At 61.5% G+C, this 57,671-nt stretch carries 44 protein-coding genes (1 of these 44 running past the window's edge); 12 read left to right on the top strand and 32 right to left on the bottom strand.

Annotated features, from left to right (window positions below; genetic code table 11):
• Positions 1 to 1,085, top strand: the final stretch of a protein-coding gene (locus P5205_17085; protein ID HSA12079.1) for an NTP transferase domain-containing protein. It extends 1,111 nt beyond the left edge of the window; 1,085 of the gene's 2,196 nt are visible here — the last part of the coding sequence; its start codon lies beyond the left edge, outside the window; the stop codon is at positions 1,083 to 1,085.
• Between the two features lie 441 nt (positions 1,086 to 1,526).
• On the opposite strand, the gene P5205_17080 is transcribed toward P5205_17085, so the two are convergent.
• The 10 genes from P5205_17080 to P5205_17035 form a co-directional block, all read right to left on the bottom strand.
• Complete coding sequence (locus tag P5205_17080; protein ID HSA12078.1) at positions 1,527 to 2,306, bottom strand: SDR family oxidoreductase; 780 nt, start codon at positions 2,304 to 2,306, stop codon at positions 1,527 to 1,529.
• A 7-nt stretch (positions 2,307 to 2,313) separates the two neighbouring features.
• Positions 2,314 to 3,165, bottom strand: coding sequence for a hypothetical protein (locus P5205_17075; protein ID HSA12077.1), 852 nt, complete (start codon positions 3,163 to 3,165; stop codon positions 2,314 to 2,316).
• A gap of 344 nt (positions 3,166 to 3,509) precedes the next feature.
• Entirely contained in the window at positions 3,510 to 4,994 is a 1,485-nt protein-coding gene (locus P5205_17070; protein HSA12076.1) for a Gfo/Idh/MocA family oxidoreductase, read from the bottom strand.
• Positions 4,991 to 5,974 carry a PmoA family protein gene (locus P5205_17065; GenBank protein HSA12075.1) on the bottom strand — a complete coding sequence of 328 codons (984 nt, stop codon included), beginning with the start codon at positions 5,972 to 5,974 and terminating at the stop codon, positions 4,991 to 4,993. Before P5205_17065 ends, P5205_17070 begins: the two co-directional genes overlap by 4 nt.
• Before the next feature lie 98 nt (positions 5,975 to 6,072).
• Positions 6,073 to 10,296, bottom strand: a complete 4,224-nt coding sequence (locus tag P5205_17060; GenBank protein ID HSA12074.1) for an alpha-amylase family glycosyl hydrolase — start codon at positions 10,294 to 10,296, stop codon at positions 6,073 to 6,075.
• 525 nt (positions 10,297 to 10,821) lie between these two features.
• Entirely contained in the window at positions 10,822 to 11,610 is a 789-nt protein-coding gene (locus tag P5205_17055; GenBank protein ID HSA12073.1) for a glycosyltransferase family A protein, read from the bottom strand.
• Between the two features lie 63 nt (positions 11,611 to 11,673).
• Positions 11,674 to 12,456 (bottom strand): hypothetical protein, encoded by a 783-nt coding sequence (locus P5205_17050; GenBank protein ID HSA12072.1) that lies wholly within the window; start codon positions 12,454 to 12,456, stop codon positions 11,674 to 11,676.
• Positions 12,457 to 12,620: 164 nt separating this feature from the next.
• Positions 12,621 to 13,196 carry an NUDIX hydrolase gene (locus tag P5205_17045; GenBank protein ID HSA12071.1) on the bottom strand — a complete coding sequence of 192 codons (576 nt, stop codon included), beginning with the start codon at positions 13,194 to 13,196 and terminating at the stop codon, positions 12,621 to 12,623.
• Positions 13,197 to 13,294: 98 nt separating this feature from the next.
• Entirely contained in the window at positions 13,295 to 14,290 is a 996-nt protein-coding gene (locus P5205_17040) for an NAD-dependent epimerase/dehydratase family protein (protein ID HSA12070.1), read from the bottom strand.
• A 63-nt stretch (positions 14,291 to 14,353) separates the two neighbouring features.
• Positions 14,354 to 15,349, bottom strand: coding sequence for an NAD-dependent epimerase/dehydratase family protein (locus P5205_17035; protein ID HSA12069.1), 996 nt, complete (start codon positions 15,347 to 15,349; stop codon positions 14,354 to 14,356).
• Between the two features lie 185 nt (positions 15,350 to 15,534).
• Between P5205_17035 and P5205_17030 the strand changes: the two genes are divergently transcribed.
• The gene (locus P5205_17030; GenBank protein ID HSA12068.1) at positions 15,535 to 17,034 is read left to right on the top strand and encodes a radical SAM protein; all 1,500 of its coding nucleotides are present in this window, start codon (positions 15,535 to 15,537) and stop codon (positions 17,032 to 17,034) included.
• Positions 17,035 to 17,094: 60 nt separating this feature from the next.
• Here the strand turns inward: P5205_17030 and P5205_17025 are convergent, their stop codons facing one another.
• Genes P5205_17025 through P5205_17005 form a run of 5 tightly spaced genes read right to left on the bottom strand, consistent with a single transcriptional unit; the run spans position 17,095 to position 21,302 of the window.
• Positions 17,095 to 18,054, bottom strand: a complete 960-nt coding sequence (locus P5205_17025; protein HSA12067.1) for an NAD-dependent epimerase/dehydratase family protein — start codon at positions 18,052 to 18,054, stop codon at positions 17,095 to 17,097.
• 39 nt (positions 18,055 to 18,093) lie between these two features.
• Entirely contained in the window at positions 18,094 to 18,966 is an 873-nt protein-coding gene (locus P5205_17020; protein HSA12066.1) for a transketolase C-terminal domain-containing protein, read from the bottom strand.
• Positions 18,963 to 19,739, bottom strand: a complete 777-nt coding sequence (locus P5205_17015) for a transketolase (protein ID HSA12065.1) — start codon at positions 19,737 to 19,739, stop codon at positions 18,963 to 18,965. Before P5205_17015 ends, P5205_17020 begins: the two co-directional genes overlap by 4 nt.
• An 8-nt stretch (positions 19,740 to 19,747) precedes the next feature.
• Positions 19,748 to 20,827, bottom strand: coding sequence for a kinase (locus P5205_17010; protein ID HSA12064.1), 1,080 nt, complete (start codon positions 20,825 to 20,827; stop codon positions 19,748 to 19,750).
• Between the two features lie 13 nt (positions 20,828 to 20,840).
• Complete coding sequence (locus P5205_17005) at positions 20,841 to 21,302, bottom strand: NUDIX domain-containing protein (GenBank protein ID HSA12063.1); 462 nt, start codon at positions 21,300 to 21,302, stop codon at positions 20,841 to 20,843.
• Positions 21,303 to 21,435: 133 nt separating this feature from the next.
• Here P5205_17005 and P5205_17000 point away from each other — a divergent pair, with 133 nt between their 5' ends.
• Positions 21,436 to 24,342 (top strand): polysaccharide biosynthesis/export family protein, encoded by a 2,907-nt coding sequence (locus P5205_17000; GenBank protein ID HSA12062.1) that lies wholly within the window; start codon positions 21,436 to 21,438, stop codon positions 24,340 to 24,342.
• Positions 24,343 to 24,383: 41 nt separating this feature from the next.
• Here the strand turns inward: P5205_17000 and P5205_16995 are convergent, their stop codons facing one another.
• Positions 24,384 to 25,364: an FkbM family methyltransferase gene (locus P5205_16995; GenBank protein HSA12061.1), complete on the bottom strand. Its 981-nt coding sequence runs from the start codon at positions 25,362 to 25,364 to the stop codon at positions 24,384 to 24,386.
• Positions 25,365 to 25,709: 345 nt separating this feature from the next.
• Here P5205_16995 and P5205_16990 point away from each other — a divergent pair, with 345 nt between their 5' ends.
• Complete coding sequence (locus P5205_16990; GenBank protein HSA12060.1) at positions 25,710 to 25,955, top strand: hypothetical protein; 246 nt, start codon at positions 25,710 to 25,712, stop codon at positions 25,953 to 25,955.
• Here the strand turns inward: P5205_16990 and P5205_16985 are convergent.
• A complete protein-coding gene (locus P5205_16985) occupies positions 25,926 to 29,147 on the bottom strand; it encodes a choice-of-anchor Q domain-containing protein (protein ID HSA12059.1) in 3,222 nt (1,073 codons plus the stop codon). The genes P5205_16990 and P5205_16985 overlap by 30 nt on opposite strands.
• Before the next feature lie 277 nt (positions 29,148 to 29,424).
• On the opposite strand from P5205_16985, the gene P5205_16980 reads away from it, so the two are divergent.
• From P5205_16980 to P5205_16965, 4 genes are all read left to right on the top strand, one after another.
• Entirely contained in the window at positions 29,425 to 29,688 is a 264-nt protein-coding gene (locus tag P5205_16980) for an acylphosphatase (protein ID HSA12058.1), read from the top strand.
• Between the two features lie 7 nt (positions 29,689 to 29,695).
• On the top strand, positions 29,696 to 30,418 hold the full coding sequence (locus tag P5205_16975) for a metallophosphoesterase family protein (protein HSA12057.1): 723 nt from the start codon (positions 29,696 to 29,698) through the stop codon (positions 30,416 to 30,418).
• A gap of 69 nt (positions 30,419 to 30,487) precedes the next feature.
• Positions 30,488 to 31,507: a lipopolysaccharide heptosyltransferase II gene (gene waaF, locus P5205_16970; GenBank protein HSA12056.1), complete on the top strand. Its 1,020-nt coding sequence runs from the start codon at positions 30,488 to 30,490 to the stop codon at positions 31,505 to 31,507.
• Between the two features lie 614 nt (positions 31,508 to 32,121).
• The gene (locus P5205_16965; GenBank protein ID HSA12055.1) at positions 32,122 to 33,030 is read left to right on the top strand and encodes a hypothetical protein; all 909 of its coding nucleotides are present in this window, start codon (positions 32,122 to 32,124) and stop codon (positions 33,028 to 33,030) included.
• Positions 33,031 to 33,044: 14 nt separating this feature from the next.
• On the opposite strand, the gene P5205_16960 is transcribed toward P5205_16965, so the two are convergent.
• The 8 genes from P5205_16960 to P5205_16925 all read right to left on the bottom strand — a co-directional run bounded on the left by P5205_16960 (position 33,045) and on the right by P5205_16925 (position 42,235).
• Entirely contained in the window at positions 33,045 to 33,590 is a 546-nt protein-coding gene (locus P5205_16960) for an HAD-IIIA family hydrolase (protein ID HSA12054.1), read from the bottom strand.
• A gap of 179 nt (positions 33,591 to 33,769) precedes the next feature.
• Positions 33,770 to 34,825, bottom strand: a complete 1,056-nt coding sequence (locus tag P5205_16955) for a DUF1080 domain-containing protein (GenBank protein HSA12053.1) — start codon at positions 34,823 to 34,825, stop codon at positions 33,770 to 33,772.
• A 102-nt stretch (positions 34,826 to 34,927) separates the two neighbouring features.
• Positions 34,928 to 36,211 carry a Gfo/Idh/MocA family oxidoreductase gene (locus P5205_16950; GenBank protein ID HSA12052.1) on the bottom strand — a complete coding sequence of 428 codons (1,284 nt, stop codon included), beginning with the start codon at positions 36,209 to 36,211 and terminating at the stop codon, positions 34,928 to 34,930.
• Between the two features lie 153 nt (positions 36,212 to 36,364).
• Entirely contained in the window at positions 36,365 to 36,820 is a 456-nt protein-coding gene (gene secG / locus P5205_16945; protein HSA12051.1) for a preprotein translocase subunit SecG, read from the bottom strand.
• A 9-nt stretch (positions 36,821 to 36,829) separates the two neighbouring features.
• Positions 36,830 to 37,594: a triose-phosphate isomerase gene (tpiA, locus tag P5205_16940; GenBank protein ID HSA12050.1), complete on the bottom strand. Its 765-nt coding sequence runs from the start codon at positions 37,592 to 37,594 to the stop codon at positions 36,830 to 36,832.
• Between the two features lie 52 nt (positions 37,595 to 37,646).
• Positions 37,647 to 38,903 (bottom strand): phosphoglycerate kinase, encoded by a 1,257-nt coding sequence (locus tag P5205_16935; GenBank protein HSA12049.1) that lies wholly within the window; start codon positions 38,901 to 38,903, stop codon positions 37,647 to 37,649.
• 72 nt (positions 38,904 to 38,975) lie between these two features.
• A complete protein-coding gene (locus P5205_16930) occupies positions 38,976 to 40,490 on the bottom strand; it encodes a pitrilysin family protein (protein ID HSA12048.1) in 1,515 nt (504 codons plus the stop codon).
• 155 nt (positions 40,491 to 40,645) lie between these two features.
• Positions 40,646 to 42,235, bottom strand: a complete 1,590-nt coding sequence (locus P5205_16925) for a pitrilysin family protein (protein HSA12047.1) — start codon at positions 42,233 to 42,235, stop codon at positions 40,646 to 40,648.
• A gap of 130 nt (positions 42,236 to 42,365) precedes the next feature.
• On the opposite strand from P5205_16925, the gene P5205_16920 reads away from it, so the two are divergent.
• From P5205_16920 to P5205_16910, 3 genes are all read left to right on the top strand, one after another.
• On the top strand, positions 42,366 to 43,052 hold the full coding sequence (locus tag P5205_16920) for a hypothetical protein (protein ID HSA12046.1): 687 nt from the start codon (positions 42,366 to 42,368) through the stop codon (positions 43,050 to 43,052).
• A complete protein-coding gene (locus tag P5205_16915; protein ID HSA12045.1) occupies positions 43,049 to 44,425 on the top strand; it encodes an MBL fold metallo-hydrolase in 1,377 nt (458 codons plus the stop codon). Before P5205_16920 ends, P5205_16915 begins: the two co-directional genes overlap by 4 nt.
• A gap of 174 nt (positions 44,426 to 44,599) precedes the next feature.
• Positions 44,600 to 46,174, top strand: a complete 1,575-nt coding sequence (locus P5205_16910) for a sugar isomerase (protein HSA12044.1) — start codon at positions 44,600 to 44,602, stop codon at positions 46,172 to 46,174.
• A gap of 48 nt (positions 46,175 to 46,222) precedes the next feature.
• Here P5205_16910 and P5205_16905 read toward each other — a convergent pair whose 3' ends face one another.
• The 5 genes from P5205_16905 to P5205_16885 form a co-directional block, all read right to left on the bottom strand.
• A complete protein-coding gene (locus P5205_16905; GenBank protein ID HSA12043.1) occupies positions 46,223 to 48,013 on the bottom strand; it encodes a sodium:solute symporter in 1,791 nt (596 codons plus the stop codon).
• A 111-nt stretch (positions 48,014 to 48,124) separates the two neighbouring features.
• Positions 48,125 to 48,817 carry an L-ribulose-5-phosphate 4-epimerase AraD gene (gene araD, locus P5205_16900; GenBank protein HSA12042.1) on the bottom strand — a complete coding sequence of 231 codons (693 nt, stop codon included), beginning with the start codon at positions 48,815 to 48,817 and terminating at the stop codon, positions 48,125 to 48,127.
• A 3-nt stretch (positions 48,818 to 48,820) separates the two neighbouring features.
• Positions 48,821 to 50,338 (bottom strand): L-arabinose isomerase, encoded by a 1,518-nt coding sequence (gene araA, locus P5205_16895; protein ID HSA12041.1) that lies wholly within the window; start codon positions 50,336 to 50,338, stop codon positions 48,821 to 48,823.
• A gap of 23 nt (positions 50,339 to 50,361) precedes the next feature.
• Positions 50,362 to 51,516, bottom strand: a complete 1,155-nt coding sequence (locus P5205_16890) for an aldose epimerase family protein (protein ID HSA12040.1) — start codon at positions 51,514 to 51,516, stop codon at positions 50,362 to 50,364.
• 20 nt (positions 51,517 to 51,536) lie between these two features.
• Positions 51,537 to 53,228: a ribulokinase gene (locus tag P5205_16885; GenBank protein HSA12039.1), complete on the bottom strand. Its 1,692-nt coding sequence runs from the start codon at positions 53,226 to 53,228 to the stop codon at positions 51,537 to 51,539.
• A 275-nt stretch (positions 53,229 to 53,503) separates the two neighbouring features.
• On the opposite strand from P5205_16885, the gene P5205_16880 reads away from it, so the two are divergent.
• Positions 53,504 to 54,493, top strand: coding sequence for a hypothetical protein (locus tag P5205_16880; protein HSA12038.1), 990 nt, complete (start codon positions 53,504 to 53,506; stop codon positions 54,491 to 54,493).
• A 42-nt stretch (positions 54,494 to 54,535) separates the two neighbouring features.
• Here the strand turns inward: P5205_16880 and P5205_16875 are convergent, their stop codons facing one another.
• Positions 54,536 to 55,825: a cysteine desulfurase-like protein gene (locus P5205_16875; GenBank protein ID HSA12037.1), complete on the bottom strand. Its 1,290-nt coding sequence runs from the start codon at positions 55,823 to 55,825 to the stop codon at positions 54,536 to 54,538.
• Between the two features lie 617 nt (positions 55,826 to 56,442).
• Entirely contained in the window at positions 56,443 to 57,459 is a 1,017-nt protein-coding gene (locus P5205_16870) for an aldo/keto reductase (protein HSA12036.1), read from the bottom strand.
• Positions 57,460 to 57,671 lie beyond the last annotated feature (212 nt).

The raw sequence follows: 57,671 nt of genomic DNA, 5'->3' as shown, positions 1-57,671 counted from the left end.
TCAAGGTCTTCCACGGCGATGGCTCGCTGCTGTTGGATGACGAGACGCAGAAGATTCAGGCCGAGACTAACCGGCTGGCGTTGGAAGAGGTCATCAAGATTGACCTGGACATTGCGCTTGAGAGCGGCCTCGTCAAACGAAAGGACTTCACGAACGAATACGTGGACGCGGTCGAGGCCTTGATTGATCTGAACGCCATCCGGCAGGCCGGGCTCAAGGTGATTGTTGATCCGATGTACGGCGTGGGACAGCTCACGCTGGGCACGATCCTTACCGAAGCGCGCTGCCGGGTGACGTTCATCCACGAGCGCCACAATCCGCTGTTCGGGGGACGCTCGCCAGCCCCGAACCTGGACGCGTTGCGGCTGCTGGCCACGCACGTGGTGGAAGATCGTTACGACCTCGGCCTGGCCACGGATGGCGACGCGGATCGCATCGCCATCGTGGACGAGCGCGGGGAGTACATCACAATTAACGATATCCTGCTGCTGGTGTACTGGTACATGCACGAGATTCGCGGGGAGAAGGGTGGCGTTGTGCGCAACCTGGCCACGACGCACCTGCTGGACCGGCTAGCGGAGAGTTTTGGCGAGCAGTGCATCGAAGTGCCGGTCGGTTTCAAACACATTGCCGGCGCGATGGTCGCCCACAATGCCGTGCTGGGAGGGGAGTCGAGCGGAGGGTTGACGATTCGCGGGCACATTCTGGGCAAAGACGGCATCTTCGCCTCGGCGCTGATCGTTGAAATGCTCGCCCGCACCCGCGAGAAGATATCGCAACTGCGCCGACGTGTTTATGACCTTACCGGGCGGCTCTACAGCTTGGAAGATAACATCCCTTCGACTTCGGAGATGCGCGTCGCCGTTCCGCGACGGCTGGTGCAAACGCCACCGGCCCAGATCGGCCCTTGCCCGGTTGTGAAAATCTCCCACGCGGACGGGACGAAGTTCTACCTGGGCAATGATAACTGGGCGCTGGTGCGTTTTTCCGGGACCGAGCCGATCCTGCGTCTGTTTGTCGAGGCTGATTCACCTGAGAAGGCCAGCGCGTTGATCCAGCATCTTCGGGAATTTGTTACCAAGTAAGTTGGAGGCGCGAGGGCCGTGGGTGCGATCAAGATCCATTTTGGTTCATCACGGATTTCCAGGAAGTGCCAACGGTGGTTGCCATCCGCGCAGCATGGATGGCCTGCCCGACCTCCGAAACCCGCGCACTGTCCAGATTTTGGACAGTGATGCCCCCTGCCTGCCATTTTCAGGCCCCGTTTACCCCTGCGCATCTGGCTTGGGGTTACGGTGGCGGCACGGTGGTGCTACGGTGTGTATCCCATGGGGAGCGCTCCCCATGGGATACACACCGTAGCCAGACCGCACTGACAAGCCATCCCCCAGCCGGCCGCAAGCCAACGCCAAGGTTCGGGTACCGTGACGGCGCCGCCGTCTGTCCGGAGGGGGTGCCGGAGGCAGGCAGAGGAGAGCGAGACAATGAATCGCCAATGGGCTTCCCCGGAAATCCGCGAAGAACCTTTATTTTGCCGTGTAGCCACCGTCCACTGGCAGATTGACACCGGTGACATAGCGCGATGCATCGCTTAGCAGGAATACCACCGCGCCGCCCAAGTCGGTGTCGCCGGCCATCCGGCCCAGCATGGTTCGGCGGTTGTACCGTTGCAGGAATGGCTCGGGCTGATGGGTGAAGTAACCGCCTGGCGACACGCAGTTCACTCGGATGTCGCGCGCCCCGAACACGCTGGCGAAATAGCGGGTGAGGTTGATCATACCGGCTTTGTGGAAGAAGTAATCCGGCGCGGGTGTGCCCATGCCGGTGCCTTCGTAGAACTCAGGGCTTGGCCCCACTACGCCCATCATGGAGCCAACGTTCACAATGCTGCCAGCCCGCCGCTCCAGCATGGCTTCGCCAAACGCCCGGGTCATTAGGAAGACGCCTGTGGCATTAACGCGGAGCGATTCGTCCCAGGCGGACACCGGTGCGTCCAGACTCTTCATTGGACGCAGCACGGCGTTGTTGACCAGGCCGTCCACCCGGCCAAACTCCCGCAGCACCTTGTCGCGCAAGGCAAGGACCGAGCCTTCGTCCCCCTGATCCAGCGATTCACAGGCGACGGAGTACCCACGCTGAACCTGTGCGCAGGCGATTTCCTGCAGCCGAGCCTGGTTGCGAGAAGCGAGGACGAGCTTCGCGCCAGCTTCGGCTAGCGCAGCGGTGAGCTGGCGCCCGTAAAGGCCGCCGCCGCCGGTTAAGACGACCACTTTGTCCTGCAGACTGAATTGTTCGAGGATGTTCATAAATGCGCTAGTGACTAAGGAGGCTGGCACCAGCCTCCAGAATGTAAAGCGAGCCGCTGGTGGCTCCGATTCTCGCATCGGCTTCGGGGCTGTCCGCAAGCCGGGCGAGCACTGGCAGGTCTTCGGTTGTCCCACGCATGCCCAAGGCTATCGCCGCTTCGAGTTGCTCCGAAGGCTGGCCCCGCGCCAGATGTTCTGCAAGCACCTGTTTGAGCCGCGTGGCGCCAGACGAATTTTCCTCCGCGTGCCGCAGCAAGGCGGAGGCGGCGTAAGCACGCACTGGCGAATCCTCCGGCTCCAATGCGAGGCACTGGTTTAATCGCCCGATGGAGCGTGGGGAAACGATGGTGATCCTGCCCAATGCGAACGCGGCACGCAGCCGGACGATTGTGTCACCCGACTCCAACAAGTCGCCCAAGCGACCTTCACTGTCGGCTTTCACGGAGCTATTGCCGGAAAGCGCCAGCAGCCACAGCGGATACACGGCGTCAGCTTCCCGCGCCGCAGCCACCCATTCCAGCAGGGCGGGGGTATCGGAAGGACTGGCCGCGCCCAGCTTAGCCAGGCTCTCCGCTGCGTGGACGCGGTCAGGCGCTTGCGGGTCCAGCATCGCGCGGCGTATACGGTCAATGAACATTTGACGTTCCTCTGCCGTTCCTGTGGCACGGGCCAGAACGCGCCAAACACCCATTCGATAAGGCGGTTGTGCCGTGTCTGCTTCTCGAAGGAGCAACCGGGTGACTGGCTGGGCGTGGTGATGGTCAAGCAGCGCCTCCGCCGCGTGGATGCGCACCCAGCCGCTATTCGAGTTCATCTCGCGCTGCAACGTCAACAGCAGTTGCCGCGGTGGGACGGACACGCCCGTGGGCGCACTTATGGCGACACATCCCGTGCAGGATATTAAGGTGCCTCCCAGCAAACAGCTTCCCGCGACCAAGTGCGCGAATGCAATCAGCCAACGCATGCGGCGCTAATACGTGATTTGCCGGGAATCGTCAACGAGCGGCTGGTTGCGATTGCGATATGGACAGCGGGGTAGCGGATATGGAGCAGAACGGCGGACGATGGTTGAGGCGATAACTCGAGGTGGCTTTGGCCTTGTCACCGCGAGTTACTTGGACGTAGGTGGGACGGTGGGACCATTCTCGTCGTCGGCTCAAAACAGAGTGTGGGCCGTCCTGGACCCGCAGCGGGTGTCCGGCCTCAGATCCGGGCCGGCACTACGAAGGGCTTCCGGTAGTCGCGGGTCAGTTGTTGGTTGGCTTTGCGATTGCCGATGAACCGCTCGGTCTTCGGGTTCATCTTGAGGACTGCGCCGAGGGTGGCCGGGGTCTTCTTGAGGTCAACGGCGTTGGCGGCGAGGTGCTCTTCCATGCGGCCCAGAACTTCAGCCAGGTCTGGATTGCCTTTGACGGCGTCGTGGATTTGCCCGGGTTGCTGGGTATTGCCGAGGCGATAGGAGATATTGCCGGTGTGGCAAAGCGCACTCGAGAGGTGGCCTTCCAGGATATCGGCGGTCAAGTCACTGAACTTGCGGCTGCGGACGGCGTCGATAAAGTTGGCAAAATGGCTGGAGTTTCCTGAGAACTTCTTAATCTCAGCGCCATCCTTGTCCAGGATCTTGGCGCTGCTGCCGGTGGGAATAGTCATGGCACCGCCCTCGCAGTCAACGACGACGCCAACATCCACGCCGCGGTATTTGTCCATGTTCCCGGAGTTGGCACTGGACGGCAGGCCGCGGACTTCGAAGATGAGCGGGGCGGTCGGGTAATCGTGAAAGACAATCATGGTGTTAGGGGTGGTGCCATCGTCCACGTAGCCGAACCGGCCGCCGACGCTCAGCACGCGTGGGGAAAGCGCGGTTTCGCCCAAGGCCCAGCGAGCCATGTCCATCTGGTGGATGCCTTGGTTGCCCAGGTCGCCGTTACCGGTTGGCCAGACCCAGTGCCAGTCGTAGTGGAGTTTCTTGCGCATCAGCGGTTCCTTGGGCGCGGGGCCGCACCACAGATCGTAATCAATCTCGGGCGGAATCGGTTGCGGACCGTCCGCTTTGCCGATGCTGGGGCGGCGCTTGTAGCAGAAGCCCCGCGCTCGAAGGATCTTGCCAATGTGCCCTTCGCGTACCCACGCGATACCCTCCCGGATGCCGCTGCTGGAGCGGGACTGCGTGCCGGTCTGCACGATGCGATTGAGCTGGCGGGCCACCTCGACGATTCGCCTGCCCTCCCACACGTTGTGGGAGACCGGTTTCTCCACATAAACGTCCTTGCCGGCCTGCATCGCCCAGATGGCGCCCAGCGCGTGCCAGTGGTTGGGCGTGGCGAATCCTACGACATCAATGTTCTTGCTTTCGAGGAGCTTGCGGATGTCGGTGTACGTCTCAATCTGCTCCCCGCGGTCAAGGCATTTCCTGGCCTCTCGGTCGAGTATACCGCGGTCCACATCGCACAGTGCCACCAAGCGGGTGCCAGGGACCTCGCGTAGATCGTTGATGTGACTGGTGCCGCGCCCGCCAAATCCGACGACGGCGAAACGGACATCGCTGTTGGCGCCGGTAATGCGGGAGGCGACGGTTCTTCGCTGCTCGTTCCTGGCGGTGTTGTCGGCACCCAGGGCCGGCAATAGGCTGAGGGAGGCAGTGGTGAAGATCGAGGTTTTGAGGAAATCGCGACGGTTAAGTTTGTTCATTTCGCGTAGTGCTTGTATTTGGCGGCAACGTCGGCTTGCTGGTAATCGCCTTCGTGCAGGTAAAAGCGATAGCGAAAAGTGACGCTCTTGCCGGCGGGAACGACGAGGTCACCGGCGGTCCGGTTGGAGAGTTTTTCAAAATCGTGGCGGCCGAAAGGATTGGCAGCAAACAGGCCGTAATCGCGCACGTGCCACCAAGTAGGATGGCGCGGGTTCTTCGGATGGTCGAAAATGGCGATGCCGACGGTTTTGCCTTGGACCGGCCCGTAATAATCGCACCAATCTGCCCGTTTGCCCCATGTGTCGCCGTCGCGCACCCCGGCGCTGTTGACGATGTGGCCTTGCGCGAGGTTGCCCTTAAGGCGCATGGTCTCGGCGATGCGCACGGCCATGGTGCCTTCCTTGGTATCGCCGAGAGTCAAGTCACCGTTCGAGGCGAGCAGGGTAATCTCAAAGTCAAGGATCCGCTCGCTGGAGCTTTTCAGCGCGTGGAAGCGCAAGGTGCGCTCGTCCTTGCACACGACGTCGCCATTAGCGGCGACCCACCTATTCCGCTCGCGGATCACGCCTGCTTTGTTGCCGGATTTGACCTTTAGGAAGGCCTCGTGGACAGTCTTGCCGAAAGCCTTCTGTTCGGACCAGAAGTCATGCCCGTTGACCGCGCCGTGTGCGAACCAAAGTGAGCGGTGATGAGGGTGGTCCTGCGCTTCTCCGGGGGTGCTTTTCATCGGCCAATCGCGAGTCATAGCCAAGCCGCCGGGGCCGATGAGCGGATAGCAGTAAGGGCGGGGGACGTCTTTGAAGTAGTATTCGGTGAAGAGCTGACCGTTGATCTCGACGCGGAGCCGGTCGTCCAACTGGGTGATTTGGACGCCGGTGCTCTTTCGAGCAGAAGAGTTCAAGCTGGCGGAGCACGCAGTAGGCACGAGTAGCAACAAGGTAATGCCGGTGGCAAGCCGGGTAATGCGGCGCTTGACCATGATGCGCGCATTGTGCGAAGGCGGTTGCCACGGGTCAACCCAGATCTCAGGAGGGCAAGCGTTTCAGCGAACTCAAGCGCCCGGGGTTCCTCTGGAAATCAAGGACTGTAACGGGAGCGATAGAACGAAGCGCTGGGCGGCGCGCCGAGGTCGGAGAAGTCATCGAATACCTGGAACAGCCCGTCGGGGGGAGCGTTGGTGGTTTCCCAGAGGCGCAATGTACCGATGAACTCGGCATTGGTGGAGCGCTGCGCTTGATAAGGGTAGCCGGGCACGCCTGCAAAAGAGGCAGTGACGGTGGAATCTGCGCCCAGCGCAACGTGGGTTACCCGCCCGGCTACGTTCGTGTTCACAATGATGAAGACTGTTCCAGCGGACATTCCGCCGAAGCTATCGGTAACCGTGTAGGTAAATTGGTCGTCCACGTTCAGGCTGTTTGTGTAGTAAATGGACGTGGCATCGGCATAGAGCGTGACGTTATTTGTTGAAGTGGCGGAAACGACAGGCGACCCAAAAGTGTCCAGGTCCGGATCCGAGTCATTAGCCAGCAAAGCGGATTTATTGATCTTGAGTGAAAGACCGATGCCGCGCGAGAAAGTGTCGTTTCCAACGAGAGGCGGTGAATTGAAGTTGACCGTCATTGTGTCGCTGGCGGCGGCGCATGGTGATTGGCCGCCGCTGGTCAGGGTCAAGTTAACGGAGCGGGTCGCCAACCGCTCGTTTGCTGTGGGAATATAGCGGCCTGTGCCGTTGTTGAAGTCCTCGAAAGTTCCGCCGCCGCCGCTCCAGGTTGCGGTCGCCGCGCTGCCGCCCATGGTGCCGCCCAAGCTGACCGAAGTCGTGCTGGTTGGCACGGTCTGGTCGGGGCCGGCACTTACGGTGGCGGGCGCTTTAACGGTGACCGCCGCGTTTCCAGCTAGTGTGCCGGCCGGACAACCGGTTGAATCCGTCAACGTCGTGATCATGTAGTTAGTTGAAACGCCCGGACTCACGCTGCGGGTGGCTGGACTTGAGGAGGCATTCTGGACGAAGCCGTCAGACCATGTAATCGTCCACGGTCCGGCGCCGGTCAGGTCGGCAGAGACAGCGGTGGAACTGCCGAGGCAAATGGTTGTGGAGCCGCTGACGTTTGCTGTGGGGCCCGAGGCGGCAAATGGGGAGACAGTGGTGAGATGGACATTGTCGAACTGCCACATGTTACCGTTGTTAGCGTTGCCCGCACGCAGCCGAACGACGTTGAACGAGGCATCGTTGCTGCCGAAGTTGAACGACGCGGATGAAGTACTGCAGGATTCGGTTTGACTGAAGTTCGGATTGACCCAGAGCGTGAGGTTCCTGGTGACGAAATCAATCCTGGCGCAAAGCAAGGTCGTGGTGAAGGTGCCGATGGCGGTCGAGCTGTCCGCGCCCGCGCCGTTCAGGCTGCCCGAAGCGGTGGCGCCCCAATTCGCGGCTTGCCACCGCTGACCGATGAGGAATTTCTCTGTCGTCCCGTTGTAGAGGCCGATGCCGCCATAGCTGTTTGCGGTTGAGAAGTTGCCTCCGCTCGCGCCGCCCGCCGAGACCAGAGCATAAAGGTAAACTGTTCCGGAAGAAACCGCAGAGGACAAATTCCTCCTGGCTTCGAGAATATTGATTTCGCCCATCGTGTTATTGAGAGGATACTCAACGAAGGGAATGGTTGAAGCGACGGTATTGACTGTGCTTAACGAGCTTTGAATAACGTTCGGCGAACTGGCATAGCCTTGGTCAGACCAACTGCTCAACCAGCCTATGCCGCCACTTTGACCGTACAGGCTGGCGGAGTAGCCGGTGAAATCGTCCACGGCAAGGTCACCGGACACGGCGAGTTGTATGGTGTCATTGACAAAATACGCGGCGCTGCCGTCAACCCAGTATTGGACATCCACGCTCTTGCTGCCATTTCCGGGTGTCAGCGTGCATTCCGAAGTTGCGGTGTAGGGTTGCCATGCACCCCAAGCGCCATTCCCAACTCTAACGCGCATCTGGGCGGCCCCCGCGGCCTTGTGATAGAGCGTGACATTGGGGGTGCTGGTTATGGCATCACCAAGATTGATGAGCGCCAGGTCGTTCGTGGCGGAGCGATTGACGAGGACGTTAGAATCGGCCCCTACCAGAAAGCGCGACCGAAACTTACCATACAAGTTCCGTCCCGTCGTGCTGAGGGCGTTGGTGGTCACTTCGATCACATGGATACCGTCGGCAACGGCGCTGGAAAATGTCAGTTCTCGCGTAGCCGCGTTCCAAGCCAGATTCCCCGGGGCAACAGGCTGGCCGTCATAGCGAAAAGCAGCCTTCACTGAGGCCTCCTCCATCAGCTCGCTAAACTGCACCTTTATGTCCGCGCCGCTGCCGATGAAGCGCGCATCATGCGCCGGTACCACATTGATAACCACGGGGTTGAGCGGCTGGAAATTGCCCTGACGAACGAACACTTTGATGCCATAGCCTGGGACATCGAGCGAAGCCAGCTTTCCGCCCTCAGTCAGTGTATAAGTCTCGGCGGGATTAAGCGCGTTGACGATAACATCCCCCGCATTCCAGCCGGTGTAGAGGTTCCCCAGGCCGCCGCCCGCGGAGAGCGTGCTGCTCCAGGTGTTGAAGGCGATCATCGCCCAGTTGCTGAGGTCACCCCAGGCACGGGAGTAGATGTAAATGCCATTCTCCGACCCGGTTTGACGCCAGCGCTCGTAAATCTCCTGGGTCGCCTGGAGCGCGGGATATCTCTCGCGGACATTCATGCACTTCTGGACCCAAAGGTAGTGCGGGTTGGTCATGTCGAAGTTGTCTTTCTGTGCCGGGTTGGGAGCAACAAGCGCATTCACGTTGTCCCACGCAAGGCTGGTCATGAAGTCTTCGCGCGACCAGCCGTCCAGCGCCGTGCCATAGGAACAGAACCCTTGCTCGTCGCCATAATAAAACAGCGGCATGCCCGGCCAGAACGCGATAATGGCGCTGGCAAGATCGGTCTTCTGAAGACCTTGGGCGGCGCCGGCGGGATTGTGGACCATGCGCCACTGGTCGTGGTTATTGTAGAAGTTGAGGTGCGTGTAGCGGAAATCGGCTACCGCCGGATCATAGAAATCAAACGCGGCGAGGTCGGCGTCCAGGCAGGACTTAAGGTTGCCTAGGTTGCCGTTGGCTTGGTCTTTGACGGCGCTCTGGAAGAAGTCGAAGTAGGCGCGGTAGTTGATACCGCCGGCCATGGTGTAATCGGCGTCAATGAACGCGTAGGGGTCCCCGTACTGGTTGGGGCTCTTGCCGCGGCCAACCATCGTGGCGGCTCTTTCGCGCGAGCAGTAGAACTCGCCGAAGATAAAGAAATCATTCTTGCCGAGCGTGGCGGCGTGGGCCTTGACCGCCGGGCACCATCGCTGGAAGAAGTAGCGTGGCACCTGCATCGGCGTGTCCATGCGGATGCCGTCAATGTCGCACGAGGAGATCAGCGCCTTGGTCATGGCGATAATCTTGTCCTGCACGCGCGGGTGGGTGGTGCGCAGGTCGTCCAGGCTGCCGTAGATCTTCCCCAGGTGGTTCTGCCAGGGATCACCGTAGTTGCCCAGGTCACCGTTATGATGCAGGTCGCTGGACCAGAACGACCCGCTCCCGCTATCGGTTCGCCGGTAGCCGTCATCGCCGAAAATGTCACAGTACTGGCCATTGGGGTCAAAGGTGTTGTCCACCGGGAAATCCACATAGGTCTGGGCGGGGTCACGTGGGAACAACTGGTACTCGCCGGAGTGAAGGTGGAATGGCGCGCCATCGGACGGATGTCCTTCAAAGTAGTACAGGTTCTCGAGGTGATTCACGACGATATCCACGATTACATACATGCCGAGCGAGTGAGCCTTGTCCACCATCGCGCGAAAGTCCTCCACAGTCCCAAACCGCTTGTCCAAAAGCGTAAAATCTATCTGCCCATAACCGTGATAGGAATTGTTCCGGTTCTGGAAGATGGGCGAAATCCAAATCGCCTTGTAACCCAGCGCGTGGATGTAATCGAGCTTGTCCCGGATGCCAAGAAAATCCCCGCCGTGCCGAGCGCCTACATCGCGCAAGTCGTAACCCGAGTAGGCCAGTTCATTATTGGACGGTTCGCCATCGTTCCAGCGATCGGTGATGAACTGATAGACAGGGATCTTCCGCCAATCAGCAGGCGAGGGGAAATACGTATGACCGTTCCAACCGCCGTAGTAATCCGCGGGGTTCGAGCCGGGGTTAATGTTGACGTTCCAAGCGCTGTTCTGCTCTGTCCAGGGAGAGGCGGCGACGGGAATCGCAGCGGCTGAAAACAGTGCCACAGCAAACGCGGTTAGAACTATTCGGGGCTTGGCTGACATGAACAGAAAGATACCACGCCCCGGTATGCAGTGGGAAGGCTCATTGCTCGCATGATCATGCGGTGCGCAATACAATCACCGCAGGCTTCGATGTGGCTGAAACCGATCTTTGCGCCCCAGCGCTATCCAGTCCACCATGCAGGCCATGAGCTGTTGCTCTTGTGCACGATCCCGCGCGCTTCCGTGGCTGGTCGGCCTCCTGCCGTGGCCAGCCGTGCTTCCGGCCATTGAGCCCTGCCGCACGGAGGTAATTGAGCAGGGTAGCGGCTGACCGGTTCCGCTGGTGGAAATGCTCATCACGCAAAACGTCCGTTTTGTCACCGACAACGCCAGCGCCATCGCATTCGACCTGCCGGAATTAATGGGGTGCGTAACGTGGCAAGTTGATCGCGTGGGTTGGGGCGCTTTGGTTGCGTTACTGTTCCTTGTGTATTCCGGTCGAAACGTGCATAGCCGGGGAGTCGCGGAGGCGGGGGATCGGTAAGCTCAATAGCGGCGAGGACGAGAAACGCGGTCCCAGGCGCCGCGGAGCTTGGCGCGCAAGGTCGCCAGCGAACGTCCCAGAGGGGTGACGGCGTATTCGAGATTGGCGCTTTCGGTAGTGCGGCGGTTCATGCTAAGGACCTTGTCAATGTTATAGACTTTGGTCAGCGCGCCGAGTTGCTCCATGAAGATGCCGTCAGCATGATGGGCGTCGCGCTTATCATCGGAGTGAAACTTGGAGGTCTTATAGACCCGGCGGAACTCCTCAAGGATCCGCGAAGTGTGACAGAGCTGAAGGCTGTCCACGCGGCAGTCTAGTCTCCGGCCACCGCAAAAGCGGCCTCTGGGACGGTCCGCGATCCGGCGGCCAGTGACTCGGGTCTTGCCCTCCGGATCCACCACGCCGATATCCTGCGAGGCATACATGGCTTGCGGAACACGGTTGTTCTGGCAGTAGAAATTCCAGTAAGTCTCAAACGCTTCCGGGTAAAGCAGGTCGTCGTCACACAGGTACATGATCAACTCGCCCTTGGCACGGTCTGAATTCAGCCACTGGTTGAGGCACCAGGAGGCCATATTTCTGGTCCTGGCAAACTCCGGCGTCTCTCCGGTTGAAATCACCGTGACTCTGGGGTCTGTGAGGTATGCAAAGAAGCCCCGGTTCAGCAGCACACCGCTGTCCATGAGAGTGGCCTCCCAGTTCGGGTGTGTTTGGTCCAACACGCCCTGAATGGCCTCTTTGACTGAAAGCGGCTTGTTGTGAGAGATGATCAGGATGCTGAAGTCAGCCATGGCACGAGAGGGAGTTCCGTTGGTAGTCATTCTGGGCCACCGGCGCATTGGCCGACAGGCCGATCAAGCCTTCGATGGGGTCAGCTTTCCCCAGAGGCCATGATTGGCTTCGTCGTAGCGAGCCCGTTCGCCAAAACGGCAGCCGTAAGGCGCTGAGGGAGGGAAGATAAAGATCATTCCCCGGTTGCGGTTGCTCCACGGGTTGACGCAGAACTTGTAGTCCCCGGGAACGTGGTCTGCGATGTAAGAGAAATCCAGCTTCTGTTCCTTATACTGGTCGAAGTACAAGCCGTTGCCGGCGTCGAAATCGTCAATGAGAATAACCGGGTTTTCGCATTGCCCGAACACTATATCCAGTTCATCACGCAGCGGCCAATAGGCACCCCAGTGTGCATCCAAGTAGAACAATGAGTGGGTGCGGATCTCAGGCAGGTGTGCGCGGAGAAACTCAGGCGAGCTCTTAGTCTCATAGATCAGGTTGCGGGCATGATAAAACTCAAGCCGCCGCTTCCAGTCTCTCACATCACAGGTGAATATCCGCTCGAATAGCAGGCTCATGGCGAGCGACGTCTCGCCGTCGTAGGTGCCGGTTTCGACAAAGTTCAGCAGCCTGAAGTCAGCTTGCAGCTTCTTGATCACGAGAATGAGGTTGGGATCAATGATGACGCGGCAAACGAATTGGTCGTGGCAGTATCGCGCGCGCGCTCTGGCATCGTCGCCGAACTGGCGCCGTAGCGCTTGAAACTCGATGTCCGTCAATCGCCGGGCCTGCCGTCTGCGGAACAAGAAGCGCTTGACACATTCGGGTGCCAGATCAAAAGCGCGGTCCTTGAGAGTCTTTGCCATATCAGAGCTTTGGTTCAAGCTGGAGCATGGTTCGAGCAGTGGAAGGAAGCGATGCCGGTGGCGTCGCATTGTACTGCGGCTGAACAAGCAGCGAGCGGTGGCTGCCGCGAGGTAAATAGGTTGGTCATTACCGCAGGAACGCTAGCCGAAACCCGGTTTGGGCGTCAACCACATCGAGCCAAATCAGGATGGGTGGCAAGCGTGATCGCCGCCGCGGCACTTAAGGCCTTTACCTGTCCTGCCCGAATGGCCGCATAGATTTCCTCGGGGCGCAAAAGCAGAATCTCCATTTCCTCCAGGTCCCCCGATTTCGGCGCAGCAACAGCGCGGGCCTTTCGCGCGGCAAAGACGTAGGCTTTGGAGCAGCCATAGTTGGCGTGCGCGACAAAGGAGCCAATTCTCCGCCAATCTTCCGCGGCATATCCTGTTTCCTCAAGCAACTCTCGTTGAGCCGCAGCCAAAGGATCTTCGCCTGGGGAAATCGTGCCGGCGGGCACTACCAGCGTCACGTCTCCGATCCCATGCTTGTACTGCCGTTCCATCAGGATGTGTCCGTCGGCAGTGCTGGCCACCACCAGCACGAAATCCGTCATTTGGACCTGGTGGTAATCATCCACCACCCGCCCATCAGAGACCCGGACCCTCTGGCGAATGACGCGGATATACGGCGGCGCCTGGAAAACCTCACGGCTGTCCAATACCTGCCACGGTTTGAGTTGATGGTCTTTCGTTGGAACCATGCAGCAAGAGTGCCTGCACGTTGGAGACGTTGAAAGCAATTAACCTGGAATTCCTCTCTGGGACAGTGGCAACATCAGCGCAGGCGCCGGGGCTGCGATCAGGTGCCGAGAGGATTCTTTTGGTCAAATACGTTGTAGCGCTTGCCGACTTCAGCTTTGTTCTTGAGATACCATTCCATGACCCCGGCAATGCCTTGGTCAAAGGAGATTTGGGGCTCGAAACCAAATTTGCGGGCGCGGGTCATGTCCATGAGGCGCTTCTTGTCGCCGGCGGGCTTGGTGGTGTCCCAAACCACTTTCGGCTTTTTCGGCAGATGCGAGACAATGATTTCCACGAGCTGTTTGATGGTGACGCCCTCGCCGCTGCCGAGATTGATCGGCTCGGTGATGCCTTTTTCCACCGCGAGCATCATCCCGCGCGCCACATCTTCAGCATGAATGAAGTCCCGGATCGGTGAGCCATCGCCCCAAACCGTTAGCGGATCTTCGCCCGAGAGCGCGCGGCGGACTAGCGAGGGAACCACCATCGCGTTGGCCGGATCGAAATTGTCGTAAGGTCCGTAGATGTTCGCGGGGCGCACGATGGAAACCTGTTTCCAGCCATATTCAATGGCGTAAGCTTCCGCCTGCAGCTCGCCGACGCGCTTGGCCCAGCCGGGGAACTTGTCATTCTCGGACGGGAACGTCCTCCAGACGTCGTCCTCGTAAAAGACCTCGGCGGGCGCATAGACGCCCACGCTGCTGGTGTAGAGATACCATTTCACGTTCGCTTGGCGCGCGGCTTCCATCATGTTGGTGTTAAAGAGAACGGTGGGCACGAAGAAGCTTGCCGGCTTTTTAGTGCTGACGGCGGGCGATCCTTTAACGCCAAGGAGCTGGAACACATAGTCCATGCCGCGGCACATCTCCTCGCAGGACTCGAATTTCGTGAGGTTGACGCGCCTGAACTCCGCCTGCGGATGCGCGCGCGACGGATCATCCAGCGAAGCGACGCGCACTTTAGCGCCGGCTTCCAGCAGCAGGCGGACCAGTTGCTGACCGACCATGCCGGTGCCACCGGTCACCAAAACACTTCTTCCTTGGTAGATAGACATAGATACTTCGTCTCTAATAGTGGGTTTCTTCGCAGCAAACTGGGCGCTGATGACGCGGTGTGGTCAATGCCCCTTCCATTTGCGGCCCTTTGCCAGTTCTTTCCTATACCAGTCAACCGTCCGCTTCAAACCGTCGGCCAAAGTCACTGAGGGTTCAAAGCCAAACAACCGCTTGGCTTTGGACGTGTCCACCATGCGGAAGGGAATTGTCGTGGGCTTGGAAGCGTCGAAGACAATCGTGGCGTCGGAGTAATCCGCCGCTTTGAGCACTTCCTGGACGACCTCCTTAATTGTCACCGTTTTTCCGTAGCCGATGTTGACCGGATCACAAATGGCGTGTTTCTCCAGCACCAGCAAGGAGCCGCGGACCAAATCGCTGACGTGCGCAAAATCCCGCACCTCGTCGCCGGTGCCCCAGACCTGATATGGACTCATGCGGGACACGGCTTTGACGATCAAGGCCGGAACCACGTGGCAGGAAGCTGGTTCGAAGTTGTCGTATTCCCCAAACACCGCCGTGGGCCGGACAATGGCGACTTTCGTTTTTGACTTCTCGTGGACAAATTCTCCAAGCTTCTCCACGTAACGGCGCATCCAACTGTAGGAAAAATAGGCGGGATGAGGCGGGCCGGACCAAGCCTCCTCCTCCTTGATCGGATAATCGGCGGCGGGATACGTCGTGTGGCTGCTCAACACGAGGAAGCGCTCCACGCCGGCAATCCAGGCAGCTTGAATCAACCTCACGCTCGTAATCAGGTTCCGCGCGATGATCTCCAGGTGCCGGATCTGGTCAACCCCCGCCGCCGAAACCGCGCCGGAAGCGTTGACCACTATTTCAATGTCCTTGAGCATGCGCAGGCAGTCATCAGGATTGGTCAGATCCCCATTAACGATTTCAATCCGTGGGTCCTGCAATTCCATTGCTCGAAAGTGGACCGGCACGCGCACCTGGGCGCCCTGTTCAAGCAATTGCAGCACGAAATGCGATCCCACGAAACCACTCCCCCCCGCTACCAGTACCTTTTTGCCTTTGTAGAATGCTTGTTGATTTGGATTCATGATATAAGTCCTAATACTCTCGTTTACGTGAACCACTCATTTTAGACGATGGCACTGGCCTGCACAAGTTATTTGAAGCAAAAACCTTTTGTCCGGCGGCTCGACAGGCGGGAAGTCGCGGTTGACTTCTTTTTTGAACCGAATATGATGCGCACGATGTGCCATTGTAGTTGTTAGCTGTTTTTATGGATCAACTCGAGCTGCTATTGGTTTGCGTTGGAAACACGAGGAAGAAGGTCTACCAGACTCTGGCGGGCGAGTTTACGGGTATTGAGCCCCCCTCGTGGATCATCATCACCGCGGGTTTCGTCAGAAAGCACGGTCATTCGGTTAAAGTGCTGGATGCAAACGTGGAGAACCTGGACCACGACGAAACCGTGGAGCGGATCAAGGCGGAGAATCCCAAATGGGTGGGGATCGTTAATTACGGGCAGCAGGCGAATACCGCGGCGCCGTTGATGACGGAGACGCGGAACCTTATCAACAAAATCAAAGCCAAAGACCCGGGGCGAACGATCATTTTGACGGGCTGGAATCCATCCGCTCTCCCGGAAAGAACTCTACGGGAGGAGGCTTGCGACTATGTGGGCGAGGGCGAGGCGTTCTACACTTATTTGCGTCTGGTCGAAGGAAGAAAACTGGAGGAGGTCCCGGGGTTGTGGTGGAGGGAGAATGGCAAGATCCGGCACAACTCGCGAGCGCCCAACATTCAGAACCTCACCGCCGATTTAAGCGATCTGGCTTGGGACTTGGTGCCGATCGGGAAGTACCGGTCCTTCAATTGGCTTGGCTTGAGGGACCTGGATTCCAGGCACAAATATGCCTCGATCTACACCAGCCTGGGATGTCCGTTTGACTGCAGTTTCTGCGCCATCCGGGCTACACATGGGGGCGAGAGGAAGATGCGGTTCTGGAAACCCCAGTGGGTGCTCAAACAGATTGACCATTTGGTGGAGAACTACGGAATCAAGACCCTGAAGATCAATGACGAGCTGTTCATCCTCAACCGCAACCATTTTATGCCCATTGCGGAAGGGTTGGCAGAACGGAAAAGGGCGGGGAAGTATCAGCTGAACATCACCGCTTTCGCCAGGGTTGACTCTCTCAAGGTGGAGGACATGCCCTTGCTCAAAGAAGCCGGGTTCAACTGGTTTGAGCTGGGGATCGAGTCGGGCACGCGGAAGGTCCTGGATCTCGCGAGCAAGGGAAGCTACGACCGGGAGAGGATCAAGCACGTCGTCAAGAAAGCGCACGAGCACGGGATTGATTTCTGCGCTAACTATCTCTTTGGCCTGCCGGGAGACACATTTGAAAGCATGCAGGACACCCTCATGCTGTCCTTTGAGCTGATGGCCGCCTTCCCGAGTTTCTTTGCCGCCATGGCGCCGCCGGGCTCGCATCTGTATGACACTTGCAGGCAGAACGGCGTTCCCCTGCCGGAACAATGGATTGGATATGCCCAGCAAGGCTACGATTTCGTGCCCCTGCCAACGGAAACATTGACCTCGAAGGATGTTCTCAAATTCAGGGATTACGCCTTCAATGCCTACTTCCGAAATCCCGCGTACCTGGACATGATGGAGAAGAAATTCGGGAAACGCGCGCGGCGGCATCTCGAGGAAATGGCCAGCCACGACCTGAAGCGAAAGCTGTTCGAGGGTGACCCAGTGCCGGCAGCAGTCTAACCCGGTATCGTTGGCGCCCGAACCTCGCCCGGCAAGGGGCTGCGGGCGGGCGTGGCAGGTTCAAGAGAACTTCTGCCGGTCTTTCCAATCGGCGTAATTCGCAGCCAGCCACTTGACTGTCCGCTGGATGCCGGGCGCCAGGGCGTCGCTGACCTGCAAGCCATAGGCTGTTCGCAGTTTGCCAGTATCAATAAACTTCTCCTTGATGCCCACATAGGCCGTTGGGTTGAAACACACTTCTCCCTGGAAACCCGCCGCCTGGCTGATGGTCAGCGCCAATTCTCTGATGGACTTGCCGCAGCCCGGCCCCACATTGAGGATGTCACGGTGGCAGCGCGGGACGAGTTCGAGCACAATGCGAACAAACTCTTTCACGTCCACAAAGTCACGGACTTGGGTGCCGTCGCCCCACACTTCGACGGTCGGCAGTCCTTCGCGAACCGCGCGCACGAACTTTCCCATCAGGGCCCCCGGCACGTGCGCGGTGGCGGGGTGGAAGTCGTCGTATTCCCCGTACATCGTGGCGGGAATCAAGTAGGTGCCATCGAGTTTGAATTGGTCGTTATAGGCGCAAATGCCCGTGTAGAGCAGCCGCTTGGTGAAGGCGTAGGAATAAACGCTGCCGTGGATGGCGCCGTCCAGGAATTTGTCTTCCGTGAGGGACACCGCGCTGCTGGGGTAAGCGCAAGAGGTGCCGATGGCGATGAGCCTGGCCCCGGGAAGATGGTTGCGCCACGCCTCCAGCACATGAGTATGGATAAGGTTGTTGATGAAGAACTGCTCGGCGGGATGTTTGGCTGGAAACTCGCCCGCCGCCTGGTAGCTGGCCAGATGGATGATGGCGGTGGCGTCCGCGTGGGCGGCAAAGACCGCCTCGGCCTGGGCCCGCACCGTCAGATCGAACTCCCGGCGTGAGAACGCGAAGAACGGGATATTCCGGCGGCGGAGTTCCTCTTGCAGGTGCTTGCCAACAAAGCCTGTGCCGCCAGTAATCAGGATTTTTCCTTGGGGGGAAGGCATAGTTTGGTGCCAGGGCGGCTCAGGACTGCAGCGCGAAGCCTACGAACCGGCGGGGAGCTTTTCCCGGACCCAGCTCCTGATGGACGCGGGGTCCAGCGAAATCATCTTGCGAATGTCGTGCACCGTGCCGTACCAGACGCAAAACCGGTCCGGCAGTCCCAGCGACGAGACGCGCAAATCGGGCACTTCGTGGATGGCCTCCAGCAAGCCAAAGGCGTCATGGACCACCAGAATCCGCGTGTGGCGGAAGCGGCTGATGACTTCCTTGTCAATGGGCTTGATCGTGGAGAAGTAAACTAGGTTGACCGGCAAATCCGCGCAGGCCTCCATGACATTGCCGAGGATGGGGCCGGCAGTCATCAGGGTGACTTCGGCCCCGCTGTCCTTCAGGATATTACCTTTGCCGAACTGGACCGGCACGTTGAGGGTGTGGCCGTGGTCGGAAAGACGGAAGTAGGTCGGATTGCCGCTGGCGTATTGACTGCGGATCAGGGTGTCCAATTCGGTCTTCGAACCGGGCTGGAGCACCTCCATCCGGGGCAGCAGCCGCAGGATCGCCAGGTCGGTGTAACAATGGTGCGTGGCGCCATCCCAGGCGTAATCGAAAGACGCGCCCGTGGTAACGATATTGGCGCAGAACTGGTTGTAGCAGAGATCCAGTTTGATTTGCTCCAGGCTCCGTTCGGTCAGGAAGGGCGCGATCGTGTGAACGAAAGGATGCAACCCCTGCGAACTCAAACCGGCGGCGACGCTTATCAGCGCGTTCTCGCAGATGCCCATGTTGTAGCAGCGCTTCGGGTGTTTCTCCTGGAACGGAATGAACAGAAAATGGCTGATGTCGCCGAGCACCACGACAATCCGCTCGTCCCGCTCCGCCAACTCGACCACAGTATCTCGGAATTGCTTTCTCATGCGGCCTCCAGCTCTTTCATCAACTGCTCGAATTGTTCGGGATTGGGGGACTTGCGATGCCATTCGAACATGTTATTCGCGAGCGTGGGGCAGCCGCAGCCCTTGACGGTGTTGCACACCACCACCTTCACCGTGTCGGCGGGTTTGGCCAACGCCGCCTTGATGGCTTCGAGGTCATGCCCGGCGACCTCCAGGGTTTCACACTTGAACGCCCTGAAACGCTCGGCCGGGTTTGGTATGGGCAAAGACCGGCTTTGGGAGCCGTTGTTATCGTAGAGGATTGCCAGGTTGGCCAGGCGCAGGTTGGCGGCCACCATCACTGATTCCCAAACCATGCCTTCATTGGACTCGCCATCGCCGACGAGGGTATAGACGCGGCGGGGCGAATTCTGAATGCGCAGGGCAAGGGCCATGCCGACCGCCACGGCAACCCCATGGCCCAGCGACCCGGTGGAGAGCTCCACGCCCGGCACCTTGAAGCGGTCGGGATGGCAACCCAGGCGGGACTGGAAAGCCCCGTAGGTCTTAAGCTCGTCCGGCTTGATGAAGCCGTATTGGGCCAGGACGGTGTAGAAGCCCAGCGCGGCGTGGCCTTTGCTCAGGACAAAGAGGTCCCGCTCCGGCCATTGCGGCTGGGCGGGGTCATATTTCATGGTTTCGTAAACCGCGCACAGCATCTCGACCACCGAGAACGTGGTGGGGATATGGCCGTGTCCGCTGGCTCGGGAGGCACGCAGGATGTTCCTGCGTATTTCTTTACAGGCAGGTGTCATGGGATGATTCAGGCCGGCGACCTGGGAGGCTCGGCGTTCCACTCACGGAATGCTTCGATCTGCTGCCGGGCGCGAACCTTGTCGTGCCGGGCGAAGTCCTCTTCCAGGTCGAAGAAGATAATCTGGCTTCCGGAAAACTCGAATTCAAAGGGCACATGGATCAGCTTGCTGAGCTGCTGCCGGACCTTCTTCTGGCGTTCCGGCGGGACGAAGAACAGGAGGAACCCGCCGCCGCCCGCGCCGAGGAGCTTGCCGCCGATGGCCCCGGCGGAGCGGGCGGCCTCGTAAAGCGCATCCACCCGCGGGTTGGAAACCTTGTCGCTCAGGCCGCGTTTGGCGAGCCAGGTCTGGTGCAGCAATTCGCCGAAGGCGATAATGTCCTGGTCGCTGCCCAGGACGGCGCTGCTTTGGTCCACGTATTCCTGCATCCGGCGCAGCAGGGAGACCCGCTTCTTGTCGGCGCAGGAGGCGTAGCTGGCGGCGATATCGGACGCGGTGCGTTTGACACCGGTGTAGAACAGCATCAGGTGCGAATTCAGCTCGCCGAGGCGCGCGTGCGAGAGGGTGAGCGGTTGGACGGAAAAGCCGCCATTCTGCAGGAAAGTGATTCGGTTGACGCCGCCGTAGGCGGCGCACACCTGGTCCTGCGAACCGACGGTCTCCTTGAGCACCTCTTGCTCAAGGTAAATGGCTTCGGAGGCCAGTTGCTTTTTGCTGACAATCTGGCCCTTAAGGGCCGTCAGGGCGTGGAACAGGCCGACTGTGAAGGCCGAACTGGAGCCCATCCCGCTTCGGCTTGGCAAGTCGCCGTCGTGGTGAATCTCCATGCCGCGGTCAATCTTCAGATACCGCAGGGTTTCACGCACCGAAGGGTGCTGGATTTCCTCCACCGTTTGGCACATCTCGATGATGGAGTACATCACCCGGGTTCGGTGCTCGAAGAACGGGGGCAGGTAACGGCAGGTCAGGTAGCAGTACTTGTTAATGGTGGCCGCCAGAACGCAGCCGCCATGCTGGCGGTACCACGCTGGATAATCAGTACCCCCGCCGAAGAACGAGATGCGGTAAGGTGTGCGGCTGATTACCACAGTGCCTCCATTTTCATCGAATGGCGCCCTTCACGCCCTTGAGGTAGTCTTCGAGGATTGGCAGGGTTGGCGGGGCCATCGTTTCGACGGGCGGAAAGTGATTTCGGGGAAAGAACTCCATGCGGAGGCTTTCGTGGCTGCAGGCCAGCTCTCCACTCACAATTCGCGCCGTGAACACCACATCCACCAGGTGCCGCTCGTCCCCGTTGTCGTCATAAGTCACGATGCGGCCCTCCGGTTCACTGTAAACCCCTTGCAGACCGGTCAGGGAGACCTCGAAGCCGGTTTCTTCCCGGGTTTCCCGCAGTGCCGCGTCGGCCAGCGACTCGCCCGTTTCCAGGCGCCCGCCGGGAAACCCCCACAGCCCGCAATCCCGTCTTAAATCCATAAGCAGCGCTCCCGAAGCGTCCTCAACGAGCACTGCAACGCCCACTTTGATAGTGGTCGCGCTTGTCTTCTCCGAACCAAAAGTCATGCGAAGTTAGCGGAATCTAGCTGGGGCTTCTTTGGCGCGTCAAGGCCAAGTTCGCGCGGTGGCGCGGCGGCGCGGGGGGCGCCGGACAATATTCTTCTTTCTTTCACCGGGAAAAGCAGAAGACTCTGCCGGTATGAATCAGTCCAAGACAGGGCGCAAGGGCCCGCCATTGGCTCGCCGCCAGTTTGGCTTTGTGCTTCTGTGCCTGCTGCTGTGCCTGGGGTTTCTGTTTCGGAATGGCTGGAAGCCGGGCCATACGGTGTTTTCGAATGATGGCCCCTTGGGTGCGATCAGCGCGCGATACGCCAGCTTCTCTGAGGAAGGCGCCTGGTCCGCTTCCTGGCAGGATTTGACCTGGCTTGGCGGCGCGGGTCCGGGGCCTTCGCCTAACATCACCAACGCGCTGGGTTATGTCTGCGGCCCGCTCTTGCACTCCAAGATTTACGCCCCCGTTGCCCTTTTGTTCCTGGGGCTCAGCGCCTGGTTTTGTTTCCGGCAGTGGAAGTTCTCGCCACTGGCCTGCCTGCTGGGGGCGCTTGCCGCCAGCCTGAATTCGGACTTCTTCTCCACCGCCTGCTGGGGGGTGGCGGCGCAACCCATTAGTTTCGGGCTCGATTTCCTGGCGCTGGCAGCGCTGGCCGACGAGACCTCGCCCCGCCGGTGGCTGCGGGTAGTCCTGGCTGGCTTCGCCGTCGGCCTGGCCGTGATGGAGGCCTTCGATATCGGTGCCCTCTTTAGCCTGGTGGTCGCAGTGTTCGTTCTGTTCCAGGCCTGGGCCGGGGCAGGTGTGGCAGCGCAAAGGCTGGTTCGGGGGGTGGTGCGCGTCGCGCTGGTGGCCGGGTGCGCCGCGTTCATGGCGGCCTCAGTGGTGACCGGGTTGGTCAGCACCCAAATCCTGGGCATTACCGGCACGCAGCAGGACCAAAGAACCAAGTGGGAGCGTTGGGACTGGGCTACTCAATGGAGCCTGCCCAAGAGCGAAACCCTCAGCCTGATCGTGCCGGGACTGTTTGGCTTTCGCATGGACACGCCCGAGGGCGGCAGCTATTGGGGCGCCTGCGGACGGGACCCCGCCTGGGACAGGTACTTTGACGGAGGCCCACTGCGAGTCGGCGACGGCGTCAGCATCACTTCCGGGCAGTCGTCCAAACCAATTGCCCAGCAACAGATTCGGGACGACGGCAACATCACTCTGCCCACTATTGGCGAAGTAAAGGCAGCGGGCAGGACGCCAGCCGAGTTGCAGCAAGAGATTATCAAGCAGTACCCGCAGTTGGCTGCCGCGGAGCTGGCGGTGGCGATGGAAGCTCCGCCGGGGCCCATCCGTTACGGCGGCGGCGGCCTCTACACCGGGGTGCTCGTGGTGGTGATTGCCCTCTGGGCCGTGTTTCAGGGCCTGCGGAGGGAGAACTCGCCGTTCTCGCCGGGGGAGCGGAAGTTCATCCAGTTCTGGAGCGGCATGGCCCTGGTCTGCGCGCTGTTGGGTTCTGGCCGTTTTGCGCCATTCTACCAGTTATTCTATTCGCTGCCGTACGCCTCCACCATCCGCAACCCGTCCAAGTTCTACCACGTGGTCGAGTGGATCCTGGTGATTCTCTTTGCTTACGGCGTGCACGGAATAAGCCGGTTGTGCCTGGACACACCTGGAGCTGTGTTGCGAGGTCTGTCCTCGCACCTGCGGAGCTGGTGGGCGAAGGCTGCGACCTTCGACAAGGCCTGGATAATCGGCTCGGCAATTGCCCTGGCGGCGAGCCTGGTGGCGTGGCGGACTTACTCCGCCTCGCGCCGTCTCCTGGAGGCTCACCTGCAGGAGGTTCGTTTGGAACCGGCCCTGGCCGAGATAACCGCGCAATTCAGCATCCGGCAAGCCGGATGGTTTGTGGTTCTGCTGGCTTTGGCGCTTAGCCTGGTCGCGCTGATTCTGACCGGGTATTTCAGCGGGCGGCGCGCCCGGCTGGGAGGCATTCTGCTTGGGGTGCTCCTGGTGGCGGATTTGGGACGGGCCAACATCCCCTGGGTCGTCACCTGGGATTGGGTGCGGAAATACGCCAGCAACCCGGTGATTGATCTGCTGCGGGAGAAGCCGCACGAGCAACGGGTGGCGATACTGCCCTTTATCGCGCCAGAGCAGCTTTCGCTCTTCAACAATCTATACGAGATTGAGTGGAAGCAGCAGCTCTTCCAGTACTATAACATCCAGTCCCTGGACATCATTATGATGCCCCGCGTGGCGGAGGATTACGCGGGTTTCGAGGGCGCGCTGATCTTCGACCGCACGACGAATACCCAGCATCGTATGGCCCGCCGCTGGCAGCTCACCAATACGCGGTATTTGCTCGGAGCGGCCGGGTTTCTGGACGTGCTCAACCAGCAAGTTGATCCCCTCCAGCACCGGTTTCACATCAAGACCAGGTTCGATATCACGGCTAAACCCGGCATTCCGCGGCCCACCGGCCTGGACCAACTCACGGCGGTCATCAACCCGGACGGCCAATATGCAGTGTTCGAGTTCACCGGCGCGCTGCCGCGGGCGAAGCTCTTTGCGAACTGGCAGGTCAGCACCAACGACCAGGCGACGCTCAAGGAACTTGGCAGCGCGGAGTTTGACCCGGCGCGGACCGTGCTGGTGGCCGATCCGCTGTCCCCGCCGGCTTCCGGGAGCGCAACCAATCAGATTCCCGGCACCGTGGAGATAACCGGCTATGCGCCCAAGCATATTGTTTTGCAGGCCAAAGCCGACTGCCCCGCAGTGCTGCTGTTGAACGACCGGTTTCACCCCGACTGGAAGGTGTTCGTGGACGGCAAACCGGAGAAGCTGCTGCGCTGCAATTACGTGATGCGCGGCGTCTATTTGCAGGTGGGCTCCCACGCCGTTGAGTTTCGGTTCGCTCCGCCGATGACCCCGCTCTGCGTCAGCGCGGCGGCGGGGGTGCTGGCGGTGTTGCTGCTTGGCTATCTGGTTGTCGGCGGCCGGAAAGACACAGTGCCGGATTCAACCGACGCACGACCGCCTGCAAAGCAACCTCGACCAGCCAAGTAGCCTGCCGCCACGCATTTCGGCGGGCCGTCCGGGCGATCGCGTTAGCTCGCCGGTTGGGGCAGGAAGATCAAGTCTTCCTCCGCCCGGCTGGAGAAAGTATGGCGGTATCCCGGGGTGATGCTCCCCACCAGGCTTACGATGTCGGTTCTATCATTCGGGAAGTGATAGGCCGACACGGCCAGGATGGGCCGGAAGCGCCGGATCGTGTCCGCGGCTCCCCGCAGAATCTGTTTCTCGTACCCTTCGGCATCAACCTTGATGAAATCCAGTTTCTCCAGCTTGTGCCCCTGTGCGAACTCATCAATTGTCGTGATAGACACCTCCTCGGGCACAAGGTCTCCCTTCTCCGCCCCGTGCACCGTCATGCCGCTATCGCTGAGTGTGCTGCCGGAAAGGCAGGCTTCATGCACCATCATCTCGGCCTTCCGCACCCGGTCCCCCAGCCCCAGCGCGAACACCTCCACATTCTTGCAGTCTTTGGTGTTCTGCTTGAGCGCGGTGGAGGTCAGTTTCGCCGGCTCGAACGCATACACCCTCCCCTTCGGGGTCAGGTGGGAAGCCAGCAGCGTGAACAATCCCACATTCGCCCCGCCATCAATTACCACGCTGTCCGGCTTCAGGAGTTCCCTGGCGGAATACTGGTCTTGCAGCACGACCTGATCATAGAGCGCCAGGAAATCTTCCCATGACTTTCCGTTGCTCGCGGGCGGGGAAGCCAGCTTGCCAAAGATCTCGACCCCGTCGTATTCGCCGGCGACAGACTTCTCGATCCAGCCGGTCACGTATCCATTGCACACCGTATCCCTGATCCGGATCATGGCGGGATTCTTTGTCGTGGGCGACAGGAAGGCCGGCCGCAGGACGTCCGCGAAGGATATGACCTTGCGCCAGGCGAGTTTCAGCGCCAGCCGCCGCCACGCCAGCGCCTGCTTGACGCCACTGCCCCCGTAGAAGACGGGCGCGGGCAGTTTCTTCAACTGCTCGATTATCCGCAAACACTCACATTCCGACAGATGCTTCATATTCGGACCGCCGATATTGAGGGGAACTCGGTTTTAGATGCAACGCTAGACGCAGCCTGGACAATCCGGATGGCATTGTCCAATGGCGGCAAACCTAACAGGTCCGCCCGGTGCTTCAAGGCGTGAATGCGCACGACGGACAGGAGCGCCAACCAACCGCACTGATAACACTGTCCGGAGCTGGTCTGATTCGGACGCGCTCGGTTCCGGCCGTGGCCGTCAGCAACTTTACCACTCCACGGAATTGGTGAGGCGGCTCAGCGACGGCCGCTATCAACCTCCTTGCCCGGAGTCTGTCCGAGCGGGCACTTTCCAAAGGCGTTCCGGCCTGAATAGTAAAGATGCATGACGAGCACGGAGAAAGCGGGCGATGGGGTCCAACCTGTGACCGTGGAGGAGAAGTTGCTGGCGATTCGCGAAGGTGGCGGATTTGAAGTCCACACAGGCTGGAACTCGCATCACCTGGGCAACTGGCCGCACGCGGCGGACACCTATCTCAAGAAGGACGGTCGTTTACTCAACGCCGGCGGCGGGCGCTCCTGCTCGGCTGGGCCGGGTTTGCTACGGCCATGCCAGGCGGTAGAAGATTGACCCGGCTGCCGGGTTAGCCGGCACCGTCACCGGGCTGTTCGTCCCGCCCGGATAGTCGTACCACTTTGCGGTCAGCCCAACTCCCGGGTGGTTGGTCTGCGCTTGCAGGCGGAAGCCCGTCGCCGCCCAGCTCAGTTCCAGCATTCCGGATGCGGCGTCGAACCGTAACTCCAGCTTCGGCGCCGCAGGCGCGGGGGCAATGTAGTTCCCCGTTCCGATCCGGTAGTAGAGCGGGGCCAGGCTCGCCGCATTCGTGTCCGTGTAACTGGTGGCGCCGGCCTGGCCCGCCAGGTTAGTCGCCACCAACGCGAACGGCGGTTGCGCCGACAGGTTGGTGCTGCGCAACAGGTAATAGCCCACTCCGGCCACGCTTTCCCAAGTCACCGTCACGTCGGCCCCGGCAGGCGACGCGGACAACAGGCGCAACGCCGAGAGCGCGTTGGTGGGGTCGGTCTGGCACCGCCACTCCTGCCAGTTGTTGTGGCCGTCAGTGTCGCTGTCCGCGTAGTCGCAGGAACCGTCAGTGGGCAGGCCATGTTGCCCGAGCCAGGCGGTGAATTCGTTCATGCCGGGGCCTTGAAACTCATAGGCGCCGACGTCCACGCTGGTGCCGATGATGCGTGGCCGGCCGTCCAAATCGGTCAGGCCGGGTGCGTAGTCGTTACTGCCCGCGTTGATGCAGGGGGAGTTGGTTTGGAGACGCAGATTGCTCCATTCATTGGTGTTCACAAACCGGGGCTCATCGGTGAAATTGCCCGTGCCCATGGGCAGCGGCGTCGTGCACGAATAGTTGAAAGTGCAGTCGTAGTGGTTTGGGCTCTCGGGAGCCGAGTTGTAATGCACAATGCAGTTGTCCAGGATGCCTCGATACGCCCCGCCACCATATGTGGCCGAGTTGCCGCTCAAGGTGCAGTTGTTCAGGGTGCCATAAGACGCCCCGCCGCCATAGGCGGAGGCCGAGTTGCCGATCAAGGCGCAGTTGTTCAGGGTGCTATCAGTCGCCCCGCCGCCAGATTTGTAGGCCGAGTTGCCGATCAAGGTGCAGTTGCTCAGGATGCTGGAAAGCGTCCCGCCGCCAGATTCGTAGGCCGAGTTGCCAGTCAAGGTGCAGTTGTTCAGAGTCACCCAGGACGCTCCGCCACCATAGTCGGAGGCCAAGTTGCCGCTCAAGATGCAGTTGTTCAAGATACCTGAACTGGCCCCGCCGCCAGTGGCGGCCGAGTTGCCGCTCAAGGTGCAGTGGTTCAGGGTGCCACCAAACGTCCCGCCGCCACTCTGTGCCGAGTTGGTGCTCAGGGTGCAGGTGTTTAGGGTGCCATGACACGCCCCGCCTCCATAGTAATAGGCCGAGTTGCCGCTCAAGGTGCAGTTGCTGACCACAGCCGACCACTCACACCATGCTGCGCCTCCGCTTCGCTCGCTGTCATCGTCCCCAGCCGTCCGCGTGTGGCCGTTGGTCAAGGTAAACCCGCTCAGCACCGCGTTGCGCCCCACATACACGCACCGAATCGCCCCATCCCCATTCGTCGTCCCCGCCACCGCGCGCCCTTCGATCACTGTCAGCAGCGGGCCGTTGACGCTGCGGACTTCCACCCACTCCGGCACCACCACCCGGTTGGTCATCTGTCCGTGAACCGCCCGGCCCCCGTCTGCATAGACTCCGTCGGCCACCAGCACCAACCGCCCCATCTGCTTCCCGGCGTCTATCGCCGACTGAATGTTGGTCGCGGCACCGAGCCAGTTCGTATACGGATGCGCCGGCGCGGCGTTCGCACCATTCACGTAATACACCTCCCGCGCCCCCACCCGCACCCATACGCTCGCGCTCACCCCGCCGGGGCTACTGTCGTTGTAGCCGGTGCACCGAACCTGATACAGCCCGGGCAGCGCCCAGGCATGGCTGGCGTAGGGCCGGTTGCTCACCGCCACCCCATCCCCGAAATCCCATGCGCTGGCGGTCGCATGGCCGCTGATTTCCCCCGCAAACGCCACCGCCAAACCCGTGGTGACGTTGGTGCAGGCAGCGGTTATCTTCATGGTCAATCCTCCGGTGGCCTGGCCCCCCACAAACTGGTCGGCTCCCATGCAAGGCTGTTCCAGCCAACTCTCCCCGTCAATGTCCACCCCCTGAGTGTAGTCGCTGCTGCCAGCTCCAATGCAGGGAGACTGAGCCGAAAGATGAATTGCAGAGGCCAGCAGCGGCTCCGCATCCATATTGCCCTCACCCTCTGGCAGCGGTGTGGTGCAGGAATAGTTGAAAGTGCAGTCGTAATGGTCTGGGCTCTCGCGAGCCCAATTGTAATAGACAATGCAGTTGTTCAGGGTGCCGTAATACGCCCCGCCGCCAGAGTGGCAGGCCGAGTTGCCGCTCAGGGTGCAGTTGTTCAAGGTGCCATAAGCTGCCCCGCCGCCATCGGAGCGGGCCGAGTTGCCGCTCAAGGCGCAGTTGTTCAGGGTGGCATCATATGCTCCACCGCCGTAGTAGGACGAGTTGCCGCTCAAGGTGCAATTGTTCAAGGTGGCATTACTCGCCCCGCCGCCGTCTTCGGAAGCCGAATTGCCGCTCAAGGCGCAATTGTTTAGGGTGCCACCGGACGCCCCGCCGCCATAGTCGGCCGAGTTGCCATTCAAGTTGCAGTTTTTGAGGATGCCAGAATACGCCCCGCCGCCAGAGTAGTAGGCCGAGTTGCCGCTCAAGGTGCAGTTGGTGACCACCCCGGACGTCTCACACCATGCTCCGCCACCGCTCTGTTCCTGGTAATAGTCCCCATCGGCTCGCGTGTGGCCGTTGGTCAAGGTAAACCCGCTCAGCACCGCGTTGGGCCCCACATACACGCACCGAATCGCCCCATCCCCGTTCGTGGTCCCCGCCACCACGCGGCCTTCGATGATTGTCAGCAGCGGGCCGTTGACACTGCGCACCGTCACGGCTTTGTTGATGGCCACGCGATTGGTCATCGTGCCGAACACGGTCCGGCCGCCCGTGGCATAGACACCGTTGGTGACGAGAATTTCATCTCCCGCCACCGCCTGGTCTATGGCGTGCTGGATGTTGGTGGCGGCGCCGGACCAGCTCGTATAGGGCGGAGCCGGCGCGGGGTTCTTAAGATTCACATAGCGGGTCGTGGCCGACGCCGCGAGCGCCGCGCATACGAGGCTGCCCGCTGCCAGTAAGAAGGCGTTTCGTTTCATGGTCTCCGAGGGTTGAAAGGCTGTCTCCGCATGCCGGCATCCAAACCAGTGGCAGACTCACCGGGACCCCTTGTAACAAATGCTTGCGGCCACGGAAAGAGAGAAAGCCACGGCTCGGTAATCGCTCCAGCGCGTATGGGCCACAAAAAGGATTGCATTGGGGGTGAGGATTGTGGCTTTATCTGTGGAGTCGAAGCGGGAAGCCAGGAGAATTTGCTCCCGGAAGCGGCCCCCATGTGGCACATTGGCGCCGGTCATTGCCGTGAATCGCAGGCGAATGCATATTCTTTACTCGGGCCAGGTGCAGGGGGTCGGGTTTCGTTACACCGTTAAGTCGGTGGCGGCCGGGTACGATGTGACCGGCTCCGTGCGCAACCTGCCAAACGGCAGGGTGGAACTGGTCGCCGAAGGCGCCAAAGACGAATTGGAAACGTTTCGGCAGGCGATACGGGAGTCGGGCATGGATCATTTTATCCGACAGGAAGAGGTTTCGTGGCACGAAGCCGGGAACGAGTTTCGCGGGTTTGAAATAGTTAGATAGAAGTCAAATGAAGTTTGCAATCATAGCGGACATCCACGCCAACCTCGAGGCGTTCACGGTTGTATTGGAGGATATCAAGCAGCAGAAGTGCACGCATTACGCCTGCCTGGGCGATGTGGTCGGCTATAACGCCAACCCGCGGGAGTGCCTCGCGATCGTCCGCAAGATGAATATCCCGGTCGTGAAGGGCAACCACGACGAGTATTGCTCGACTGACGGGCCGCTGGATGGATTCAACCCGGCGGCGGCGGAGGCGGTGAACTGGACGCGCAAGCAATTGACGGCGGACGACCGGCAGTGGCTGCGGGACTTGAAGTATGTCCGCATGGTCACCAATTTCACGATTGTGCACGCCACGCTCGATGCCCCGCAGCGCTGGGGCTATGTCTTTGACAAGCTGGCCGCGGCGACCAGTTTCACCTACCAGAACACGAGCATTTGTTTCTTTGGCCACACGCATGTGCCGGTGGCGTTCATCCGCGACCACGTGGTGCGGGGCGGCACGTACTCCAAGTTCAAGGTGGAGGCCGGGAAGAAGTATTTTGTGAACGTCGGCGCCATCGGGCAGCCGCGAGATAATAATCCCAAGGCCGCTTACGTGGTCTATGACGCGGACGAGGGGACCATCGAGCTGCGGCGGTTGGAATATGACATCGCGAGCGCCCAGAGGAAGATCCTGGATGCGGGCCTGCCGCCGCGCCTGGCCGAGCGTCTGGCCTACGGCAAGTAGCGCTCCCGCCAGCGCCGTCCCGCGCGCCAAGGTGGAGGTGTCCCCGCCTCGCTCCGGGTTTTGCGCCAGGTGAAGATTCTGATTCTCAAGCCCAGCTCGCTCGGCGATGTGGTGCACGCCTTGCCGGTGCTGCGGTTGATCAAGCGGCATCTGCCCGGCAGCGAAGTCCACTGGTGGATTGATTCGAACCTGGCGCCGCTGTTGGAGGGAGACCCGGATTTGGCGAGCGTGGTGCGTTTTGAACGCCAGCGCTGGGCCTCGCCGCGGCACTGGGCCGAAATGTGGCGCAGTGTGCGCTGGCTGCGGCGGCAGTGTTTTGACTGGGTGATTGACTTGCAGAGTCTTTTGCGCTCGGGGGTGTTCGCCTGGCTGGCCAACGGGCGGCTGTCAATTGGCCTGGACGAGCCGCGCGAAGGCGCGCGCGGGTTTTATGATCACATTGTGCGGCGTCCCTCGGCCCTCACTCATGCGGCGGACTGGTACCTGCGCGTGCTGCCAATCCTGGGCGTGCCGGTGGACGGGGAGGTCGCATCGCTGCCGGAGCGCCCGGCGGTGGCCGAGTCGGTGCGGCGAAAGTGGCCGGCCGCCAGAGGCCGGTGGATCATCCTCCAGCCCGGGGCGCGCTGGCCAACCAAGCGCTGGCCGGTCGAGTCTTTCACCGAGTTGGTGCGGCTCCTGGCCCCGGCCAACCCGGAGTTTCAGTTTGCAGTGCTCGGCGGGGAGGACGGGCGGCCGCTGGGCGAGGCAATCGCGCAGGCTGCTCCGGCGCGCTGCCTGGATTTGACCGGGCGCCTTTCGCTGCCGGAAATGGTCGAGTGGATACGGCTTGCTGAGCTGATGGTCAGCAACGACACCGGGCCGTTGCATGTCGCTGCCGCGCTGGGCAAACCGGTGGTCGCGTTGTTCGGCCCCACTGAGCCGCGCCGCACCGGGCCCTACCGCCAGCTCGATCATGTGCTGCAGTTGAACCTCCCCTGCGTTCCCTGCTTCAAACAGCGCTGCCGCTATGTGAAGCCCTTCGAGTGCTTGCGCGCCATCCCGCCGGCCGCCGTCTTCGAGGCAGTGCAGAAGCGACTGGGACAAGCGTGAGAGCGCGGCCTGGCATCCATCCCAGGGACAGGCCCCTCGCCGCATAGTCAAATTAAATCGCTAGCGATTCTCTGCTGGCGGGCGTGACCGGTTTGGGCCTGATAGCCACCGGGAGACAAGGGAACGCCGTTTTTGGCTGATTTTTCGGAAGTGGCTGTTATTGTGGCACTTACGGTGGATTTGGTGCTCCGGGGGTATTTGCGGTGCCACTTTGAGCGTAAGTATTACAATGGCAGCATGTTACGCCCATAATCTCCTGGGATGTCAAGGTTGTATCCACGGTGTGGATACGGTGAGGATACGGCGTGGATACGGTGAGACTCCCTTGGTGGCCGGGGGCCGATTCCGGGTATAGTCAAACTAAATCGCCTGGTGTTTGGCCGGGCGGATGAGCGTGGCTCCGCTTGCCGACATCACCTTTGGCCGGACTGCGAGCTGTCCTCGGTGTGCACCGCTGGTGAAGGAGCCGGGAGCGCAGAGAGTACCTGGTTCCTGCTTCGGGTTGGTGGTTGCCGTGAGCCGAGAGCGGCTCGCGGTCCGGTGGCGGTGCCAGGAGGCACGGCAGAGCAGCTTTTGCGGCTTGCCTGCCGGTCGGCGCGCCTTAGAGTGGGCGAATGAGAGCATTGGGTTCATGGCTGAGTTTGTTGGCGGTCGGATTGACGACGGTGTCGGCGCAGGTCACGGTCGAGGTCACGCAGGAGCAGGACCAGTTCCTGCCCGGGGAGGCAATGCCGACCGCCGTGCGCATCACTAACCGTTCCGGCCAGGATTTGCGGCTGGGCGGCGAAGAGGATTGGCTGACTTTCTCGGTGCAGGGAGGGGAGGCTGAAATCGTCCGCAAGCTGGGCGAGGTGCCGGTGGTGGGGGAGTTTGTGCTGGGGTCGTCAAGAGTGGCCACCAAGCGCGTGGACCTGGCGCCTTACTTTTCCCTGACGCGTTCCGGGCGCTACACGGTCAGCGCGACCGTGCGGATCAAACAGTGGAACCGTTCCATCACCAGCGACCCGAGACGCTTCGGCGTTGTCGAAGGCGCCAAGCTGTGGGAGCAGGAGGTCGGGGTGCCCGCGGTCGAAGGCTCCGCTGACCCCGTGCCGGAGGTGCGCAAGTTCATCCTGCAACAGGCCAACTTCCTCAAGTCGCAGCTGCGGCTTTACGTGCGGCTGACCGATGCCGCGGGGGCCAGGACGTTCCGCGTGATTCCCATCGGGCCGATGGTCTCCTTCGGCCGCCCTGTTCCCCAGGTGGACAAGTTCAGCAATCTTCATCTCCTCTACCAGGACGGGGCGCACTCGTTCAACTACACGGTCATCAATCCGCAGGGTGAGGTCATCACGCGCCAGACTTACGATTACTTGGGCATGAGGCCCCGGCTTGAGCCCGACCGGGAGGGCAAGGTTCTGCTCGTTGGTGGAATCCGCCGCCCCGCGCCGAGCGATATTCCTCCGGCTGCCTCGGCAGCCCCGGTCGAGGATGCCCCCGCGGAATCGCCCTCACCGGGCAAGGCGGTTCCACCGGCTCCCTGACTGGTTCCGGAAGGTTATACCGTCACCACGCCGGCGGGTGAGCGCAGGACGAGGATTTTGTCCACAATCGCCTCGAGGGTCGGCAGAACGAAGTCGTGGTGGCCATCGCCCACCCAGGGCGATCGCAGCAGCAACGAGGTGCAGCCGGCCTGCCGGGCGGCTTCGGCATCCTGCCACTTGTCGCTGATGACGAAAGCGTGATCCATGTCGAGGTGATACTTGAAGCCCGCTTCGAGCAGCAGCCCCGGCTTGGGTTTGCGGCACGGGCAACGGTCAACCTCGTCATGCGGACACACCAGGATGTCGTCCAGCGGCAGGGCGCGGCGCAGCGCATCGTGCATCCGGTCCAGCTCGCGGCGCGATTGGTATCCGCGCGACAAGCCGGGCTGGTTGGTGGTGGCGATGAGGAGCAACCCGGCGTTCTTGAGTTTCCGCAGCAGCGGGGCGATTGCCTCGTTGACGCGGAACTCCTCCAGCGTCAGCGGGCTGACCTGCTGCTGCCGTTCCACTCGAACACAGTTTAATACTCCGTCGCGCTCAATAAAGATACCCTGCTTCATGCCCGCGTGAGAGCATAAAGCTCGCCCAATCCGGGCCCTCCACCGAGAAAAGTGATGCTCCCGCTATAACTGTCTCATTCGCAGCCTGACCGTCTCAAAACTGGGGACAGGCGGGCCCCAACCCTGCCTTGGCTCGAATGGCGATGCCAGTTATTCTCAGTATTGAGGGTGGCAGCGAATCAGTCCACCAGGTCCAGGCGCGAGGTCACCCGTTTTTGCATGTCCCGGAGGACCGGCAACGCCCGGGCGAAGGCATGTTGCTCCGTCTGGCCGGCCGACGGCTTCAGTTTGATGCGCACGGCCGCCACCGGATCACCATTCCGGTCTCTCAACGGGAGCACCACAGAGATGTAGTCCTTCTCTTTGCCGTAGTAGGGCGTGCCCTGGTCAATCACGTCCAGCTCGACCTTGCCGCCGGCCTGGCCGACCTCGGTCGCAACCTTGCTGGCCACGAGGAGGGTAGTTTTCGGTTCAAATCCTGTTACGTAGAGCTGCAGGCCGAGCAGCCGCGAGTACTTCTTCACCGTGTCGCGCACCAGCTTCTGCGCGGGCGGTTCATGCGGGGTGTACACCAGCCGGGTGTCGGCAAAGTAACTCACGGAGTCCGACTTAGTCCAGAATCCTATCTTGCCGCTCACGAATGGGTTGACCCGGTCGGTGGCCGTGATCTGTTCCTTGCCGTTGAGCATGCAGCGGATGGAGTTGCCCTTGCACTCGACTGTCAATTCATGCCACACGTTGTTGGGGACTGGCAATTCGGGTCCGACCACCGGTCCGCGCTCGCCGCGCATTACTTTGTAGAAGCGGAGGTTGTTGCCCAGCGAACTGGCGCGAACGACATAGTAGTTGCTCTCATTCTGGACCCGGAACGCGATGCCCGCCATCTGCTCGACTACACCTCGGACGGTTTTGAACCGCGTGGTCAGGGTGAAGTCCCCAACAGTTTCGCTCTCGTTGATCAGCAGCGGGAAATGCTCATCCGTCGGATCTTGAGCGAGTTGCGCCAGCACGGGCTTCCGGGCAATCACCTGCGCTCCGGGTGTGAGGGGCGGCAACAGCGGCGGCACCTCGTCCATGATCACCTGCCAGTTCCCTGGCTTTCCCAATCCGGTTACCGTGCTGCGGAACCCGGGCGGCATCTGGCCTTCGCGCACTTCGCCAAAATCGAACTTGCGTTCCGCCGCTATCGCCGGCAGCGCCAGCAGCGGCAGCGTCCAGAGGAGATGAATTCGCATTTCCCCGCAAGGCTAACAAGACTCCGCCGGGCGACAAGCAATTGTGCCGGTGGCGTTGATCTGCTCCGGATTGGAATATCTGCCGAGGCTAAGACCGGCCGGTCACACCTTCCAGGGCCCCCGTTTGGGGCGGTCCAGCCACCGGTTGGCTTCACGGTCGCCGATGAACCGTTCCTTGACGGGGTCCCAGCGCAAGCGCCGGTGATTCCAGTAGGCCAGGTTGCCCAGGTGGCAGACGGTGACTGAGCGGCAGCCAATCTCCACATCGCAGATCGGGCGCTTGCGGCTGCGCATGCAATCCAGGAAGTCTTTGGTGTGGCTGTAGCTGTTGTAGAGACGAATGGCGCCGGCGCCGAGCGGTTCCTCGGCGAGGGAAGCTGGCGTGGCCTCGAACTTGCCGCGGTTGACCAGGATTTTTCCCTCGGTGCCGATAAACAGCACGCCGCCGCTATTGCCGTGGATCATTTCGACGCCGTTAGCGTAGAGGTAGCGCACGCCCCGGTTTGCCTTGGGGTCCTCGGGAGGGATGATCTCCACGGGTCCGCTCGCGTCCATGCCAAGGCCCCACTGGGCGATGTCGAAGTGGTGCGCGCCCCAGTCGGTCATCATGCCGCCGGAGAATTCGCGGTAATTTCGCCAGTCCGGGAAGTGCGTGTGCACGCCGCGGGGACTCAGGATGGAATTGTAGGGGCGGAGCGCGGCGGGCCCAAGCCATAGGTCCCAGTTCAGGCCCGGCTCCATCGGTTCCTCCGGCAGGTCGCACGGAACCGACGGCGACCCGACGTCCACGATGATCTGTTTGACCTTGCCGATGCGGCCATTGCGCACCAATTCGCAGGCCTTGCGAAACTCGCCTGAGGATCGCTGCATCGAGCCGGTCTGGAAGACACGGCCGAATTTCCTGGCCGCCTTCACCATCTCGCGGGCCTCACGAATGGTCAGGGAGAGCGGTTTCTCGCAATAGACATCCTTGCCGGCTTCGCAGGCAGCGATGGCCATGCCGGCGTGCCAGTGGTCCGGCGCGGCAATCACGACCCCATCAATGTCCTTGCGCGCGAGCAGGTCGCGGAAGTCCTTGTAACCGGTGCAGCCCTGAAAGTCCTTGTTGCCCTTAATGCTGTAGAACTCGTCTACCATCCGGCGGTGGTGGTCGCGGCGGGTGGTGTCCACGTCGCAGACGGCCACAACTTGCGTGTCGGGCATGGCCAGGAAATTGTTCGTCAGGCCGCGCCCTTGGGTGCCCGTGCCAATGACACCCAGTGTAATGCAATCGTTGGGTCCTTTCCGGCCGGAGGCACGGCCAGCGGCCTGAAGCAGGAGCGGGGTGGTGAGGACAGCAGCGGAGGTTGTCTTAAGGAATTGGCGCCGAGTGAGTTTGTCATGCATAACAGCGGAATTGTTTGCTGCATTTGAGGACCCGGCAATAGAATTCTTCAACGGCTGGCCATGGAGGCTAGACGTCATCGCGTTACGGGAAAGGCGACCACTCCGCGCATCCAGGCGCGGCTGATGGTCAAACGACGTGGGCCCTCCGGATCGCTACTGCTTGGGCGGCGCTGAAGTCGGCGGACTTGCCGGGGCGGGGACGGGGAGATTCGTGTTCTCCGCCGGCGGGGCAATTGTAAGGGTGTTGGTGCCAGGGACGGCAGCCGGCTTGGGAGCCGCTGCCGGCGGCTGCGCGGGTGTCGGGGGGGTGACCGAAGTCGGGCTGGCTTTCATCAGCCCCTCCTGGAACGCGCTTGTGGTCCGGGTTTGATAAGCGCGTTGGAGCAGCGAGAGCACCAATGCCAGGATGAAGAAGGCCCCGGCGGCGTACTTGGTGATCTTGGTCAACACATTGCCTGAACCCGCGCCGAAGAGAGCATCCGTTGCGCCACCGCCGAAGGCCAGGCCGACGCCAGCGTCTTTCTTCGGGAGTTGAATCAGCACGAGCAATATCAGCACCACGCAGTCCAGCACCATCACAACCGTCAACAGGCCTATCAGAAAACCCATATTCTCTTTCTAAATTGAATTCTTAATTATATCCGCAAAGCTGCGCGCCTCCAATGAAGCGCCACCCACCAGGGCGCCATCCACGTCCGGCTGGCTCATCAGCTCGCGCGCGTTGGACGGCTTGACACTGCCACCATATTGAATGCGGACGCGGCGGGCAACTGTTTCGTCGAACATTTTGACCAGCAATCCCCGGACAAAAGCATGCGCCTGCTGTGCCTGCGCGGTCGTTGCGGTCTTGCCGGTGCCAATGGCCCAGACTGGCTCATAGGCAACGACGGTTTCTTCCATCTGTTCCCGGGTCAGCCCTGCCAGGCTCCCGCGAACCTGGGTCTCCAGGACTTTCTCCATCTGGCCGGCTTCCCGCTCGGCCAGGGTCTCGCCGATGCACACAATCGGCTTGAGCGATGCCGCGTGGACGGCGGCGGCTTTTCGGGCAATGAGGGCGTCCGATTCCTTCTGGTATTGTCGGCGTTCCGAGTGGCCGAGGATGACGTAACGCACCGAGAACTCCTTGAGCATCACGGCGGCGACTTCCCCGGTGTAAGCGCCAACGTTGTGCTCGCTCATGTTTTGTGCCCCGAGGCGGATACTGGAATCGAGGATGGCTTTCGACACCTCGCTCAACGCGGTGAATGGCGGGCACACGACGGTGTCCACCTCTTTGACGTTGGCCAACTCGATCTTGAGGCCGCGGACCAGGTCGAGCGCTTCGGCCACCGTCTTGTTCATCTTCCAGTTCCCGGCAATAATCAGCTTCCGTTCTTTATTCATAGATTGTCTTGAAAGGGTCTGCCCTTGTGCTGCTTTGCGCTTTAGTGACGATTCACTTGTCGCTCAGCGCGACGACACCGGGCAGGGCCTTGCCCTCGAGGAATTCGAGGCTGGCGCCACCACCGGTGCTCATGAAGGTGACTTTGTCGCCCAGCTTGGCTTTATTTAGCGCTTTTACGCTGTCACCGCCGCCGATGATGCTCTTGGCGCCGCCCTTTTGCGTCACGTCTGCCACGGCCCGGGCGACGGCAAACGTGCCTTCTGCGAAGCGTTTGTCCTCGAACAGGCCCATGGGTCCGTTCCAGAGGATGGTCTTGGCAGTGGCGACCTCGTCGGAGTAGGCTTTTGCCGTGGCCGGGCCTATGTCCAAACCGGCGGCGTCATCCGGACAACTAAGGTTCGTGTTGACGCGCAAGTTCTGGTAATCAATGATGGGCTTGCCCTTCTTGTCCAATTTATCGGTCTTCACCGGCACTGCAACGACATCATCCATCGGCAGCAGGAACTTAACGCCGCGCTGCTTCGCCTTGGCCAGGGCCGACTTGGCGACTTCCGCCTTGTCCGGCTCGACCAGCGATTTGCCCGTCTTGCAGCCTTGCGCCAATCGAAACGTGTAGGCCATCGCCCCGCCAATCAGCAGCGCGTCGGCCTTTTCCAACAACCGGTCAATGACCTCGATCTTGTCCGAGACTTTCGCTCCGCCGAGAATGACGACAAACGGGCGGGCGGGTTTCTCCAACTCCTCGCCCAGGAACTTGAGCTCGCGCTCCATCAGCAGGCCGGCGGCGCACTGGCCCCCGCGCTTGGCGACCAGGCGGGCGACGCCCTCCGTCGAGGCATGGGCGCGGTGCGCCGCGCCGAATGCGTCGTTCACATACACATCCGCCACCTTCGCCAGCTGCTCGCTGAAGTTCGGGTCGTTCGCTTCTTCCGCGTTGTAATAACGGACGTTCTCCAGCAACAGCACGTCGCCGGGCTTCATGATGCTCACTGTTTGTTCGACCTTCGGGCCGATGCAGTCATCCGCGAACGCCACATTGCAGCCGAGCAAATCCGCCAGGCGCGCTGCCACCGGGCGGAGGGACATTGAGGGCTCGCGCTTGCCTTTGGGCCGGCCGAGGTGGGCTGCGAGGATCAGTTTGCCGCCCTTCTGGATGAGCAGTCGGAGTGTCGGCAGGGTTGCCACGATGCGCGTCTCATCCGTGATTACCATCTGGCCGTCCTTTTCCTCCAGCGGCACGTTATAGTCCACGCGCACAAACACGCGTTTGCCGCGCACATCCAGGTCTGTCACAGTCAGCTTTGCCATAAATCTTCGTCTTCCGGATTTGGGGCGCAGAGCATACCCCAGCGGCGGGATGAGTCAAATCCAGATTGTAATCTACCGGGAAGATTCTGCGCTCGTGGGGTGGGCGAGGGGTTTCATCGTCAGCGGGTCGCGCAAAGGCAGCTCGGTCAGCCGGCCGCCGGCCAGATCGGTTAACTTCACCGGGTGATCCGGGTAACCGCGCATGATCTGGTCTTTCTGGCCCACAACGAGAATAACGAGCTTATCCAGCTTCAGGTACTTCTGCGCCACGCGCAGCACGTCGTCCTGGTTGACCGCTTCGATGCGCGAGCGATAGGTCTTCCAGTAGTCCGGCTGCCGGGCAAAGCGTCCGGTGAATTCGTCCTGCGCAAAGGTGTTGGCAGTCTGCGATTTGGTCGAGAAGATGCGGGGGAACCGCTCAACAAATCCGCGCTTCGAGACGTTCAGTTCGCTCTCGGTTACCGGCGCGGCGGCCATTTTCCGTATCTCGTCGAGCACCAGCGATGCGGCGTAGGCGACGGTGCGCGACTTGGACTGGAAGCCCGCCGCAAATGGCAGTGGATAGTAGACACCGCCCTGGAAGCTCGAGTGAGCGTCGTAGGCCAGGCCCTCGTCGGAGCGAACGCGGTTCATGATGCGGGCAGTGAAGCCACCCCCCCCGAGGATGTCGTTCATGACCCCTACCGCGAAGTAGTCCGGGTTGTCACGCAGGATGCCGGGAAGCATCATGGCTACGCGCCCCTGGTTGACGTCCTTCTCGACGAGGTATACCCCGCTGGTGGCGAACGTGGTGTTGGTGGGAATGGGGGGTGGTGTTTGGCCCTTGAATGGCCAATTGGCGAACATTGCCTCGAGCTTCCGCAGCAGTGCTTCGCGATCGAAATCGCCGCTCGCCGCCACAACAAGGTTGGCAGGATGAAACCACTGCTGGTGGAACTTTTCCAGGTCTGCGCGCGTAATCGAGTCCACGGAGGCAGCCGTCGGGTAACGATTCGCCCAGAAGTTCTCACCGAACGCCAGGAAAGACTGCTCGCGTCTTTCGATGGCAGCCGACTCGTCATTCCGCTGCTGCATTCCCTGAAGCATTTGCTGTTTGCGGAGGGCGATCTTGTCGTCCTGAAACCGGGGTGCGCTCAAGGCCTCGCGCAGGATGGCGAGGCCCTCATCCAGGTCTTTTGCGAGCAGGTTCAGGCTCACGCTGCCCACGTTTTCGCCTATGCCCGAACTGAGCTGCGCGGCCAAGAATGCCAGGCGCTCCTCCAGGGCTTCAGCGGTCATTGACTTCGTGCCGCCGCGGGCCAGGAGGTGGCCGGTCAGATCGGCCAAGCCCTCTTTGCCGGCGGGCTCCAGGTACGAGCCGGTGTGGGCGTAAACGACAATATTGACCAACGGCAACTCGCGGTCCGCCACCACATACGCAATCGGGCCGCTTTTTAGCGGGGCGCGAAAGGCTTCTGGCGTCGGCGGCTCATAGACCAGCGGCGGATAGGCGAGCTTTTCCGGCCGGTCGGGGATGGCGGACTGAGCGTGGACCGGAGAAGAGCTGAGGCAGGGAAAGAGAAGGGTCGCACCAATGAAGGCCTGCAAGACTCGAAATCCGAAATCCGAAGGCCGAAGGAAGGCCGAAATCCGAGACCCGGAGAGCCGGGAGGCCTGCCCAACGCGTGATCGTTTCGGATTTCGGGCTTCGGACTTCTTTCGGCCTTCGGGTTTCGGCCTTCGAATTTCCAGCATGGCTTCGGTCATGGTGTCTCCTGGGTAGCTGGCTTCGCGGCGGCCTCGCCCGGCTTGCGGGTGTAAATCGCCACGGCCCGGTTCTCCTTCGTGAAGTACTTGCTGGCTACACGCTGCACGTCAGCAGCCGTTACGGCCTGTATCTTAGGCCCGCCCTCGTTTATCTCCCGCCAATCTCCTTCACCGTCATTGCGAATCAGGTGCATGAGGATCGGGTAGTTGGACGATAGCCGGCGATACTCTGCGGCGGCGAAATTGTTCTTCACCTTCTGCAACTCCTCCGGCGGCACGGCCTCCGTCTTCAACTTCTCGATATGGCTGTAAATGCCCTGCTCGACTTCCTCCGGCTTACTCCCTTCTTTTGCCTCGCCGCCCGCATTAAAGTAACCTTCCCACTTCATAGATGCTTGCTGCGCCCACACTTCGGTGGCGATTGCGCTGCCCAGCACCAGTCCCTTGTAAAGCCGCCCGGTGCGTGTGGACAAAAGCTCACTGAGTATGGACAACGCATACGAGTCGCGATGCCGAAACGGCACTGTATGCCAGAGGATGTCCACCTGCGGGTTGGTTTCGGCTTCGGCATACATGCGCTTCTCGGCCAGCTGTTTTACTTCCAGTGTCACCACATCCGGTGGAGTGCGGGGGCCGCGCGGGATCCGCTCGAAGTATCTGCGGACCAGCGCCTCCGCGTTCGCCGGGGCGAAATCACCGACCAGTAGGAGCGTGATGTTCTGCGGGCAATAATAGGTTGAGTAGAATTCGTCCGCTTGCGCCTTGGAAATGGCCGGGATGTCGGAAGGCCAGCCTATAACCGGCCAGGCGTAGGGGGAGGAGTCCCAGAACATAGCGTTAAACGCTTCCTGGAACTTACCCAGCGGCGTGGACTCCGTGCGCATGCGCCGTTCTTCGAATACCACGTCCCGCTCGGCATAGAACTCGCGGAACACCGGGCGCAGCAGGCGTTCGGATTCCATCCATGCCCACAGCTCGAGCTTGTTGGCGGGCACGGTGATGAAATAAGCCGTCATGTCTTCCGACGTAAACGCGTTCATGCCCGACCCGCCCGCCCCGCTGTAAATGCGGTCGAACTCATTCTTGACCAGGATCTCGCGCTGTTCCGCGATGAGCTGGTTGAACTCCTTGTGCAGCTCGCGGTAGCGCGGGGTCTGGTTCTCGGGTTGGAGCAGATCGTCAATCTGGCCGAGGCGGTATTCAGCGCGCATCTTCCGTTCCTCCTGCCGCATTAGATCGCGAACGCGCTCCTGCGCCGCGATGATTTCCAGGTCCCGCTTGTAGTTCGTGGTGCCAATGGTCCTCGTCCCCTTGAACATCATGTGCTCGAAAAGGTGGGTGATGCCGGTTATTCCCAAGCGCTCGTTCGAGCTCCCGACATGTGCCACCCACCCACCCGCTACGGCTGGCTCATCGTGCCGTTCCACCAGCAAAAGCCGCATCCCGTTCGCGAGGTTCTTTTCCACGACCGGAACCTTCTGCGCCGGCAGCGGCAGCGTCCACTGGAGGAGAAAAAGCAGTATAATCCATCGCCGCTCGCGTCGGATACGCGTGATAGCCTGCCAGGCAAGTTCAAGGTGTTCCATGCTCGTTTGACCAAACTAAGCCGGACCCGTGCAACTGCCAAATAGAAATCGGCGCTGACTTTCTGCTGTCGTTATGGGGCCCGGCGCGTATAATCGAAGGGAGCTTTGCTGCATGAAGATGCTTGTATCAATGGCACGATTGTTGGTAGCGGTTTCTGCGGCCCTGTTAATGGATGGGACCGCGTTCGCCCAAATTCCCGCCGCCGGCTCGCCGGCCGGCATCAACGCGGCGTTCGTGAAGCTGTTCGGAGCGGTTACTACGTTCACGGCCAGGGCCGAAGCCCGGGTAATAGACCGGTCGCAGCAGGAGACGGTGCGGATGCCTATGGATTGGGCCGCCCTGGATGGCAAAGTCCGCCTGGAAATCAACCTTGAACAAATGACGAATAAGGACCTGCCTCCCGGCACGGTCGCCAGCTTGAAGCAGTCGGGCATGGCCCGCATCGTCAGCCTGTTCCGGCCTGATCAGAAAGCCACGTATGTCGTTTATCCCGGGGTTCAGTCTTACCAGAACGTACCGCTGGCCCCGGGCGAAGTGGAGGCAGCCCAGAAGGGATTGAAGCTGGAGAAAAGCGCGCTGGGTAAGGAGACCATTGAGGGGCACGCCTGTGTGAAGAACAAGGTTGTGGTCAAGGGCGAGAAAGGGGCAGTTCTTGAGGCAATCACCTGGAACGCGGCTGATCTGAAGGATTTCCCGATGCAAATCGAGATGAAGGAAAAGCAAACCACAGTCCGCCTGCGCTTCAGCCAGGTCCAGTTCGCCCGACCCGACGCCAAGCAATTCGATCTGCCGGCCAACTACGGCCTGATGAAGTGAGGATCATCAACCTCAACCCGGACACGGACATCGGGGCGTCGTCCTGGTTCGTTGATCTGGAAGGGCACCGACTGCTGCTGGACACCGGCACGCATCCCCGGCGCGAGGGTCACGCGGCGCTGCCGCGGTATGATCTGATCAAGCGGGAGGAATTGGATGCGATTGCCATTTCGCACTGCCATCACGATCATGTGGGGTCGCTGCCCGTGGCCGAGCGTTATTTCCCGCAGGCCCATATTCTCATGACCGAGCTCAGCTACTTCCTTGTGGAGCGCGTGCTTCACAACTCGGTCAACGTCATGAAGCGGCAGCGGGAGGAGTTGGGCCTTAAGGAATACCCGCTCTTCAGCCACGACGAGGTGGACGAGTTGGCCCCGCGCATCCAGGGCTTCAAGTACAACCGCGAGGTAGATTGGGCCGCGTTTCGGAAGACCCGCGCGGGGTTTGTCTCGCCGATCCTGGAATTCTATGACGCCGGCCACACGCTCGGCTCCGCCGGCATCATGGTCCGCGGCCGAAAAGAGACATTGTTCTACACCGGCGACGTCTGTTTTCACGACCAGACCATCTTGCGGGGCGCCCGGTTCGAGGATGTGAGAGCCGACGTGCTCATCATGGAAACGACGCGCGGCAACCGCGCGCCTCAGCCTGGTTTCTCGCGCGGCGCGGAAGTCGAGCGACTCAGCCAGGCCATCGAGCGCGTCCTCCGCCGAAGAGGCTCCATTCTCATTCCCGCCTTCGCCATGGGCCGCACGCAGGAAATCCTCGCGCTGTTGGCCCTGATGACGCGCGAAGGAAAACTCAGGCCGCAGCCGATCTACATCGGCGGGCTTGGCCGGGTTTTTACCGAAATCTACGACCTGGAAGCGCACCGCACGCACCGGCAATATCCCAATCTGCAGTTGCACGACGCGCTGAACCTGGTCGTGCTGGACCGGGAGCAGGTGGACAACATGAAGCTGGCCGGGGGCCGGATCTTTGTTGTCACCGCCGGTATGATGAGCGAGCACACCGCTTCGCACAATTTGGCGCTCCGGATGCTCGAAGACGAGAAGCACGCCATCTTCTTCGTCGGCTACGCCGACCCGGAAACGCCGGGCGGCCGCTTGAAGATTGCCAGGCTGGGCGAGGAATTTCTCCTCAGCCCCAGCGCGGGCAGGATGAAGCGGATGTGCGAAATGGAGGACTTCGACCTTACCGCCCATTCCAACCGCGAGGACTTGCTGGAATTTGTCAGCGAGGTTGAGCCGCGCCTGGTGCTGCTCAGCCACGGCGAAGACGACTCCCGCCAGTGGTTCGCCGACCAAATCCGCGCGCGCCACCCCAAGATAAAGATCATCCAGCCCCAACCAGGCGAGGTGGTGGAGGCGTAGCCGCCGCCCGGATGGACCTCTCAACCGCGTGCCGATTTTCTCGAATTCCAAATGCGGAGCTTGACAAGCTGTTTCCAAGTGCGTAAACGGCATAGTCAGTCTTGGCAAACAATGTCAGGTGCCGTGCGCATGAATAAGTTGTCCGTACCTTCCGTGATTCCAACCCCTCAATCCATGAAATCCAGTCACCCCCTCCACGCCTGTAATTGCAGTTGTTGTGCCGCCGCAAATCTGCCCGGCAACCTCGGCGCCTTGAACCGCCGTGATTTCCTCTTCCGCGTCGGCACGGCGGCCGCGGGCGGACTGGCGTTTTCCGCCTTGGACGTTTTGGGGGCCGATCCGGCGCTGGCTCTACCCGCGCGCGGACCGCTTCCGCAGCAGCCGCTCAAGGTGCAGCCGGTGTTGACTTACGCCTTGCCCCAAAGGCGAGAGCACACCAGTTGGCGTTCCTGGGGCGGCATCCAGAAGGAAGCGGATGTCGCTGCTGAGAAGGCGCGTATCACCGGTGAGCTTGCCAAACTCAAGGCCAAAGCGGACTTCCCGGTGGAGATTCTGCCGCTGGCGGCGGTGATCAATTCCAACGAGGCCGCCGCTGCCGCGCAAGGCGATTATGACGCCATGCTCGTCTATGCAGCCGGCGGCGGGCGCGACATCCTGCAGAGGCTCATCTCCCCGCAGAAGTTCAATCTGATGTTCCTTCGCCACGAGTCCGGTCCGGTGTACTTGTGGTATGAAATCGCGCATCCCCATTTTCTCCGCAAGGCCGTGGACGAGTTTGATCAGACCGGCTTGGATGTGGCCGACGTTGTGGTGGACAACTGCGACGAACTGCTCTGGCGCTGCCGGGCCTTGCACGGATTGAAGAATACGCTGGGCAAGCGCATCGTCGCTATCGGCGGTGCCGGCGGCTGGGGCGCCGGCGGCAGGAAGGCGCCGGAGATTGCCCGCAACCTCTGGAAGCTCGACATCGTGGACTGCAGCTACAAAGACCTCGAACCGCGCCTCAAAGCCGCCCGGCAAGACCCAGCGCTGGTCAGACGCTGCGATGCCGCCGCGAGCCGTTACCTGGCCCAAGCGCGCGTCTCGCTTCATACCGCCCGCCCTTTCGTCAATCGAGCTTTCGTGCTGACCGAGGTGATGAAAGACCTGATGGACGAAGCGCACACGGACGCCATCACCGTTCATCATTGCATGGGGACAATCATGGGGATCTCGGAAACGACGGCCTGTATGCCATTGAGCTTCTTAAATGACGAAGGCTACCTCGCCTTCTGCGAATCAGACTTCGTGGTCATTCCCTCCGGCATCCTGCTGCATTACATCTCCGGCAAGCCGGTCTTCCTCAACGACCCGACCTTCCCGCATGAAAATGTCGTCACGCTGGCCCACTGCACGGCCCCCCGCAAAATGGACGGTCGGCGGGCCGAGCGGGTCAAGATTCTCACCCATTTCGAGTCCGATTACGGCGCCGCGCCCAAAGTGGAGATGAAGCTGGGCCAGGTTTGCACCAACCTCGTGCCTGACTTCGATTGCAAGAAATGGGTCGGCTTCGCGGGCAAGATCGTCGGCAACCCGTTCCTCGATATCTGTCGCTCGCAGATCGAGGTGCAGGTGCTCGGTGACGGCCAGGCGCTCCTCCAGCACATGAAGGGATTCCACTGGATGATGTCCTACGGCAACTACATGCGGGAAACCGGCTACGCCCTCAAGAAGCTCAACGTGGACTTGCGCGACGTGAGCGCCGTTTAAGCAGGGCGCCGACAGATAGCCGTCTCGTTAGAAGACTCGCCGGTGCAGTTATCCCCGGAAGTAGAGGTAGGCGCCCAGGATGCACAGCAAGATGAAGGTGGAGGCCGCCACCTCCTGCCAACTCCAACTGGCCCGGGTGCGGGCGCGGTCTTCATCCGTCGCGGTGCCGAAAGTGAGGCTCCGGATCTGCGCGTATTGCGGAGCCGGGGTCGCGTAGCTCACGATGACCATTACCAGCGCGGAGAACAGTGTGATGATGATGCTGAAGTACTGGAAGTTGATGTTGTTGATGACCCACAGGAACGTTCCCTCGGCGTAGCCGTGCTCGAAACCCTTGAGCTTCATCGTCACGGGCGTGTCCACCAGCATGCGGAACAGGCCCAGAACAAACCCCGCGACCATGGCATAGAGACAGCCTTTGGCGTTTAGCCGCTTCCAGAACACACCGAAGAAGAAGACAACGAAGATGGGCGGCGCCAGGTAGCCTTGCACCTGCTGCAGGTAGTCATACAGGCTGTGCGCGCCCTGGACGACCGGAATCCACAGCATCGCGATGATGACCATCACCGTGGTGGCGATGCGGCCGGTGCGGACGATCTGGTGCTGGGTGGCTTTGGGTTTCCACTTCTCGTAGAGGTCAACTGTGAAGAGCGTGGAGCAGGCATTGAACACGCCGGCGAGCGAGCCCATCAGCGCGGAGAGGAGCCCGGCGACGACAATGCCGCGCAGGCCCGGAGGCAGCAGGTGTTTAACCATCAGGGGGAAGGCCTTCTGGGCGTCGAAGTTGGCGGCGAGTTCCGGCACATTGCCGCTCTTGACCAGCGCAAAGCAGATGAGGCCCGGGATAATGAAGAGATAGACGGGGAAGAGCTTGAGAAATGCGGCGAAGATGCAGCCGCGCCGGGCGGTCGCCTCGTTCGGGGCGCCCAATGCGCGCTGAACGATGTATTGGTCGGTGCACCAGTACCAAAGGCCGATGACCGGGGCGCAGATCGCCATGCCCAGCCAGGGGTAGTGCTGGTTGAAGTACCAAGCCTGTTTGACCAGCTGGCCGGAGGCGTCTTTCTCCATCACCGGCGCCCACGTGGCCGCGACGCCGGGGGGCGTCAGCGGTTTCCAGAGGTTGAACATGTCCGAGCCGCAGAGCTCGCGCAGCTCGCTCCAGCCGCCGAGCTTGACCAGCCCATAAATGGTCAGGAGGGCCGAGCCGCAGATGAGAACGACGACCTGAACGGCGTCGTTGTAAGCCACGGCGCGCATGCCGCCCAGCGCGGTGTAGAGGCCCGTCAGCCCGATGACCGCCACGGAGCCAATCCAAAAGCTGTTGATCTCAATGCCGCCGAGGTTCAGGTGGATTTCCGGCAGCAGCGTCGAGAAGACGACGCCGCCGGCGAAGATGCCCACCGCGATCTTCGACACGATGAACGTGATGAGCGAGACAATGGACAGGACGTAGCGCGAGCCAGTGCTGAAGCGGCGTTCGAGGAACTCCGGCATGGTGAAGACCAGTGAACGGGCGTAGAACGGCACGAACACCCACGCCAGCATCAGCAGGCACCAGGCGTGCAACTCGTAATGAGCCATCGCCACACCGTCTTTGGCGCCTGAACCGGCCAGGCCGACGATATGCTCCGAGCCGATGTTCGAAGCGAAAATAGAGGCGCCGATGACCCACCACCCCAGGTTGCGACCCGCGAGGAAGTAATCCGCCGCCGTATCCTTGGCGCGGCGGACCACCCACCAGGCGACGCACAAGAGGATGCCAAAGTAGAAAGCAATGGCCAGCCAGTCCAGGGCTGTCAGGGTGGGACCGCTGGCGCTCAGTGGGGTTGGATGCATGCGAGGGTGGTGATGGGGGTTAAGATCGAGGGGGGCAGAGGCAGAGAGTGCGGGCTCACCCCGAGACCTCGCGGAATTTCGAGGCACACAGCAGGTGGCGTGGCCAAGCGGTTAGGTTTGGCCATAGGTGGCATTGGCTCCGTGCTTGCGGAGGAAGTGTTTGGCGAGCAGGGCCGGCGGCATGGGTTTGGTCTTCGGGTTGATGCGCAGGGTCTCGGCCGCCAGCCGGGCAATGAACTCCAGCACCTCAGCGTTATGGACCGCCTCGACCGCGTTCCTGCCCCAGGCAAACGGGCCGTGCCTGGCCACCAGCACGGCGAGGTGCTGCAGCGGGTCGAGCTTCTTGAACCGCTCGACGATCACGTGGCCCGTGTTGGCCTCGTAATCGGATTGCAATTCAGCGGGCGTGAGCATGCGTGTGCAGGGCACGCTGCCGTAGCAGTAATCGGCCTGTGTCGTGCCGTAAGGCGGCAGGGCTCTCCCGGCCTGGGCCCAGGCGGTGGCGTAGAGGCTGTGCGTGTGCGCGATGCCACCGAGTCGCGGGAACGCGCGGTAGAGCACCAGGTGGGTTGCGGTGTCCGAGCTTGGTTTGAGCCGGCCCTCGAGGACTCCGCCGCTCCGGAGCGCGACTACCACCATGTGCCGGGGAGTCAGGTCGTCATAGGACACGCCCGACGGCTTGATGACCACCAGCCCGCGCCGGCGATCTATCCCGCTGACGTTGCCCCAGGTGTGAGTTACAAGGCCCGCTCTGACGAGATCCTGGTTTGCCCGGCAGACATCCTTCTTGAGTTGCTCCAGCATGCGCTAACCAGCGAAACCGCGGTGCAAGCCGTAATAGGCCTCGTTCCACCTGAGCTCCTGCCTGAACCGGCGCAACCGGGTGTCGGCGTCAATCACCACCAGCTCGATGCCCGCCATGCCGGCGAAGTCTTCGATCATTTCCGTGGTGACCGCCTGGCTGAAGCCGGTGTGGTGCGCGCCGCCGGCGTGAATCCATGCCGCGGCGGCAGTCGGGAGGTCGGGCTTGGGCATCCACACTGCGCGGGCAACGGGAAGTTTGGGCAGCGGCTTGTCCGGGGGAACCAGCTCCACTTCGTTCACCAGCAAGCGAAAGCGGTTGCCCAGGTCAATGATGGACGCGTTGAGCCCCGGTCCGGCGGGTGTGTCGAAGACCAGTCGCACCGGGTCGGCCTTGCCGCCGATGCCGAGCGGATGCACTTCGAGCGAGGGGCGGCCTTTGGCAATGCTCGGGCAGATTTCCAGCATGTGCGCGCCCAGTACCAGGCTGCGTTTCGGGTCAAGGTGGTAGGTGTAATCCTCCATGAAAGACGTGCCGCCTCTAAGGCCCGCGGCCATGACCTTCATGGCGCGCACCAGCGCGCAGGTCTTCCAGTCGCCTTCGGGGCCAAAACCGCAGCCGTCGGCCATCAGCCGCTGCACGGCCAGGCCGGGCAATTGGGCAAGCCCGTGCAGCGCTTCGAAGCAGTCTGTGAAGCCCTTGAAGTCGCCGGCGCCCAGGAACGCGCGCAGGCCCAGCTCGATGCGCGCCGCGTCGCGCAAGGATTGCCGCTGCGCCCCGTTCTTGCGGAGCCGGGGAGCCACTGTGTAGAGGCTCTCGTATTCGGCGATGAGGCGGTCCACCTCCCGGTCCGTTGCCGCGTTGACGCATTTGACGAGGTCGCCCACCTCGTAGCCGTTGACCGAGTAGCCGAACTGCACCTGGGCGGCGACCTTGTCGCCTTCGGTTACGGCGACCTCGCGCATGTTATTGCCAAAGCGGCAGAACTTCGCCCCCTGCCAGTCGTGCCATGCTGCCGCGGCGCGGCACCAGGCGCCGATGCGCCGCTGCACGGCCGCGTCCTGCCAGTAGCCGGCCACCACCTTCCGCTCCAGGCGCAGGCGGCTCATGATGAAGCCGTGCTCGCGGTCGCCGTGCGCCGCCTGGTTAAGGTTCATGAAGTCCATGTCAATGGACGACCAGGGAATCTCGCGGTTGTGCTGGGTATGCAGGTGCAGCAGGGGCTTGCGCAGCGCTTTGAGGCCGTTGATCCACATCTTCGACGGGGAGAAGGTGTGGCACCATGTCATCAGGCCGATGCAGTGGGGACTGGCATTGACGGCCTGGCATAAGGCGGTGGCTTCCGCCGGTGTCTTCACCACCGGCCGGACTACCACCCGGACGGGGATGGATGCCGCGGTGTCAAACACCCGGCCGATTTGCGCCGAGTTCGCCGCGACCTTCTTCAGCGCCTCGGCCCCGTACAGGTTCTGGCTGCCTGCGACGAACCAGACCTCGAATTGCTTCAGATCAATCGTGGCCACAGTGCCCGTGTTCGGGTGCTGCCCTACTTCTGCACCGAGAACTTATAGACAATGGTATGCTGGTAAGTTTGGTCGGGCGTGAGCACCACGGACGGGAAATTCGGCTGGTTGGGCGAGTCGGGGAAATGCTGCGGCTCCATGCAGAAGCCGTTCCGGAACTTGTAGGCCCAGCCGCCCTTGCCCACGTTCTTGCCGTCCAGGAAGTTGCCCGAGTAGAACTGCAGTCCCGGCTCGGTGGACCAGACTTCCATGACCCGGCCGCTGGTTGGCTCGGAGACCCGCGCCATGAGGGTGAGCTGGCCCGGCGTCTTGTTGATGACCCAGTTGTGGTCGTAGCCGCCGCCGAACTTGAGCTGCTCGTCAGCCTGGCCGATGCGCGCGCCGATGGTGGCAGGCGTGCGAAAATCGAAGGGAGTGCCGTCCACGGGCTTCAATTCGCCCGTCGGGATCAGGGTGCTGTCCACCGGTGTGAACTTGTCGGCCGGGATCATCACCACGTGGTTGAGGATGTCGCCTTTGCCGGCGAGGTTAAAATACGAGTGCTCGGTGAGGTTCACGACCGTGTCCTTGTCCGTATGGGCGGTGAACTCAAGTCTCAGCGTGTTATCGCTGGTCAGGGTATAAATCGCGGTGACGGTCAGGTTGCCGGGGTAGCCTTCCTCGCCATCCGGGCTCAGGTATCTAAGCTCCAGCGACGGCCCTGCGGGACTGGCCAGGATCCGGGGTTCCCAAACCACCTTGTCAAAGCCTTTGAGACCGCCGTGCAGGCTGTTGGGGCCGTTGTTGACCGCCAGACTGTATTCTTTTCCTTTCAGCGTGAATTTGCCTTTGGCAATCCGGTTTCCGTAGCGTCCGATCAGCGCGCCAAAATAAGGGCTGTCCTTGATGTAATCCTCGAGCTTGTCGTAGCCGAGAACGATGTCCCCGAGCTGGCCTGATCGGTCGGGCACCTTGAGGAAGATGAGCAAGCCGCCGTAGTTGCAAATGCCGGCCTCCATGCCGTTGTTGTTGCGCAGCGTAAAGAGGCTCACGGGGACGCCGTCCTTCGTCTGGCCGAAGGGCTGCTGGGAGATTTGGCCCTTGGAGGGGCCGTGCTTCGTGAGGTCAGCACAGCCGAGGAGCGCCGCCGCGCCCAGACTGGCCGTAAGGAGGGCAAACCATTGATAGTTGGTCTTCATAGTTTTATGTCTGTCGTAGTTCACTTCCGCGCCCGGGTGCGGATCTCAATCAACTGCTTCATCACGCGATACAGGTTCCCGGTTGCCTGTTTTGTTCCGAACGCATCGTGCACTTTCCGGTAGAGGGAATAAAGCTCTTTGTAAACAGCATGGGCGGCCGGGTGGGGCTGGAACACCCGCGATTTCAGGCCCGTCATCGCCTTTTGTGCCTCGGCGTAATTGGTGTGGCCGCCCGCCGCTTTGCCGGCCACCACCGCCCCGGCTATGGCGGCGCCCAGCGCGCAGGTCTGCGCCGAACGGCTGATCTTGAAAGGCCGGCCGGTCACATCCGCATAGATCTGCATCACCAGCGGGTTTTTCTCGGCAATGCCGCCGCAGTTGACGATCTGCCCGACCCGCTGCCCGTATTCCTCGAGCCGGTTGATGATGGTCAGCGCGCCGAACGCCGTTGCCTCGATAAGCGCGCGGTAAATCTCGGCCGGCGTGGTGTAGAGCGTCTGCCCGAGCAGCAGACCCGTCAGCCGCTGGTCCACCAGCACCGTGCGGTTGCCGTGGTTCCAATCCAACGCCAGCAAACCCGACTCGCCGGGCGCCAGCCTGGCCGCCGCCGCGCTGAGCGCCTCATGCGAACCGGCCTTCCTGCCGCACGGCTGGATATAGTTCACGAACCAGTTGTAAATGTCGCCTACGGCCGATTGGCCCGCCTCCAGACCGTAATATCCCGGCAGGATGCTGCCCGGGACAATGCCGCATAGTCCGGGGATGTCCGCGAGCTTACTGCCCAGCGGCACGACCAGCATATCGCACGAACTGGTGCCGATGATCTGCACCATGGCGCCTGGTGCAATCCCGGACCCGACGGCGCCCAAGTGGGCGTCCATCGCCCCGACGGCCACGGGCAGGCCCGCGGGCAAGCCGGTGCGTTCGGCCCACTCGGCCGTCAGCCCGCCCGCCTTGCAGTCAATGGTGCGGGCCTTCGACGGGAGCCGGGACCGCAACTGGCCCAGCTTCGGGTCCAGTTGCGACAGGAATTCAGCGTCCGGGTAACCGCCCCAGGCGTTGTTGTACATGCCCTTGTGGCCGGCGGCGCACACGCCGATGGTCAGTTGGTCGGGCGCCTCGGTGCCGGTGAGCATTGCGGGCACCCAATCGGCGCATTCCACCCAGAGATGCGCGGCGTCGAACACCTTGGGGCTCGTGCGCAGACAATGAAGAATCTTGCTGAAGAACCACTCGCTGGAGTAGGTGCCGCCATACTTGGCCAGATACTGCGGCCGCATCTTGCGCGCCAATGCGGTGATCTCTCCCGCCTCGGCCACCCCGGTGTGGTCCTTCCACAGCCAGGCCATCGCCGCGGGGTCTTTGGCAAAGCGGCGGTCGAAGGCCAGCGGCCGGCCGTTGCGGTCCACCGGAATCGGTGTGCTGCCCGTGGTATCCACTCCAATGCCGATAATCTGGTCCGGCGCGAATCCCCGCACCGAGCGCCTGGCGAGCGCGAGCGCCTTCTTGATGGTGATCTGCGCACCGGTGACGTAGTCCACGGGATTCTGCCGCGCCAGGTTCGGGTCGCGCGACAGGATGACTCCCTGCGAGCCGTGCTCGAAGTTCCAGACAGCGGACGCCACCTCGCGTCCGTTGGCGACGTTGACGATCAGGGTGCGGACCGAGTTGGTCCCGTAATCGAGGCCGATGCTGTACTGGGTAGCGCTCATGGCCCTTCTAAATAGCGGGCGCCGCTCTGCCGGGCAAGGGGAATAGGTTTGACCGCAGAGAACGCAAAGGGCATGGAGTGTTATTGGCCTCTTCATCTCTGCATTCTTTGGGTTCTCTGTGGTCAAATCGAAAGCGACACCGTCTGCTGTTCGTGGCTTGGCCGGCCTGCGGTTGTCATTTGCGCTGAACGCGGCTAGGCTTTGCACTTCTGAGCGCCCAACCACATCTCAGGCGTCTGGTGCGGTCAGGCCGCGCCTTTTGCGCGGTCACGCTTTTGTTTGGTGCCGCCGCCGCGGGGAATGCCCCGGCGGCGGATTGGGTGCGGGCGGGCCTGAACACGAATCAGCCGATGTGGGGTGTGCGCGGTGGATTGCTCTGGGCGATTCCGCCCGGGGGATTTCGGGGGTCGGGCGGTCCTCGCGGGCTGATTCGTGTGGGTTATCCCATTGCCACCAACGGCGGCTACGAGTTGGTTAACTTCATCGCGGTCGAGCCGATTGTGGAGGACCGGCGGGGCTTCAGTGAACTTGAGCCGAGCGCGCTGGATCGCACCCGCGGCAAACGGCTTTGGGCCGTGAGTTCCACCAACCTCGCTCCCGAGAGCGTGCAACCGGCCCTGGAGCCGGGCAGGGTCACCCGGCCCGCGCCCGGCATCGAGCAGCTCGAGGTTGCCGTGCGCGTCGAGCCGTTCGACAACGGCGCCCGCGTGCGCCTGGTCGTCACGCAGCGCAGTGACTCGCCCGATGAAGTCCAGCTCGCCGTTCACACTGAGCCCGACAGCGCGCCGCTGCGGTACTGCATCCTCACCGCCACCATGGGCAATCTGGCTCGCACCCGGCTCCTTTGGCTCAAGGACGAAGTCGTCAGCAGCCTGGAGCTTTACCCGGACCACAGAGGGCAGGGCTTCGCCCCGCATCGTATTTACTCGCTCGATCGGCTCGTGCGCACGCGCTCAGGTGATGCGCTGGTGGCCGTAACCACCGATGAGGATAACCCCGCCTCGGTCTATCCTTTTCCGGGCCGGCGGGCGTGGTATTACGGCGGCAGCAAGGTCACGCAGTATTGGAAGAAGCCGCGCGGCACTGCCCGCGACGATTTGCACGCGGCCGTCAACGCGCGTTACACCTACTGGCAGTCGCGACGCCCCATACCGGGCGGCGTGGCCTTCGAGAACTTCGAGTTGCGCGAGCGTTTCCACGAAGGCCAAGCCTTCGCCTTCGGCATAACGCGCAAGGCCCCGGGGCAACTTTGCGCCAGGCCGTAGGTTCGGCAACCGCTCCTGTGGCGGCTCGCGACCGCGCGTGGACTAGCCGGGCGAGCGCCCGGATGCAGCGATGCGGTGCACCCCCTCGATCAGGCGATCAAGCTCCTGCTCGGTTGTATAGCTCGCGCAGCCGGCGCGCATCAGCCCGTCGCGCGTGTGCCCCAGCCGCTGCACCACGGTAGTGGCGTAGAAATTGCCGTTGGAGGCGAATACTCCCTCCCGCGCCAGCGCCCGCGCGACCTCCGCGGAGGGGATCCCGGCGACGGCGAAGGAGACTGTCGGCGTGCGGGGCCGTCCCGGCGGGGGGCCGTAGCATTGCACGCCGGGGATCGCTGACAAGCCGCCCCAGAGCCGGGCGAGCAGCACGTCGCCGCGCGCGTGGAGGGCCGTCATGGCGCGCACGAGTCTTTCGCGCCGGGTCGCCCCCGGGGCGAGTGAAGCGATAAATTCCACCGCCGCGCCGCTGCCGACAATGCCCTCATGATTCTGCGTTCCCGTCTCCATGCGGTCAGGGATGGTATCCGGTGCCGGATCGAGCTTGGGCACATCGAGCGCCGCCATGACGTCGGCCCGGCCGTAGAGCACGCCGGCATGGGGGCCGTAAAACTTGTAGGGCGAGCAGACCAGGAAATCGCATTCCAACGCTTTCACATCAATGACCTGGTGTGCCGCGTAATGGACCGCATCAACGCAGCAGAGCGCGCCGTGCTTGTGGGCCAGTCGCGCCGCATCGCAAACCGGGGAGACGGTCCCGAGCGCGTTGGAGGCGGCTCCGATGGCCACCAGACGCGTCTTGTCCGTTACCGTCCGCTCGAACTCGTCCCAGATGAGTTCCCCCGTCGCCACGTGGAACGGGACGGAGCGGATGGTTACGCCGCGCTCCCTGGCCAGCGCGCGCCACGGGGCGACGTTGGCCTGGTGGTCGAGCTCGGTCACGACCACCTCATCGCCCGGTCCCCACTGGCGCCCCAGCGCCCGCGAGAGATGAAAGGTGATGGTGGTCATGTTATTGCCGAACGCGACCTCGCTCGGCGAGGCGTTGAAGAAGTCGGCCAGGGCCTGGCGGGCTGAGGCGATGGCGGCGTCGGTCTCGGCGCTGGTCGGATAGCTCCAGTGCGTGTTGGCATTGTGATGGAGCAGGTAGTCGGTCATCGCCTCAACCACCATCCGCGGCACCTGGGTGCCGCCGGGGCCGTCAAAGTAGGCGACGGGATTCCCGTTGTGACGCCGCGCGAGCGCGGGGAACTGGCCCCGGATCGCCTCAATGGACGCCAGTGCATGGCCCGAGTTTGCCGGTTGCGTAGGCTGGTTTTTCGGTGAATCGCAATGCATGTTTTTCCAGCAGTTGAAGCTCGAACAGTGGCTGTCCGCCCGGCCTTGACGCAAGGGAAATCACCTTCAGGAGCGGAGCGCGTTATGCGCGCTCCGATCCCGCCCCTCGGGCATGCCAATCTCCGCATGGTCAAATCAAATCGCTTCGAAATTGATGTTCATGTGGCACTTGGCGTGCTCCGGTGGGACGACCGGGGAAGCGGAGGGGCCGTCCTTTTCATGAAAACGGTGTAAGTCATTGTGCCGAAGGTACTTACGCTGGATTTAGAGGGTTTGGAGGGCCCGTTTGCATAAGTAGTTTGGCATCAATGGGTTACGCAGTTGAACCTACGGTGTGGATATGGTGTGGATACGGTGAGGATACGGCGGGAGTCCCTTGTGCGCCGGGGTCTGATTCAGGGCATGGTCAAACTAAATCGCCAGGTCTGAAGTCGCGCAATTGCTGGTTTCAAATGCCAGAGGGTTCTGCTGCGGGCATTGCACTTCCGATGGAGCTTTATTCCCAGGCCAGCACGTTGTTCCATCAATACCAGCGAAGGACCGGCTTTCTTGCTGTGGGTTGCCGGGAAGCAGGCGGTTTCGGCCGAGCGCCGCCAGCGGCGCGGCGGTGCCCGGGCTTAAGCGGGCAGGGCGTTCGGAGGGCTCCCATCGAGGTAGGCCCACTGGCGATAATATTCGTATTGCTTCTTGGAGGAGCAGCGTTGTTCCAGCGCGGCCATCTCTTCGCGGGTGAGCGGCTTGAAGCTGGAGGCGATCCGCGCGTTGGTCCGGAGCCACTCCATGGTGTCAATGCCTGAGACGACGGTGGCAACGGGCAAGCTGAGCGCGTAGCGCAGGCATTCCTCGGCGGTGACCAGGCCGTCCTTGATGGGTTTGGCATTGCCCCCGAGCGTCTTCATCGCGAGCGGGGCCAGGCCCTGCTTGCGGGCTTCGGGCAGAACGAGCCGCTGGAAGCCATTGTCGTCAGCGTCAAATACCGACAAGGGCATTTGCACGGAATCGAAGGGGTACTTGTGCGCCAGCACGCGCAGATGGACCTTTGGATTGGCGTGGCCAGTGAAGCCGCAGTAGCGGATCTTGCCTTGCTTCTTCGCCTGCTCGATGGCCCCCAGCACGCCGTCCGGGATGAATATGGAATCGGCCTCCGCGTCGGTCAGGATCTGGTGCACCTGCCATAGGTCCAGGTGGTCGGTCTTCAGCCGCCGCAGTGAGTCCTCCAGCATCGCGAGGGCCTTGTCCTTGGATTCCTGTCCCGGGTTATGGGTGCAGACCTTGGTCATCAGGAACACCTTGTCACGCTTCCCTTGCAGGGCTGTCCCCATCCATTCCTCGGCGCGCCCTTTGGAGTACTCCCAGGCATTGTCGAGGAAGGTGATCCCCATATCGAGCGCGGCATGGACGATGCGGGTGGCTTCCTGGACGCTACCCGCCCTGACCAGCGTGGCCCCGCCCAGAGCGAGCGACGACACCAGCTCCTCGTGGCGTCCGAACTTGCGCTTCGGCACAGGCCCGATGGCCGGAGCGGCAGCGGCGAGAGTCGCCGGGGCATTGCCGGCGAAGACCGCCCCCGCGCTGGCGGCGCTGACTGTCTTCAGAAATTTGCGACGGCGCTGTATTCCAAAAGAGTTCGACATAGCGGCCCAACTATAGCCTATGAACGCCGCATGGCAAAACCGGGTGGGAGGCCGCGCCGGCTTTCCTGGCCGCAGGCGCTGGAATCGCGCCGCCATTTGAGCGGGCACAGGAATGGCAATCCTCGCGCGGGTCCTCTGCGAGGCCTCCTGGGAAAAGTGGTCGGGGCGGTGAGATTCGAACTCACGACCTCTTGTACCCGAAACAAGCGCGC

The sequence above is a fragment of the Candidatus Paceibacterota bacterium genome, assembly GCA_035452965.1.
GTDB lineage: Bacteria > Verrucomicrobiota > Verrucomicrobiia > Limisphaerales > UBA8199 > UBA8199.
This window is presented reverse-complemented; position numbering and strand designations above follow the sequence as displayed.

What these genes read in the sequence shown, in the direction of transcription:
- P5205_17080 (HSA12078.1), bottom strand. Translation starts at nt 2,306, where the DNA reads ATGAACATCCTCGAACAATTCAGTCTGCAGGACAAAGTGGTCGTCTTA.
- P5205_17070 (HSA12076.1), bottom strand. Translation starts at nt 4,994, where the DNA reads ATGAACAAACTTAACCGTCGCGATTTCCTCAAAACCTCGATCTTCACC.
- P5205_17065 (HSA12075.1), bottom strand. Translation starts at nt 5,974, where the DNA reads ATGGTCAAGCGCCGCATTACCCGGCTTGCCACCGGCATTACCTTGTTG.
- P5205_17055 (HSA12073.1), bottom strand. Translation starts at nt 11,610, where the DNA reads ATGGCTGACTTCAGCATCCTGATCATCTCTCACAACAAGCCGCTTTCA.
- P5205_17050 (HSA12072.1), bottom strand. Translation starts at nt 12,456, where the DNA reads ATGGCAAAGACTCTCAAGGACCGCGCTTTTGATCTGGCACCCGAATGT.
- P5205_17045 (HSA12071.1), bottom strand. Translation starts at nt 13,196, where the DNA reads ATGGTTCCAACGAAAGACCATCAACTCAAACCGTGGCAGGTATTGGAC.
- P5205_17040 (HSA12070.1), bottom strand. Translation starts at nt 14,290, where the DNA reads ATGTCTATCTACCAAGGAAGAAGTGTTTTGGTGACCGGTGGCACCGGC.
- P5205_17035 (HSA12069.1), bottom strand. Translation starts at nt 15,349, where the DNA reads ATGAATCCAAATCAACAAGCATTCTACAAAGGCAAAAAGGTACTGGTA.
- P5205_17030 (HSA12068.1), top strand. Translation starts at nt 15,535, where the DNA reads ATGGATCAACTCGAGCTGCTATTGGTTTGCGTTGGAAACACGAGGAAG.
- P5205_17025 (HSA12067.1), bottom strand. Translation starts at nt 18,054, where the DNA reads ATGCCTTCCCCCCAAGGAAAAATCCTGATTACTGGCGGCACAGGCTTT.
- P5205_17020 (HSA12066.1), bottom strand. Translation starts at nt 18,966, where the DNA reads ATGAGAAAGCAATTCCGAGATACTGTGGTCGAGTTGGCGGAGCGGGAC.
- P5205_17015 (HSA12065.1), bottom strand. Translation starts at nt 19,739, where the DNA reads ATGACACCTGCCTGTAAAGAAATACGCAGGAACATCCTGCGTGCCTCC.
- P5205_17005 (HSA12063.1), bottom strand. Translation starts at nt 21,302, where the DNA reads ATGACTTTTGGTTCGGAGAAGACAAGCGCGACCACTATCAAAGTGGGC.
- P5205_17000 (HSA12062.1), top strand. Translation starts at nt 21,436, where the DNA reads ATGAATCAGTCCAAGACAGGGCGCAAGGGCCCGCCATTGGCTCGCCGC.
- P5205_16995 (HSA12061.1), bottom strand. Translation starts at nt 25,364, where the DNA reads ATGAAGCATCTGTCGGAATGTGAGTGTTTGCGGATAATCGAGCAGTTG.
- P5205_16990 (HSA12060.1), top strand. Translation starts at nt 25,710, where the DNA reads ATGACGAGCACGGAGAAAGCGGGCGATGGGGTCCAACCTGTGACCGTG.
- P5205_16985 (HSA12059.1), bottom strand. Translation starts at nt 29,147, where the DNA reads ATGAAACGAAACGCCTTCTTACTGGCAGCGGGCAGCCTCGTATGCGCG.
- P5205_16980 (HSA12058.1), top strand. Translation starts at nt 29,425, where the DNA reads ATGCATATTCTTTACTCGGGCCAGGTGCAGGGGGTCGGGTTTCGTTAC.
- P5205_16975 (HSA12057.1), top strand. Translation starts at nt 29,696, where the DNA reads ATGAAGTTTGCAATCATAGCGGACATCCACGCCAACCTCGAGGCGTTC.
- P5205_16965 (HSA12055.1), top strand. Translation starts at nt 32,122, where the DNA reads ATGAGAGCATTGGGTTCATGGCTGAGTTTGTTGGCGGTCGGATTGACG.
- P5205_16960 (HSA12054.1), bottom strand. Translation starts at nt 33,590, where the DNA reads ATGAAGCAGGGTATCTTTATTGAGCGCGACGGAGTATTAAACTGTGTT.
- P5205_16955 (HSA12053.1), bottom strand. Translation starts at nt 34,825, where the DNA reads ATGCGAATTCATCTCCTCTGGACGCTGCCGCTGCTGGCGCTGCCGGCG.
- P5205_16950 (HSA12052.1), bottom strand. Translation starts at nt 36,211, where the DNA reads ATGCATGACAAACTCACTCGGCGCCAATTCCTTAAGACAACCTCCGCT.
- secG (HSA12051.1), bottom strand. Translation starts at nt 36,820, where the DNA reads ATGGGTTTTCTGATAGGCCTGTTGACGGTTGTGATGGTGCTGGACTGC.
- tpiA (HSA12050.1), bottom strand. Translation starts at nt 37,594, where the DNA reads ATGAATAAAGAACGGAAGCTGATTATTGCCGGGAACTGGAAGATGAAC.
- P5205_16935 (HSA12049.1), bottom strand. Translation starts at nt 38,903, where the DNA reads ATGGCAAAGCTGACTGTGACAGACCTGGATGTGCGCGGCAAACGCGTG.
- P5205_16925 (HSA12047.1), bottom strand. Translation starts at nt 42,235, where the DNA reads ATGGAACACCTTGAACTTGCCTGGCAGGCTATCACGCGTATCCGACGC.
- P5205_16920 (HSA12046.1), top strand. Translation starts at nt 42,366, where the DNA reads ATGGCACGATTGTTGGTAGCGGTTTCTGCGGCCCTGTTAATGGATGGG.
- P5205_16910 (HSA12044.1), top strand. Translation starts at nt 44,600, where the DNA reads ATGAAATCCAGTCACCCCCTCCACGCCTGTAATTGCAGTTGTTGTGCC.
- P5205_16905 (HSA12043.1), bottom strand. Translation starts at nt 48,013, where the DNA reads ATGCATCCAACCCCACTGAGCGCCAGCGGTCCCACCCTGACAGCCCTG.
- araD (HSA12042.1), bottom strand. Translation starts at nt 48,817, where the DNA reads ATGCTGGAGCAACTCAAGAAGGATGTCTGCCGGGCAAACCAGGATCTC.
- P5205_16890 (HSA12040.1), bottom strand. Translation starts at nt 51,516, where the DNA reads ATGAAGACCAACTATCAATGGTTTGCCCTCCTTACGGCCAGTCTGGGC.
- P5205_16885 (HSA12039.1), bottom strand. Translation starts at nt 53,228, where the DNA reads ATGAGCGCTACCCAGTACAGCATCGGCCTCGATTACGGGACCAACTCG.
- P5205_16875 (HSA12037.1), bottom strand. Translation starts at nt 55,825, where the DNA reads ATGCATTGCGATTCACCGAAAAACCAGCCTACGCAACCGGCAAACTCG.
- P5205_16870 (HSA12036.1), bottom strand. Translation starts at nt 57,459, where the DNA reads ATGTCGAACTCTTTTGGAATACAGCGCCGTCGCAAATTTCTGAAGACA.